Consider the following 51,445-nt stretch of genomic DNA (forward strand, 5'->3'; position numbering starts at 1 on the left):
GTGGAAACTGCCGGGATAATAGTCCAATGGAACGCTTCTTCCGGAGCTTAAAGAATGAATGGGTGCCGATGGTGGGTTACGTAAGCTTCAGCGACGCAGCACATGCAATAACGGACTATATCGTTGGATATTACAGTGCGCGCAGGCCGCACAAATATAACGGTGGGTTGCCACCAAACGAATCGGAAGATCGATACTGGAAAAACTCTAACTCGATGGCCAGTTTTAGTTGACCACTACATTCTGAAGGATGGATGCCATGTTACAGAACAACATAAAACAGCTTCGTACCCAGCTATCTATAACCCAGCGCGAGCTGGCGTTCATGGTCGGCACCAGCCAGCAACAAATTCAGCGTATCGAAACCGGGAAGGTTGCGGCAAAGCTGAGTCTCGCACAGGCAATATGCAATGCCCTGGATAAACCTCTAAACGTAGTGTTCCCGGAAAGCGATCGGTTGATAAACGACTTCCGCAAGAAGCGTCGTAAAACCGATGAAGATCTTGAGGCGATAGCCACAAGCGGCATTGAAATGGATAGCGGTCTCTGGACTGTAAAACTTTGGCTACAGGGGCAGCTGGACTATTTGTTGTTGCCCATTTCAGCAGCGGATAAGCGGAGGTTTTATTATTATTTTCAGGAAAAAAACACCCCAAATACAGAACGCTTCTTCGTTTTTGATTCTTCGGAGTATCGTTATGCGTTAAATATGCGCGAAGTGGTATTTCATCAGTTCCTGTCTGATGGCTTTGCTCTCATCATGAGCGAAGAAGAAGACGACTATGAAGACGATTATTTTAATGTCCATATTACTCTGGTGAACGGTGGACCAGTGATACCACTGAGTGTTGAGCCTGATGCGCCGCAAAACGAAGAGACGGATGATATCGGCCAGTTGAATGCGTTCTTTGACACGCTGGATTGCGAGCTTGAAACCACGGATCGTTTTATGATAACCGACGAAGATGGAGAAGATGCTTTCATCCGTATTGGTTCTATTGCGATGGTGCGAGTCGCGCTTGACGCGTTAGAACCTGTGGAAGATGATGAAGAGTAATTTTTTGAGTTAGCTAAGACTTCAGAGAATCGCGTTGAGTATACATGTGAGTATATATAGCGGTTATCTTATTTTTCAATTTTAATTATTTCAGCTGTTTACGTCGAGAATAGCGGTGCGGCCTTCGCACCAATACTCATCTAATTAGTTGTGTTTAAATAACTTTCCTCATATTTTTGCTTGTAAACACGTAGCCCTACTACAAAAGGCTATACGAGGCGATGTCTCAGCGATATAAACTCTATCGTCGAACCAGCGGCATTTATGTTGTCCGCATTAGCGTTCCCCAACGTTTTCGTCGATACGCAGGACAGTGTGAGATTCACACATCAACAAGCTCTAATATTCTCTAAGAAGCAAAGCTTAGAGCTGCAAAGCTACTGTCTGTCTGGCATCAGGTTCTAATCGAGTATGAACGATTGGACAATAGATCTCTCACTGAATGCGCGCCGCTTATGGCTGGTGCCGGAATGATCACTCTGGCTAGTTTCGCACAGGCAATTGAACTGTCAGTGAGCCAGCTGGTGCAATCAGCAGAGCGTCATTTACTGCCTGCTGTACAGCGTTACGGTCAAGGATTCGCGTTTCACGCGGCCTACCGCCTTTGGTGCCAAAAACAATGGTGAGAGTTGATTGATTACGTTCAAGCTGCTTTTTCCACGTATTCAGTGAACTGGTGCACTGCACAGTTTCCTGTGAGCGAAGCCCCAGCAATCGGGCAAGCTGAAGGGCACAGGCAAGTCCCTGGTCATGCTGCTGCGCGCTTTGCAATACTGCCTGAAATCGCTCATCCGGGATGGCAAATTTCGTGCCTGCACGACTTGCTCCGCTTAATCCCAACGCTTTATTCGTTAATCGTGTTGATGTAACGAGTTTTTCCCTGCCTGCCAGACGAAACACCTTGCGCAATGCTGACATGTCATTATGAAGCGTTCGAACAGCAATACCTGTTGCCTGGCGATCGGCAATGATGATATTGCCATCGTCGCAGGCAAAAGCTGTTGCTTTGCTGGCGGCAAATCATTCACTGAGGAGAAGACCGAATACAGCATTCTTTACGGAGAATACTGATCGGCGCGGAAACGCTCGTTATTAGCCGTCTCTTAAGTTTAAGGAATCTTCATCGTCACGTCCCAGGTGCGTTTTTGTTGACGATACCTGCTTTCAAAGGTGGGCAGGTTTACCGCTAATCCAGCGTTGTCTTTCAGGTTACGACAACTTTCTTTGTGGTCGCCCGAATGCGTCAGTCACAGACCACACTCCATTCCTTATGATTTTGGCTTGTGACCACCCGAAGGCGTTTCTCACAGGCCACTCGTATCATCCTGATACTGGAAACATTGGTGGCTGTCCGTTGACAGCAGATATACGTAGCTAAAAATACGCCAAAATTTTGTTGGCTTCATGCACTTTGCATCAGTGAGAAAAAGGAGTAGCCTAGCACCAGGTGCTATAGTTAAGGTAACAGGATGTCAGCCTGATGCGCGTATTCAAAACTAAATGGTTCAGCAAGGCGGCTAAATCTCACGCCATTAAAAATAGTGAGTTATGTCGGGCTATAGAGGCGGTGATGCAAGGGAAGGCTGACAATCTCGGTGGGGGAGTTTACAAGTAACGGCTGAACCAGAATCGCGATCGCGCCATTATCCTGGCGAAAGGTGGAGAGCACTGGTTTTACACGTTCCTGTATGCCAAGCAGGATATGGCAAACATCGATCAACGCGAACTGGCCGGATTCCGAGAGTTAGCAAAGCACTACGCTGCCCTTGTTGACGAAAAGATTACGGTACTGATTAAGAGTAAAGAACTGGTGGAGATTTGCCATGACTGCAAAAAGTAAATTTAAGAGTCCTGCATTTGAGGCCATCCACAGTGCGGCTGCTGGATTATTCAGCGTTGATGCTATCCCGCAGGAAACGATGCGCAACTTTGACAAAGCGTGCCTTAATAACGTGAATGAGCTTCAACCCGTTGAGATTAAGGCGTTGCGCGAGAAGCTGAACGTCAGCCAGCCAGTTTTTGCCAGCTACCTGAACACCAGTGTGTCAACGGTGCAGAAATGGGAAAGTGGCGTAAAACGTCCTGGTGGATTGGCGCTGAAATTGCTTACTGTAGTGCAGAAGCATGGGTTGAAGGTGTTGGTTTGATTTAGTTGTACTGGCTTATCTTCGGGCTAGTCATTATTGGGAAATAAGTTTCTGGTTAATTTTATTGACCGCTTAATGTCAAAATCGGAAGCTGCTATTGTAAAGAAAGGATTCATGCTTTAGATATATACGCTACAATTAAAATATTAGGTGACATCAGCAAAGGAGGCAAAAAATGTCCGATTTGCGGGCTTGGTACTTTTTGGTAAGCGCTACGATTTTAAAACACAAGGTGTCATAAGTGAGGGAAATTGAAGCTGAAGGGACGTTAAGTTCTATTACTAATTGTTTGAACGAAGTAGCAGCAGATTTTCAATCTACATGATTTCGTGGTCAGTCTATTTATGCGCATAAATTGCTCCCCGGCATTTTCAGGCAAGGTTCTTCGTTTGGCGTAGTATATCATGAACAAAAAATGTTTGAAGAATTCAAAAGACATTATCCAGAACAGTCTAATAATCATAAAAACACATATGAATGGGTCACGTTAATGCAACACTATGGGCTCCCTACACGTTTATTGGATTGGTCTGGTAATCTACTTGTTGGTCTGTATTTTTGTTGTATAAACGACTCAGATAAAGATGGTGTAATTTTTATTTTTGATCCAACTTACTTGGATGAAAATTATAAATTCAATGAGTTACTTGAGATGCAGGTGCAAGAGAAGTCACGAGATGACTTTTTTCATAGGATAATTTATCAGCTTGATGATGTCCTGGATGGAAGCTGTAAATTAAATGGTATATCTATCCAGGTCTTCGAAATGACTTGTTCAAGCGGTCATAATTTTGCGGTCTTTCAACCGGTAGTTCAGCATCTTTTGTTAGCTTACAGATTAAGGTAGAACTGCCAAATACCAAAGACGTTAACGGAAATGCTATTCCTTTCATTTTCTCTGATATTAAACGAGCCTTTTCCAATATTGTTCCATTTAAAGCCCCGCACCTTAACCCCAGAATCAGACAGCAACATGGACATTTCACATTTCATGGCGGAATGTTTATTGAGGATGATGAATTTATTCCTGTGGGAGAAATGGAACATGAAATGTACACAGGTAATTCGTTAATAAAACTTAAAGTTACAAACGGAAATAAGATTAAACTCCTGAAAGAACTGACTTATGCAGGTATAAAGGAGGCAACTCTTTTCCCTGAAATGGAGTATCAGGCACGAGAAATTAAAAAGTTATATTCCTTAATAGTGTGAAATGCCCGTCTCATTGGATAGTAAGAAATGTCAGTTTTCTATCAAGTACAAAAGCCACTGTAGATTGTTAAGGGCTTTGGTATGTTAGCTCATAATGGCGAGTAGTTCCCAGGCTCAACCTCGTACAGTATGCCCTTTGAAGCTGGAAGACGTGCCGCCGTCTCTAAACCTCATACCTCACCAGACTGATCACACGCATTTAAGCCCGATGTGCGGCCTTGTGGCTGCGTAAACAGGAGAATAGTGGTATCGCTGCGCTCAACTGACCTGCCCCACGATTAGCTACCACCGTCAGTTAATCATATCGGTTTGTTTCCTTCCGAATTCTGCGTTTGTCCCCTTACCACTAACGGGGCTTGATGCAGCACGCGTTTATTGGCGGCTTTTGCCTGATAAATGCCAAATCGCGTTAATTTGCTATCCATCACACTTATTCAAAAAAACGTAAAAACATAAATTCGCCGTTAATTTTTGCAATTGTTATTCCGCTTCCCTTTTACAACATTAACAGGCACCGAAGAATGTCGCTTTTCGTTAAATAAATACCTGCGGGTATAAGGGGAGCAATAATGACGACCTGTTCCGTGCTGGGTAAAAAAGAGAAAATTGGCTATGGGCTTGGCGATATGGCCAGTGCGCTGGTCTGGCAAACGGCAACGCTGTTTCTCGCCTGGTTCTATACCGATGTGTATGGCCTGCCTGCGGCAATTATGGGCACCATGTTTTTGCTGGTGCGAGCGCTGGATGCCTTTGTCGATCCGTGCATCGGCGCGCTGGTGGATCGCACCCGCACCCGCCACGGACGCTTTCGTCCCTGGCTGCTGTGGTTTGCGGTGCCGTTCGGCGTCTGCTGCCTGATCACTTTCTACGTGCCTGACGCCGGGCCGACGGCGAAAATTATCTATGCCTGCTTCACCTATACTTTGCTGAGCCTGGTTTATTCCGCGATTAACGTGCCTTACTGCGCAATGCCGGGCGCGCTGACGCTCGATCCGCGCGAGCGCCATTCTCTGCAGTCCTGGCGTTTTGGCCTCTCATTTATCGGCGGGCTAATCGTTACGGTGATCGCGCTGCCGCTGGTTAAACTGCTGGGCGATGGCAACGCGCAAAAAGGCTATTTTTATGCCATGAGCCTGATGGGATTACTGGGCGTCGTGCTGTTTCTCTGCTGTTTCGGCATGACCCGCGAGCGCTATTATTCCGCCGCCGAAAATAGCGGTTCAATGCTCAGCGATTTAAAAATCCTGGCGCGCAACAGCCAGTGGCGCATTATCTTCTTCTTCAATATTTTGCTGCTGACGGCGGTGGTAACGCGCGGCTCCGCCACGATGTACTACGTTAAATATCTGCTGTTACGCCCGGAGTTGGTGTTCGCCTTTATTGTTTCCGGCATGGTCGCCTCGCTGCTGGGCGCCATATTATCCGAGCGGCTGCTGGGTAAATTCGATCGGGTGCGCGCCTATCAGTGGACAATTATCAGCTTTGCTATTCTCGGATCGCTGGTTTTCTTTTTACCGCCAACCGCTATCTGGTGGATATTCGGCATTAATATCCTTTTCAGCTTTATACAGAACCTGACCACGCCGCTGCAGTGGACCATGTTTTCCGACGTGGTGGACTACGAAGAGCAGCGCAGCGGGCGACGGCTGGACGGGCTGGTATTTTCCACCGCGCTGTTTGCCATCAAATTTGGCCTGGCGCTGGGCGGGGCGCTGGTTGGCTGGATCCTCGCGCTGGTGGACTATCTGCCCAACCAGGCGCAGCAGTCAACGGGCGTGCTGACCACCATCAACGCGCTGTTCACCCTTATCCCTTCGGCGCTGTTCCTGGCGATGGCGCTGCTGCTGTGCCTCTACAAGCTTAACAGTCGCAAAGTGTCCGAGATCGCCAGCCAGCTGGCGCGCAAGCGTCAGCAGCGTGAAGAGCTTTCCCCTCTGGTTTCCGCAATTCAGGAGTAATTTATGACGGCTATTTATCAGGATCCACAGCGCCCCGTTGCCGAGCGCGTTGCCGACCTGCTGGCGCGCATGACGCCAGAAGAGAAATTTGCGCAGATGCACGCCTTCTGGCTGATCCTTTCGCCCGACGGCGCGCATCGTGAGCGCAGCGATCTTAGCGATAGCTTCTCCGGCGCGGGCCAGCAAACCGATCTTAATGCGCGACTGCAGCGCGGCATCGGCCAAATTACCCGACCGCTGGGTACGCATGTTGTTGAGGCGAAAGAGGGCGTCAGGGCGGCAAACCGTCTGCAAAAAACGCTGGTGGAAGAGACGCGGCTGGGCATTCCGGCGCTGTTCCATGAAGAATGTCTGGTTGGCCTGCTGTGCAAAGGGGCGACGCTGTTTCCTTCTCCGCTGAATTACGCCTCAGCCTGGGATCCGGCGCTGGTTGAGCAGGTTGCTGCGGCGATCGGCGAAGAGGCGCGATCCACCGGCTGCCGCCAGGGGCTGGCCCCGGTGCTGGATGTCTCGCGCGACGTGCGCTGGGGGCGCACCGAGGAAACCTTTGGCGAAGATCCGTGGCTGGTCGGCGTCATGGCTACCCATTTTGTTAAGGGGCTACAGGGGAAACGGCGCGATCTGCTGGCGACGCTCAAGCACTATGTCGGCCACTCCTTTAGCGAAGGCGGGCGTAATCATGCGCCGGTGCATCTGGGCTTTTGCGAGCTGAATGACACCTTTTTGCTGCCGTTTGAGATGGCGGTCAAGCTGGCTAACGCCGGTTCCGTGATGCCCGCTTACCATGACATTGATAATCAGCCTGCGCACAGCGATGCCTTTTTGCTGACGACGCTGCTGCGTGAACGCTGGGGCTTCGATGGCATTATCGTTGCCGATTACGGCGGCGTCAGCCTGCTGCATCAGCACCACGGCGTAACGCGGGATGCGGCAGAATCCGCCGCGCTGGCCTTCAATGCCGGGCTGGACATCGAACTGCCGAAGGATGACTGCGCGCAGCATCTGGCAACAGCCGTGGAGCGCGGCCTGATTACTATGGCGAAGGTGGATGAAATTGTCGGTCGTCTGCTGACCGAGAAGTTTCGTCTGGGGCTGTTTGAGCAACCCTATGTCGATGAAAGCCGCATCAACCTGCAAAGCGAAGAGGCGCGGCGGCTTGCCCGCGAAGTAGCGACGCGTTCGATTACCCTGCTGGAAAACAACGGCGTACTGCCGCTGAAGCCTGCGCAGCGCGTGGCGGTGATCGGGCCGACGGCGGACGATCCGCTGGCGCTGCTTAGCGGCTACAGTTTTCCGGTGCATCTGATTATCAGCGATATGCTCGATCAGGCGTCGCAGGTGGTTACGCCGCTGCAGGCGCTACGCGCTGCGCTGGGTGAAGAGCAGGTCAGCTATGCGCGCGGCTGCCATATTATTGAACAGCGCATGGCGGGCGCGCCGGTTTTCCCCGGCGACAGCGCCGGAAAACCGATGCAGCAGTCGCCGGTATCGCAGGATCGCTCGCTGATCCCACAGGCGGTGGCGGTTGCCGAACAGAGCGATGTGGTTATCGCCTGCGTGGGCGATCTGGCCGGATTATTCCAGAGCGGCACGGTAGGTGAAGGTTCGGATGCGGAAAGCCTCTCTCTGCCGGGCGTCCAGCAGCAGCTATTGGACGCGCTGGTCGCAACCGGTAAGCCGGTGGTGGTGGTGATTACCGGCGGCCGTCCTTACAACCTCGGCGGACTGGAAGATAAAGTCGCGGCGTTGCTGATGGCCTGGGCGCCGGGCCAGGAGGGCGGTCCGGCAGTGGCCGATGTGCTGACCGGGCACGCCGAGCCAGAAGGGCGGCTGGTGCTGTCGGTGCCGAAAAGCGCCGGGGCGATGCCCTATTACTACAACCACAAGCTGAAAAGCGGCGGCACGCCGTTCGCCTTCCACTTTGGCGCGCGCTATCCCTTTGGCTACGGTAAAAGCTGGACGGAATTTACCTACGGCCCGCTCAGCTTCAGGCACGACGAGGTGACAATCGACGGCGGTGAGATTGAGGTAGCGCTCGATATTACCAACAGCGGCCAGCAGGCGGGCAGCGAAGTGGTGCAGCTTTATGTACGGGATAAAATCGCCTCGATGGTCAGGCCGGTACAGGAGCTTAAAGCGTTTCAGCGCGTCAGGCTGGCGGCGGGCGAAACGGCGCGCCTGACCTTTTTCCTGCCGGTGGATATGCTCAACTTTACCAGCCGGGAAGGGCAGCGTGTGGTGGAGCCGGGCGAGTTCGAGATTCAGGTGGGCGCCTCCAGCGCGGATATTCGTCAGCGCGGCACGGTGAAGGTCACCGGCGCGCTGCGCGAGCTACCGTCGAACTGGCGAATGCTAAGCCACTGCGAAATCGGGCGCGGCCTGTAGCGCCGGATGCAGATGTGCTTTCGCTGCTGTTGCCCGCGAATTCAGGCCACCGGCTGTTGAATAACGATCGGGCCAACAGCGGCAGCACAGGCTTTAGCTGGAATTGACGCTGAAATGATAATGTTAACGAGGCCGCAATAGCGGCCTTTTTTATGGCCGATGGTGTGATAAGGCGGCGGGTAAATCCCTGTGCCATATAAATGCGTCCGACAATATCTGCGTAGCAACATGTTTTTAACTAACAGGCATAAATTCTGGACAATGTTTAAGTGGCCGATAATAATAGGCGCGCTTTAAAATCCATAAGGTTTTCTACAGTTAACCGGCTGAATGTACAGGATTGTTTTTAATAAATCCTTTTTTCATTTCGCCGAGTTTTCTGTTATGTAAGCCAGAAAATAATAATAAACCGCTAATAATTTGGCTTAATTTCGCTAATCGTAGCGTGAGCTGTTTTATTTAGCCGGTGGGTTAGGTTATAGCCCTGCGCAACCCTGCCTGGGGAATGAATCGATATTCACCAAAAAAATTATGCGTTATATAAAAACATTGGCACAGCTCTTAATTAAATAACAGGTTTATTTTTGGGCATGGACAAGGACTAAGGAGAGAACGTGAAACGCCGTCATCTCAGGAAAGTGGGGTCGCTGACTGCTGTCGTTATGCTGACTTCAAGCTGCGCCAGTCTGCATCAGGCTGGACAAAATTATGGCACGGCCATCGGCTGTATTGGCGGAGCGGCATTAGGCGGGGGGATAACTTATCTCGTCACGAAAGATGCCACCAAAGCCGTAGCCGGCGGACTGGTAGGTGGCCTTGCCGGTTGTATGGCTGGCAACGTCTGGCAAAATCGCGAGAAAGCGCTTGCTCAAATCGCGGCTGAGGAACATATCGCTATTACAAGCCAGCCGCTTCAGGCGCAGCAGAAAAGCGGTACAGAAACCGTTGGGCTGGTGGCCCAGGTTGAAGACAGCGGCATGTTTGATACTAACAGCGCCCAGCTTTCTGCCAGCGGGCTGCGTCAGGTCAGGAAGATCGCTGCCGTGATGAAAGAGGGCGACCAAAACGGTGTGGTGTTAATTGTCGGCCACACCGATGCTACGGGGAGCGCCAGCTGGAACCAAAAGCTGTCGGAACAGCGTGCGCAAAGCGTAGGTCGCGTTCTGCAGCTGGCTGGCCTCAATCCGCAGAAACTTTATTTCCAGGGCGCGGGTTCGTCTCGTCCGCTGGCGGATAACACGACGCCCGACGGACGGGCGGCGAACCGCAGGGTTGAGATCGTTGGCCTGGCAGATGAAGCGTTGCTCCGTCAGCGCGTAGAGCAGGAAGGCAATAACCTGGCCTATTTACGCTATGGCACCCAGCCCGCCACTGCGCAGCAGGCTAAAAGCGCGCCAGCGCCAGCCTCCGCAAAACGACGCCCTGTCGATTCCCGCAGCGCTAAAAAAGCGCCTTCAGTTCCGCCGACGGCGGAGACCAGACAGACCGCCGCTGCTTCAACCGGGACGGAAAATAACAAAAACTGGGTAAATTTCGGCGGCGAGGCGGTCAGCACTTCAACGCTTCCTTTGGCGGCGAATCTCAAGCCTCGCAGCAGCGGGTTTTCCTTAATTTCGCAGGCAAATGCCAGCGGCGTAACGGGAAGCTGCCTGACTGATAGCGCGCGCGTAGCGGGCGTGGCGAAGAATCTGGCCAGCGGAAAAGCGATTGAAGCCCATCAGACACGGGAATATTTCAACGGTATGAATGGCCGTGCATGGGCAGGCCTGGTCAATAACCATCTGGTCACGCTTTCGCCGGTAAAAGTGCTTAAAGAGAATGCCGCCGTGGTGGCCAACCCAAATGTTTATATTACCCGCAACTACCAAAACAGCGGTAACCGTAAGGCTGATGCGCCCATAAGCGCCGTCGCTAATGCCTGGGAAGGTGAAGACAGCATCCTTTATCGGGTTTATCTGCCGTCAGAGAAACAGCAGCCTCTCTCCTGTATCGATCTGCTGGTGCCTAAAAATGCCACTAAAGCGCAGCAGGGCCAGCTTTTTTATACCAGTCACAGCAATGCCTGGGTGGCGAATTACAGCCCGACCCGTAGCTAATTAAGGAAACAGAGAATGGAACTTTTCCAAAGCATCGCCGAGGCGATCTCCCTCTACCGTTATATTTTTTGGCCACTGCTGGCCCTGGCGATTTTAATTGTGGTTTTTATTCGCTGGTGGAATCAGGTCAGCTATTTCTTTGTTAATTTCTTCAGTAGTTTTCCCGTTATCGGTCTTATTGCCCGCCTTTCACGCAGCAATGAGCCTCGCCGCACGGAAGCGGACGGCAAGGCCTGGTATCCCGCCGAGAAAATGCTGTGCGCTAAGTACTGGCGCTATTATGAATCCTTTAATCACAGCGCTAATTTCTATCATCAATGCGTCAATTATCTGAACAAGGTGGATGAGCGGGGACGCAAGCCGACCGGACCGCTGCTGTGGTTCTGTAGTGTGGCGTTAGTCTTGCTTGAAGCTTTTATTTTTGCGCTGGTGCTTTCGCCCTTTATCGCGAATAACATCTCCGCTAATCAGGCTGAGTTTTCCGCCATTGTTATCTCTGTCTTAATCGGCGTGGTGCTGGTGCCGGCAACGCATTTAATGGGCGCGGAACTGCATAAAAATACGCTGCTCAAAAAGATCCGCTACTGGTATAACGATGCGCGTCATGATGGCAATGCTAAAGGGTTAGCCAAAGCGAACAATGTCTCGCTCGAAACCAGCGACGTTGATGACGATCAGCCTAATTACATCCAGATGCGCAACCGCGTTAACACTAACGTTGAGGCCAAACCGCAATACTGGGCGACGGCTATTGCGCTGGCTCTGATTATTTTCTTTGCGGTCGGCGCCTATTTTGTTCGCGCTGCCACCATTGATGCGATTGACACGCAGACGGTAAACGGCTCGCCCTTTAGCCAGATGAGCGATACGCAAAGTTCGCCGTTTGAGCTGCCTGATGAGGCCGTGGCGGATAATGCTAAAGCTGACAGCCAGGCAACAGAAGAGATCAACCATAACCGTGTGTTCGCCTCTAAGCTGACGTTTATCATCCTTTCTGTCATCTTCGTCGGCGTACAGTTGATCGGTATTCTTATCGGCATCTATCGCTCTTTTGCCGGTATTGAATCGAAAATGGCGGCGAAATATGTCGGTAACTTCAGCGGATCGGAAGAGTTTACCGCCTGGCACAGCGCGCGCCGCGAGCGTGTCGAGCGTGATGCTCAGGAGAAGCTGAGCGCATTACAAAACCGTATGCTGATGAAGCGCACAAGTAGCCAGAGCCAACAGCTTAACGAACTGCTGACGTTCGATGACTACGTCAGCGGGAAAATCCGCGGTAAGGCCCGCGCAGAGCGCGAGTTAAACGAAAACAGCAACCGGGATAGCTATCGGGCGCAGCCCAGCGCGGCCCCTGAGCCGGTTGTTCAGCAGGCGCCTGCCGCACCGGCGCAGGCTCCTGAGCCGTTGAGCAGGCACAGCGCACAGCCGCAGGCGCAGCAGAATGAAAAAGAGCGTCTTGATGCGCTGGGAGAGTTAACCGGGTTGGATGAAGAAGAGCTGGCGCTGATTGCCGAAGATCAGGGACTTACTCTGGAAGCGCTAATGAAACGCCAGCGCGTTCAACAGCTGCTTAACAAGGCAAGGACCAGGGGGGAGGCATGAGAGGATGGCTTGCGCTAATTTTGCTGGGTATGGCATGCGTAACGCAGGCGGCGGATCGTAATGATATTCCCAGCTGTTATCACTTCCTGAAGCAGGATGCCGTACGCCCGGATGACAGCGGGCGCGAGCTGGTTATTATCATTGATCAAACCGTTAAAGTACCTTTGTCCCTGAAAGAGTCGGTCTGGCAACACGTACTCCGCTACGTGCAGCCGGGCGATCGCGTCGTGCTGTATCAATTCTCTGCGTTGCTACAGGATAACTATCTGAAGCGGGTTTATGACGGCAAGCTGGAAGCGCTGTTTACCGATCGGAAGGCGCGTAACAATATGGGCATGGAGAGCCTGAAAAAACTGGATGCCTGTTTGCTTCAGCAGAAACAGTATTTCAGCCAGGGCATCGGTAAATTAATGGCCGCCAGTTTTGCCGCCGACAGCGATAGCGTGGCCAAAAGCGAAATCTTTGGCAGCCTGAAGCGGATTGCTGAAGATTTGAAAAGCGATCCGGCCAGAGAAAAATCTGTTTTGCTGGTATCGGATATGTTGGAGAACAGCGACTTCGTCAGTTTTTACCGTAATAACCGCATCCGCTCGATCGTTGCTGAAAAGGAGATGGCTAAAGTGACGGAACAAAACCTGATTGCCGATTTTAACGGGGCGAAAGTCTACGTGGCGGGCGCAGGGCTTATCGACACCGCAGCTAAAAATAATTACCGCTCCGGCAAAGTGATGCAGCAGCTTGAAACGTTCTGGCAGCGCTATTTCGAGGCGTCGCATGCGGAGCTGATTAGCTTCGGCGCGCCTGAATTAACGGTAGAGATAAAGTAACCGCTTCGCTTCATCCTTCTCTGTAACGCCTTCCGCTAAGGAAGGCGTTACAGACTCTCTTATTATTAAACCGATAATGCCTGCGCTTATTCGCTTAAGCTACGTCAGGAGAAAAATCGCGGCGAATACGTTCCTGTAAAGAGGTCAGTTGAATATGGATCTCATCTTTCAGCTCTCCGCTGTAAAGCAGCGACGTTTCAAAGTTTTTATACTCTCCCTGACGCTGTGCGCTAGCCCAGTTATAAGAGCCGATACAGATAAAATTATTATCAGCCATCAGCAGTTTACTGTGAACTTTGTTGACCACGCGCACGGCAATGCCATGCGCTGTTAGCTCCGTACAGCAAGCTTTAAACTGGGCATTCTTCTCTTCATCAAATCGATGGTTTGTAAAACTATTAAAACGATAGTCCGTATAGAGTTCGACGCTAATATCGCGCTCAACGGCCTGCTGCATGGTGCTCAGTATTCCGCTTTCCCTGAGCCTGAAAAGCGAGACCCAGGGTGAAACAATCACTACCCGTTGCTGCGCCAACTGCAGAATATCGGTCAGACAGGCATCATGCGCTTCCGCGTTATTAATAACCCGTGGCTCGCGGCAGCTCACCAGCAAATCAGGACGTGCGCCGACGGAAAAAATCAGTTCGCTGTCGGTGCGTCTGGCAAGATACTCACCAAGTAAATGCCGGGGCGTCCGCGCGGGGAGGCGTCAATGGCTTCCATATCGCCAAAAACAAGAAAGCTGTCTTTGGCGCGCGAAACGGCGACATTTAACATTGAACTGTCTTTATCGATAAATCTGCCGTTACTATGGCGCGAATAAACTGCCGAGAAAAGAACGATCTTGCGTTCAGCGCCCTGAAGCGCATGAACCGTTCCAACCGTCATTTTGCCTTCAGTGCGTCCGACATCAATGCCGCGGTTTTTACATGCTTCAGCGATGAGCCGCTCCTGCGCTTTGAATGGCGTGACGACTCCGACAATATCCTCCAGCTTAGCGTTGTAAAACGCTTCCAGCTCGGTGCGCTTGTCTGCCAGCCAGTCAGCAATGGTATTCGCCTCAAGTCGGTTAATGCGGCTGCCGGCGGGCGGAGACTCGGCCAGACCGTCTATATGCAGATAGCCTAACGCCGGAAGGGGCGGCTGCTTTTCTGCGGCGTCAACGCTTCCGCGTTTAGGCTCCAGCAATCCGTGATAGCACAGGTCGTTGCAGAAGGAGATGAGCTCGTCATAACAGCGTCTGTGTTCCCTAAGGAACATACCCGCTTCCGCTTCCGGCAGATAGTGATAACGGCTGGCCTGCTGGGCAATCCGCATTACTGAACCCTCAACAACGGAGCGTCCCTGTTGGCAAAGCTCATTGTAGCCAGCGGCGTTAGCTAACAGCTGATGCTGCATCAGATTGCCGATATCAATGACCGGCGACTGGTTGCTGACGGGCTGAATCTGATGCACATCGCCGATAATCAGCGCGCGCCTGGCCAGTGCAAAAGAAGCGGCGGCAACGTCCGGCGCTACCTGTCCCGCTTCATCAACGATCAACAGATCAATTTCATTGATCAGATATTCATTATTAAAAATGCCTTCGCTCTCAAAGACTTTATATGTCATATAGCCAGGCAGAGAATAGAGTGTCGAAACAATACAGGGCGTCAGGCACATACGACGCGCCCAGCGGGCACGTACCGCCTTCAGCCCTTGCGGATCGTTGCCGTTACGGTTTTTAATCAGCATATCGCGATCGTGCTCTTGATAGTCAAGGAGCCAGCGCGCTTCCCAGTAATGCACCGCCAGCTGAAACAGGCGAAAGCGTAAAGAGACATCCAGAGCACGGTCAGTTTCATCCAGAGAAGCGGTTACTGCTTCCTTACTGCTGAAAGGCGCGCTTAGCTGTAGCCACTCATCTTCCGCCAGCTGATACTGCTGCTGCAAAGTCGCTATCTGACCCAGCTGTTGCTCCAGAGGTTCGATACTCTTCCGCTGCTTTTTAAGCCACTCCTCCAGCATCGATTCAAGCCGTTCGGTGGAACAGCCTTCAGCCAGCGTACAGGCAAGAGGAGAGAATTTATCTTTAATAAATTGCTTACGCTTAGCCCTGCGTTTGTTAGCTACGGCAGGTACTACATCCAGTAAGCTCAGCAGCAGCGATTCATCTGCGCAGAATTTCAGCCAACCCTTGAGACTATCCTCAACCCCGGCAATATCTTGCTTAAGACGCCGCAGCTCAGCCTGCAAAGCGGCCCGCGTCTTTTCTGGCTCAATCTGCTGACGCTTAAGTCGCACCGCGTCAAAATTTTGCCAGCTCACTTCCAGCTCCGCTATCAACTGATAGCAGGCATTAATTTCTTTCCAGATCCGCTGTTTGACTTGCTTTACCGTCGCCAGGCTCGCGTCTTGCAATGCCGTTTGCGCACGGGTCAAAAAAGCGCTTGCCGCGCGGTCTGTGTAGTCTTCATTTTCCAGCAGTTTATAAAAGGAGGGGGTGTGATAATGCTTTGCTGCTTCGCCTTCCAGGCTGGGCGCCGGGAAATATCCGCCGTAGCTTTTCATCTCCGGCAGCCAGCGGCCGCTTAACGGATCATTATTCTCTTCGAAGTCTTTGCCAAAAGCCTCAATAATATTGGTCACGGCCTGATTATTGGTGGAGGCGGCGATGATCAACGGCGGCTGGGTTTCTTTCCAGGCGGCCTCCACCCAGAGTGAGGCAATAACGGAGAGCACAAAGGTCGTTTTACCTGTGCCGGGCGGGCCGTTAACGGCGAGGATCTCGCCGGGCTGCATGGCCATCACCTGTGCCAGCGCATCGCGCTGGGCGGCAGCGAGGGGAAAGCGCGAATTGGAATGGCCTGCACGGGCCACCAGCTGCGCCAGCGCATTGACGCAGGGGAGATGCTGCGTATTGTTTTCAAGCGCGTAACTTTCCGCCAGCGGTAACGATTCTTTGCACTCCGCCAGCCAGTCGTAAAGTTTTAAAATCTGGTAGCTTCCGCTAACGGCATCCTCAATCTTTTTGAGATAACCGCCGTTCTGGCTGGTGTAGCGCGCTTTAAGCAGCTCCCTGTCGCACAGTTTGAACAGCTCACGGGCTGAAGCAATATAAAGGCCCCAGGGGGAATGTTCTTCAGCAATGTCTGGCTGTTTGCTGAAGAGCGCGCTGGCTTCCTGCTCGCTATAAATCTGTATCGTTTGCTCATCCAGAAAACGGTCAAATTCCTGGACGGAGGCCAGGGTAAACTTATCGTCATACTGGGGAGAAAGCAGATCGCGCGGGATCTGCGGCTTGCCGGCAGGCAGAAAACTTCCCTCGCGGCTAAGCCAGACCGGGCAGATAACCGGCGTTATCGCCTCAGGAAAACCGGAATAACTACTTTTGCTGTGCTCATGTTCTTGTTTAACCAGATAGGCCGCAGGGCGCAAAGCGATCTTGATAAATTTTGTCTCATCAGGAGCATCTTTAAACAGCCCTTTCAGGGCGTCGCTTTCTTTGTCCAGACAACCTTGCCCAATTATTCCTGCCGGTACTTTTTGATATTCGCTCAGCGCCTTACGGGTCATTGCGCCACTGCCGCTTTCGGCATCCGCCAGTGAATTGCGCCAGTAGCGGAGCCATTGCCCGGCTTTTGCTGCACTCATGCTTTCATCCTTGCCTTATGCTTTTCTGACCCTGGCAGGTCTTTAATCAGTTTCGCTTATCATAACGCTAAAGTTTTAGCCCGTCGCTGACAAGGCGCTCTCTCACTGCAACGGGCGCAGCGCCGGATAACGGTAAAGCAGACGCTCAGCGCTCGCTGGGTTTGTAACGTTTTACCACTTCAATAAATCGATCCCGGATGGGATCTGCCCAGGCAGGGTTCCATACCAGCCCCACCTCCCATGATGCGTAAGGGCCTGACAGGGGAATAAACTCTATTCCACGCGGCGCAATATTGACGGCGCTTTCAGTTATCAGAGCAATGCCGATGCCAGTGGCGACCAAGGCCAGCAGCGTTTGTATATCGCGCGAGCGCTGGATAATATTGGCATCCACATGATTAAACGCCAGGAAGCGCGATATTTGCTGCTTAAGTCCGGGCCCGCGTTCTGGCGTCAGCTGGATCATCGGGAAATCGACCAGCAGGCGATAATCGCCCTCGTGGTGTAATTTACTGACTAAATCAGCCTTTTCTTTGGTTGCTACCGCAATCGCCAGCTTTTCCGTAATGAGCCTCAGGCTGGACAGCGGCGGCGCGACAGGCAGGCGCATAAAAGCCAGCTGTAAGCTGCCTGCGTACAGCCCATCGGCCTGCTGCGTCGAAGAAATATCCTCCAGACTGACATTAATCTGTGGATAGCGGCGGCGAAAATGCGCCACCAGCTCAGGCGCAATGCGAATGCTGGAGATGCCAAACCCGATCGCTAAGCTCCCCGCCTTGCCGCTGCTTACATTACGCGCGTGCTGACGAAGCTCTTCGACCTGTTTCATCACCGCCTGCGCGTGCGGCATCAGTTGCTTTCCCGCAGGTGTAAGCTGGCTGCCGTGACGGCCTCGCATAAAAAGGGGAAGATCCAGCTGATACTCCAGCGCCTGAATCTTTTTCGTCAGGGCGGGTTGGGTAATAAATAGTTTTTTCGCCGCTTCATGGTAATTACCGGTCTCAGCCAGAATTAAAAAAGCGCGTAATAGTTGCGTATCCATTCCAGTAAGTTATCACACGCAAAAAAAATATGATTATATTTTTTTCACTGTTTTGCCTTTAATAACGCATCGTCACTTTTCAATGACGGCAAGCAACCAGCAGAAACCACCTGGCCGGAGCCTGAACTCCTGGAGATCGTATGAATAAATTATTTATTTTCCTGATTAATCAAGATGTCGTGGTGCCACAATCGTTAGAAGAGTCAGACGCAGGTGAAATCATTCACCACCTTTTACAGCAGGAATTTTATATTCCACCCGTGCGCATCCGTGCAGCAGACAGTGGAAAAGCGTTCCGGCAGTTCCAGCAATTAGCAGAGCCAAAATGGCTAAACCAGAGCGTTATACAATATTGATTATAGCTATATAAAATAACGCTAATATTCCGTAATAAAAAATCATGTCTGAAAAAAGGAATTAAATAAACGCTGTTGGATTCGGACAGATATTTATTGCTGCTAACCAAATGATGATTAGTGCCGCAGGTGGCGGCCTGACGACAAGCAATCTGTGCGGCAGCCCACAAAATAACAATTCCCCGGTGCGGCTGCGGCTGCATCGGCTGAGTTCGCGGCATCATAGCCCTGAGTTGTAAACCAGGGAAACCGATGATGCGTAAAATAAATTACTGAACTTTCTGATTAATCAGACCGATTTTTTTGATCCGCAGCATGTCAGTGAAGTATTTACCGCCGCCTGGCTGGCGCAGCGTTTCGCTATGCAGCGCAATACCGCCAGCCACTATCTCAACCAGCTGGTGGCGCAGGGTGAGCTGATAAAAATCAACGGCCGCCCGGTCTGTTTCCTGCACAAGGCCAGCTTTGAGCAACAGTTCTTTCCGCTGACACGCAGCGAATACGCCAGCATCGCCGAGCTGCTGGCGGAAGAGGGAGATCCCGCGCCAGAGGCTGACCATTTCGCCTTGCTGATTGGCTATGACGGCAGCCTGAAGAAACCCATCGAACAGTTAAAAACCGCGCTGTTTTATCCCGACGGTGGGCTGCCGCTGCTGATCACCGGCGACAGCGGCACCGGCAAAAGCTATATGGCGCAGCTGCTGCATGAATATGCCATTGCCCAGCAGGTTATCGCGCCCGATGCGCCCTTTATCAACTTCAACTGTGCCCAGTACGCCAACAACCCGGAGCTACTGAGCGCCAACCTGTTCGGCTATGTAAAAGGCGCGTTTACCGGCGCGGTTAACGACAGGCCGGGCGCGTTTGAGGCGGCACACGGCGGCATTCTGTTTCTCGATGAGGTTCATCGCCTGCACCCGGAAGGGCAGGAAAAGCTGTTTACCTGGCTCGATCGCGGCGAAATTTACCGGCTGGGCGAAACCGCGCAGGGGCAACGGGTGCGGACGCGGCTGATCTTCGCCACCACCGAAGAGGTTCATAGCACTTTTCTGACCACCTTTATCCGGCGTATTCCTATTCAGATTACGCTGCCCGATCTGGCGAGCCGCAGCCCGCAGGAAAAACAGGCGCTGATGATGCAGTTTTTCTGGCGCGAGGCGCGGAAGGTTGGTGGACGTTTACGCCTTAGCCCACGGCTGATTAGCGCGCTGGGCGATCATATCTGGCGCGGCAACGTGGGGGAAATGAAAAACGCGGTGAAATACAGCGTCGCCTCCGCCTGGGCGCGGCAGATGAGCCAGCCGATGATTGACGTCACCCTGCACGATCTGCCGGAAACGGTAATGGCCCAGCTGCCGACCATTGACGATGCGCAGGCGGAGCCGCTGGTGATCGACCAGGCGGTTTCGCTGCCCTGGCTGCTGCGTCAGCAGGATAGCGCGCGGCTGTTGATTCAGGATGCGCAGCTCAGCGTGCTGTCGCTGTTTGAAAACTGGCGCAGCGGAGAGCTGGCGTGGGAAGAGATGGAAAGGTGCATGGGCAATGAAATTGAAAGCCTGTTTGATCGGCTTATTTTTACGCACCGCAACCAGCAGGAATCCTCGATGCTGCTGCTGACCAGCAGCCAGGTGCGTGAAGAATTTTATCGGCTGGAAAAGCGCTTCAGCCTGCAATTTAACGGCAACTGTATCTATGCCCTGAGCCACTATCTGCTGCATCGCGCCAGCGAAACGCCCGCGCGCCTTAACGCAGAATTGATCCGGCAGCTCTCCCACAGCCTGGAACAGCGCTATCCGCTGCTCTGTCGCTTTTGTCACGAGGTGCTGGCGGCGGTGACCCATAAGCTCGATCTGCATCCGCAGCGTATCGATGCGCTGCTGCTGATCCTCTGGCTACAGAAAACCGGCGTGCTGAGCCAGAAACAGATGACGCGGGCGGTGATTCTGGCGCACGGCTACGCCACCGCCAGCAGTATCGCTAACGTGGCGAACCGGCTGTTGAAAAGTAATCTGTTTGAATCTTTCGATATGCCGCTGGACGTCACGCCGGAAGCGATCGCCAGCGAGGTGATGCACTATATCGAGCGCAACGCGCTGGCTTCCGGGCTGGTGATTCTGGTGGATATGGGATCGCTGAACGCAATTTATCAACACTTTAACCGCCATATCACCACGCCGGTAGCGATTATCAATAACGTATCAACGCGCATGGCGCTGTACGTGGGCGAGCGCATCCTGCGTGGCGATCTGCCCGAAACGATTGTTAGCGAGGTGGCGGACGATCTGCCGGTTGAGCATCAGCTGATCTGGCCGGTACAGAATAAGCCGCGGGCGATTATCACCACCTGCGCGACCGGGCTGGGCGCGGCCAACAACCTGAGCGCGCTGCTGAAGGCCAGCATCCCGGAGGCGCTGGCGATAGAAATGGTGGCCTGCGATTACGACAGCCTGACCGATCGTGTGAAGCGTGAACCGCTGCTGGCGCGCTACGAGGTGCTGGCGGTGGTCGGCACTATCGATCCGCATCTGCCGGTGCCGTGGATTTCGCTGGAATCGCTAATTTCCGGCGCGGGCAGCGCCACGCTGAAGGCGTTGTTCGGGACGCTGACCAGCGCTGAACAGGTAGAAGAGATCAACAATCAGCTGGTGAAAAACTTCTCGCTGCGCCGGGTGATTGAGTCGGTGACCATTCTTGATACCGGCAAAGTGATCAACCAGGTCGAGCAGTTTTTACTGCACTATGAGCACCTTGCCGGGCTGGCGCTGACCAACGATCGCAAGGTGGCGCTCTATATTCATATCAGCTGTCTGATTGAGCGGCTGATCCGTCAGGCGGCGATTCAACGCTACAGCGGGCCGCAGCGTCCGTCCCGGCAGCTTAACGCGCTGCGCGAGGCGTTTAGTGTCATTGAGGCCAGCTATAGTGTCAAAATCCCCGACGCCGAGCTCTGTTACATCCACGATATTCTGCATCGCGAAACCGAATTTATCCCGGCAGATCAAGAGTTTTAGCCTTTCTTAACCGTTCTCCGTGCGGTGCGCCACTATTTCTGGCACGCCGCTTGCTCTTATTAACGCGTGGAACCGCTTGATGAGGTCAGGATGAAACGTCACTACATTTTTGCCAGCCACGGATCTTTTGCCGCCGGCATCCGTCAATCCGTTGAGTTAATTCTCGGAGAACAGCCGCATCTGCATGCGCTGTGCGCCTACATGGATGAAAACGACGATTTAACTCGCCAGGTCGATAGCCTGTTGGCCGCGTTTACGCCACAGGATGAGCTGATCGTCATCACCGATATTTTCGCCGGCAGCGTGAATAACGAATTTATTCGCTATCTGCATCGACCCAATTTTCATCTGCTGGCCGGATTAAACCTGCCGCTGGTGATTGAGATGCTGATCGCGCCGCCCGACGAGCCCGCGATACGGCTGATAAACGAGGCGCTGACCAACGCCCGCGAGGGAATACAGTACTGCAACCAGACCATCAGCAGCGCCAGCTGCGCGGACAAAGATTTCTGAGCGAGGAGGATAACAATGATAAAGCTCTTACGGGTCGATCATCGGCTGCTGCATGGCCAGGTCGCCTTTTCCTGGACCCAGTATATTGGCGCCGACTGCATTTTGATCGCCAATGACAACGTACCCAACGATGAGTTGCGCAAAACCACGATTAAGCTCGCGAAGCCGCCGGCGGTAAAGCTGGTGATCAAAAATATCGATGACGCCATTGAGGCGATCAAAAGCGGCGTCACCGACAAATACAAGCTGTTTATCGTGGTGGAGTCGGTCGCCGACGCCTGGCGGCTGGCAACGGCGGTGCCGGAAATCACCAGCATTAACCTCGGCGGCATTAAAGCCAAAGAGGGCAGCCGTAATATATCCAAAGCGATCAACGTGCTGCCGGATGAAATCTCGCTGTTGCAGTCGCTGGCTCAGGCTGGCAAAGAGATTGAGATCCGTCAGGTGCCGGGCGATCGCAAACAGCTGTTTAGCGAAGCGCTGTAGCGCGGGGAGTGATGATGACAGAAGCGTTATTGCTGGGGCTGGTGGCGTTTATCGCCCAGTCTGAATATGCCTTAGGCACCTCGCTGCTCTCCAGGCCGATCGTTACCGGCCTGCTGACCGGCCTGGTGCTGGGCGATGTACAAACCGGCGTGATTATGGGCGCGACGCTGGAGCTGGCGTTTATCGGCTCTTTCTCGGTTGGTGCCTCGATTCCGCCCGATGTGGTGACCGGCGGCATTCTCGGCGTCGCTTTCGCCATTACCTCCGGCGCGGGCACCGAAACGGCGCTATTGCTCGGCCTGCCCATCGCCACGCTGACGCTGGTGCTGAAAAATATCTACCTGGGGCTGTTTATTCCCACGCTCAGCCATAAGGCGGATGTGTATGCGGAGCAGGGCAACACCGGCGGCATCGAGCGTATGCACCTGCTGGCGGGCTTTGGCCTGTCGCTAATGCTGGCGACCATTGTTACCGTCTCCTTCCTGGTGGGCAGCGGCGCGGTAAAAAGCCTGCTCGACGCCATTCCTGAGTTTATTAAGCATGGACTGAGCGTGGCTACCGGCATCATTCCGGCGCTCGGCTTCGCCATGCTGGCGCGGCTGCTGATTAACAAAAAGGTCGCGCCTTACTTTTTCCTCGGCTTTGTGCTGATGGCCTATCTCAAGATCCCGGTGACCGGTATTGCCATCCTCGGCGCGATTGTCGCGGTGGTGATGGTCAATATGACGCAGCAGCCGGTCCAGCGCGCCTCAACGGCAGAAGGAGTGAACGATGACGAAGATGATTTCTGATAATGAGCAGCAGGCGGAGCCGCAGATTACGCCGCGCGATCTGCGCCGCGTCTTCTGGCGCTCTTTCCAGATGGAGTTCTCATGGAACTATGAGCGGCAGATGAACCTGGCCTTTGTCTACGCGATGATGCCGGTACTGAAAAAGCTCTACACGCGCCATGAGGATCTGGTGAGCGCGCTGAAACGCCATCTGGTTTTCTTTAACACCACGCCGCATATCGTCACGCTTATTCTCGGCATTACCGCCGCGATGGAAGAGAAAAACCGCAGCGGTGGCGGCATGGACAGCGCGTCGATCGATAACGTTAAGGCTTCGCTGATGGGGCCGCTGGCCGGGCTGGGCGACTCCTTTTTCTGGGGGACGCTGCGGCTGATCGCTACCGGCATCGGCACCAGCCTGGCGCTGAAGGGCAATATCCTTGGGCCGATTCTGTTTGTGCTGATTTTTAACGTTCCGCATATTCTGGTGCGCTGGCTGTTTACCCGCTGGGGCTATGTGCTGGGAACCGGCGTGCTTCAGCGCATCCAGAAAAGCGGCATGATGGAAAGCGTCACCTACGGCGCCTCGATTATCGGCCTGATGGTGGTGGGCGCGATGACCGCGTCAATGATTGATATTTCCACTCCCATCACGTTCGGCGCGGGCGAAGCGAAAACGCAGGTGCAGGGAATTATTAACGACATTATGCCCAGTCTGCTGCCGCTGTTGAGCTTCGGCATTGTTTACTGGCTGCTGGGTAAAAAGGTACAGCCGCTGATGATTATTGGCGGGATGGCGGTAGTCGGCATCCTGGGTTCATGGATTGGTCTGTTCTGAGGAGATAACGATGTCGGTCACGATGATGAACTGTATCGAACGCGAACCGGAGACGCTGACGCGCATCCTGGAGGAATATCCGCAGAAGCTGGCTCCGGTCTCGGCGTTGCTGGCGCAGGGAACGGTGCGACGTCTGCTGATTCTGGCGACCGGCTCGTCACTGAATGCCGCGCAGTGCGCCGCTTTCGCCTTCAGCCAGTGGGCGAATATTCAGGTCGAGATTAAAGAGCCGTACCCTTTTACCCACTACGAACGGTTTGATGAGGCTACCGACTGGGTAATCGCGCTTTCGCAGAGCGGCAAAAGCCATTCGACGTTAGCGGCGCAGCGCAAGGCGCAGGCGGCGGGCCGCAAAGTTTACTGCCTGACCTCTGACAGCAGCAGCCCGCTGGCGCGCGAGGCCGATGCGGTGCTGGATATTAACTGCGGCATCGAGCCGGTCGGTTTTGTCACCCTGGGCTTTAGCGCCACGGTGATGAATCTGCTGCTGATAGCCATGCTGGCGGGTGAAGCGCAGGGAATGCTTGATGCCGGCGCCCGCGATAAAACGCTGAGCGCGCTGCGCGACGTGGCGCTGCGGCTGCCGGAGGTGATGCGCCGCACCGATGATTTTATTACGCGCCATCAGGCGGTGCTGGCCGCCGCGCCGCGCTATGTCGCCATTGGCTACGGCGGGCTGGTGGGCGTGGCAAAAGAGTTTGAAACCAAGTTCACCGAGACGGTGCGCCGTCCGTCGAGCGGCTTTGAGCTGGAAGCCTATATGCACGGCCCTTATCTGGAGGCGAACAGTGAGCATCTGATGCTGTTTATTGAAGATGCGCCGCATCCGCGCCTCGCCGCCCTGCGCGACTATATGCGTCCGCACGTTAAAGCGGCCTTTACCCTCAGCGCGCAGGGTGAAAGCAGCGAAAACCAGCTGGGACTGAATTTCCCGCTCGATCCTTTACTGGCGCCGCTGTTATTAATCGTGCCGGTACAAATAATGGCTTATCGGGTTGCCACGCTAAAAGGCATTAATTTAAGCGTGCGGATATTTGACGATTTCGACAAAGTGCTGCAAAGCAAAATTTAATTCCTCAGGAGAAAAAATATGTTGGGTTTTAATCAGGACGAGTACCTGACCAGTGCTCGTGAGATCATCGCTGCGCGTAAAATCGCCGAACAGGTAGCGGAAAATATTCATCAGGATGGTTACAGCAATCTGTTTTTCGCCTCGGTAGGCGGTTCGCTGGCGCCGATGATGGCAATAAATGAATTCGCTAAAGAATGTACTGCGCTGCCGGTTTATACCGAGCAGGCGGCGGAATTAATTAATAAGGGCAATAAAAAATTAACTAAAGATTCGGTGGTGATTACGCTGTCTAAATCGGGTGATACCAAAGAGTCGGTGGCGATTGCCGAGTGGTGTAAAGCGCAGGGCATTCGCGTGGTGGCGATTACGAAAAATGAAGATTCGCCGCTGGCCAGCAACGCCAGCTGGCATATTCCGATGCGCCATAAAAACGGCGTGGAATATGAATATATGCTGCTTTACTGGCTGTTCTTCCGGCTGGTGGCGCTGAACGGCGAGTTTGCCGACTATGACCGCTTCGCCAGCCAGCTGGAGCTGCTGCCGGAGAACCTGCTGCAGGCCAAGCGGGATTTCGATCCGCGGGCCGATGAAATTGCCCGTCAGTATCACGCCAGCGATTATATGATGTGGATCGGCGGCGCGGAGATGTGGGGCGAGGTCTATCTTTTCTCGATGTGTATCCTCGAAGAGATGCAGTGGAAGCGCACCAAATCGGTGAGCTCGGCGGAGTTTTTCCACGGCACGCTGGAGCTGCTGGAAAAAGAGGTGCCGCTGTTCCTGGTGAAAGGAGAAGGCCAGTGCCGGAAGCTGGACGACAGGGTTGAAGCGTTTGCCCGTAAAATCAGCGATCGTGTGGTGGTGATCGATCCGCGTGATTACCACCTGAACGGTATTGATGATGCCTTCCGGTGGATTGTCGCGCCCTGCCTGGCCTCCACGCTGCTGGTGGATCGCCTGGCGGCGCACTTCGAAAAATATACCGGACACGATCTGAATATCCGCCGTTATTACCGCCAGTTTGATTATTAATGCCCGCTGCCCTTTCTGTCGCAGGAGAGGGCGGCTTCTGGCTTAACTTCGCCCGCTAAAAGATGCATAATATATGCATCTTTTTTATGGGCGGGGGTTACCATGTCTGACAGTAATAAAGCAGGGCATACTTTTCTGGCCAGCCTGGGGAAAACCCGGCTGCGTCCCGGCGGCGCTGAGGCTACCGAATGGCTGCTCGCCCAGGCCGGGCTGAATACACAGAGCCGGGTACTGGAAATCGCCTGCAATATGGGCACCACGGCTATCGAACTGGTCTCCCGCTTCGGCTGCCATGTTCACGCCGTTGATATGGATAAGCAGGCGCTGCGCAAGGCTGGTGAAAACGTCGCTGCCGCCGGGCTTGGCGATCGTATCCAGCTTAGCGAAGCCAATGCGCACCATCTTCCTTTCCCCGATAACAGCTTTGACGTGGTAATTAATGAAGCCATGCTCACCATGTATGCTGACAAGGCGAAACAGCGTCTGGTGCAGGAATATTATCGCGTATTAAAGCCCGGCGGCTGTTTGTTAACGCACGATATTATGTTAACCCGTGGTCAGCTGCCGGCCAGCGCGGATTCCCGACTACAGCAGGTAGTAAAGTCCAACGTTAGTCCAATGAGCAAAGAGAACTGGCAGCAGATGTTCTACCAGAGCGGTTTTAGCCAGGTACAAACCCATAACGGTAAAATGTCGTTGATGTCGCCACGCGGCATGATTAAAGATGAAGGCCTGCTAAGAACCGGGAAGATTATTTTTAACGGGCTGAAAACCCCTGAAAACCGCCAGCGCTTTCTCAGCATGTTCCGCTATTTCCATGCCCGGCGGCACGATATGAATTATATCGTCTGCTGTTCACGCAAGGCCTGAAACGCGGCGGGCGATGCGCTCGCCCGCGCCGCTGCCAGCATTCCATGCTTAAATTGTGATTATTGCGAACAGCCAGCAAAATTAATCACGGGACGAACAGAGAAATAGATACGACAGAAGAACTCAACGGAATGTACTTTTACAATGAATTGCCGAACCTGACTATCTCAGAATCACCTCATTATTCTTTCGCAAACATCTAAATTATAAATTCAAAAAGAATGTTTTGCCGTCTTTAACAAAGAAATCATTTACTATGCAAGGTTTAAAAATTAAATGGACCAATAATCTGGGCGCATTTGTTGGACGTTCTGTTCCTGTACTTGGTTGGGTAATTTTAGTCACTGATATTATAATGATCGCTCACAACACCATTCATCGTTACAGCCTGTTAGTAAGGCCAGAGGATAAAGTATGGTGAGCAGCGTTTTAGAAAATGACGTTCGACAATTTATTGAAAAAGAGCTGCCGGTGGTAACGACGTTCTTTTTGAAAAAGGTTGTAATTGGTGAGGATGAACCATTGCAGGAGCTGCATGAATGGGACGATGTTGGGGATATGGCAGAAGCTTATTTTCAATATTTTAATGTGAATGCTGATAAATTTTCACTGCGAAACTATTATCCCTGGGAAACCTCGTTTTTTAAGCGCGAAAATCAAAATCTGGGTAAATCAGTTCTCACTATACGTATGTTCATTGAATCAGCCAAAGCGGGCCGCTGGTTGTATGATTAGCGCCGTGCCAAAGCGCAGCCTGTGCATCACGCCTTTTTGATCTGATGCCCCGCTATAGCCTGCCCGTTCCAGTAGCTGAGCAAACAGCCGTTCAGAACCGGCGATATTCTCTGCCTGAAAATTCTGCTCCAGAAGTCGCTACGCAGCCCGCAGCCGGACCGCGGTCGCCCTTTGACAACAAAGTTCACAATAAAAGTTGTGCCTGCTGGCGTAACCAGGGTTAATTTGTTGTCACTAAAATAAGTGCCCGCAACAGCAGGGCAGGGTAATCAGGAGAAACTATGCGTAACACTACTAAAATTTTATTTTCGGGCGCATTGATCGGCGCGCTGGCATTCACTTCTGTTGCCCAGGCGGAAGGGGAGCAGCAGGCCGCTCCGGCTGAAACCGTGCCGCAACCGTCAGCTCAGCAGCCGAAAGAGCCGTACGAAGTTACCGAATTCTTTAGCGATGCGCAGCGTTATACTATTGGGTCTGCGGTGCCGGAAAAGTATCGGACAAAGACCTATGAAATTACCGAATGGCAAAAACGTCACCTGCCCGCGCCGGATGCCGACAGCCACTGGACCTATATGGGCGGCAACTATGTGTTGATTTCCAATGTGGACGGCAAAATTATTAAAGCCAAATCGGGCGATATTTTCTTCCATTAATTTATTGACGGCCAGCAACGTTGCGGGCCGTAGCCTGGCCCGGATTAAGGCTGAGCCGTTTTTTCCGCGCGTGAAGGGTCAACATACAGAAACAGCAGGGGCAAACGGCGCATAAGCGGTTTGCCCCTGTTATTACGTTAAGCGCTTCCCGGACGGGTAACCTCAGCCGTCGAACATTTACGCCTGGCTGAAGCGTTCGGCACGGAAAGTCGCGAACATCGGGTGCGGCTCGCCGCTAACGATCTCTTCCGCCAGCAGCTCACCGGCAATTAGCGCCAGCGTCGCGCCGGAATGGGTAAAGGCGACAAAGCAGCCCGGCACCTTTTGCAGCTCGCCAAAAACCGGGTTGCCATCGCCAGGGATCGGCTTCAGACCTATTTTCCAGCCGCTGGCCCGTAGCGCAGGCTGTCCGGCGATCAGTTTGCTGGCCTCATTCAGCAATTCCTGCACGACCGGCTCCGGGATACGGTACTCGCCGTCGCCAACGCTGGTAATATGCTCTTCATACCAGTCGTGATCGACCGCCAGCGTGTTGCCTGGGTTGGGGCGCACGGCGGCGCGCGGCGTGTTCATCACCACCTCAATCGGCGTATCAACAGGATCGGTGGTCACCAGCATTGAGACCGGCGAACCGTTAGGGATCGTGACGCCAAGCGGCGCAACCAGCTCCGGCGTTTGCGGCCCGCAGGCGACCAGCACCGTATCCGCCGCCAGCTCGCCAGCGCGCGCGGTGGTAACGCCGCAGGCGCGTCCGCTGGCATCGGTTTTCACCGTGGCTTTACCGGCATGCTCAATCAGTTGGCCGCCCAGCTGATGAAATTCCTCCATCAGCCAGCCGATCAGATGCGGCAGGCTAACCCAGCCTTCACCGGCGTTGTAAATCGCGCTGTTGGCCATCGCCTGCGGCGCAATGTTCTGGGTAAACGCCGCAATATTTTCCGGGCTGACCAGCGCAGAATCGTAGCCGTGCGCTTTTTCATAAGCGTGACGCGCCTGCGTGCCGCGATCGTCATCCGCCGCCCAGTAAAGGCCGCCGTCAAAGCGCAGCCAGGTCAGGTCGGGATGGCGGGCAAACAGCGTACGGTAGCGATCGATGCCCGTCATACGCAGCGCATGATATTCGCGTGCGCGTTCACCGGCGGAATTGAGCCAGGAAAGCGAGCGTCCCGATGCGCCAGACCCCAGCGCCGCTTCGGTAACCAGCGCCACCTGCGCGCCCTGACGCAGCAGATGCACCGCGCTGGAGACACCAATCGCACCGCCGCCGATCACCACAACACTTTTCTGGTTATTTTCCAGTGACATAGCTTTATTCCTTGTTCAGATAAGAAAACAGGCTGTCCGTCTCAGGCGCTGCGGACGGCGTAACGGGTATGTAAATCTTCAATCAGGCGCAGCGTCGCCAGCGAGTCGGCGGCCTCGACCGGCAGCGGAGTGCCTTCCAGCAACGCGTTCGCCAGCAGACGGTAGAAGGCGGGATAGTCGCCGCGCTCGGTCTCGATAATTTGGTCCTGGTTATTGCGGGTCAGCGTGCCCCAGCGGCTGGCCTCTTCTGCTCCCCAGCCCGCGTCAAGCGGCGTCATGCCAGCGGCCAGCGCCGGTTCCTGATTATCCAGCCCCCATTTGCTAAAGCCCGCCTGGCTGCCCAGCAGATGAAAACGCGGTCCCTGACGCGCCGCGAGTCCGTTCATCCACAGACGAGTGCGCACGCCGCTAACGTGCAGCAGCGAAACAAAACTGTCTTCGTCGGCATCGGAAAGCGCGGGCTGCGTATGGCGCGTCAGCTCGGCGTAGCCGTCGGCGACCGGGCCAAAAAGCTGCAGCGCCTGATCGATCAGATGGCTGCCCAGATCGAGCAGCAGGCCGCCGCCTTCAGCGATAGCCGCGCGGTCGCGCCAGTTGCCGAAGCCCTGCGGCCGCCACCATTCAAAACGCGATTCAAAGCTGCGAATATCGCCCAGCGCGTTCTGGCTCAGCAGTTTTTTAACCGTCAGAAAATCGCCGTCCCAGCGGCGGTTCTGAAACACCGTCAGCAGCGTACCGGCTGCCTGGGCGGCGGCGATCAGCGCTTCGCCGTCACGGCTGTGCGGGACAAAAGGCTTATCAATCACCAGATGCAGCCCGCGTGCGATGGCGGCCTCCGCCTGCGCGCGGTGTCCCTGCGGCGGCGTGCCCAGCACCACCAGATCCAGCTCAACGTCGCCAGCATCAATCAGCTGTAACAGCTGTTCCCAGCTCTCCACCAGCCGCGCCTGCGGATAGCGCTGCCGGGCCAGCGTCCGGCGTTCAGCGTCGCCGGTAACGATAACGCTCAGCGCAAAGTGTGCATCGGCGGCGATCAACGGCGCGTGAAAGACCTGGCCGGAAACCCCGAATCCCACCACCGCCGTGCGAATTTTTCCCTGTAGCAGCGTCATTACAATACCTCCGATAAAAAGCGGCGCAGGCGCGCCGACTGTGGATTTTCAAAGATCGCTTCCGGCGTACCGGTTTCCACGATTTCACCTTCATCCATAAACACCACCTGATCGGCGACTTTACGGGCGAAGCCCATTTCATGGGTGACCACGACCATGGTCATGCCGCGCTGGCACAGGTTCGCCATCAGATTGAGGACGCCCTTGACCAGTTCAGGATCGAGCGCCGAGGTCGCCTCGTCGAACAGCATCACTTCCGGGTCCATCGCCAGCGCGCGGGCAATGGCGACGCGCTGCTGCTGGCCGCCTGAAAGATCGCGCGGACGATGATCGGCGCGCTGCGTTAATCCCACCTCATCCAGCCGCAGGCGGGCGATCTCCATCGCCTGCTGTTTCGGCAGCCTTTTGATCTTCCACGGTGCCAGCGCCACGTTTTGCAGCGCGGTGTGATCGGGGAACAGGTTGAAATGCTGGAACACCATGCCGATGCGCAGGCGCAGCGCGTCCGGCTTATCCTTCAGCACCGAGCGGCCGGAGAGCAGCACATCGCCCGCTTTCGGCTCGTGCAGCCGGTTGATGCCGCGCAGCAGCGTTGATTTCCCGGAGCCGGACGGGCCGATAATGCAGGTAGTGGAGCCTGCCGGGATCTGTAGCGAGACGTTACGCAGCACTTCGATGTCGCCATAGGCCAGCGTCAGATCGCGCAGCTCAAGGCTGGCGCCATGAAACGCGGCTTCCTGGTGGAGGTCTGCGGCTAAGGCATTATTCAGCATACTGTTGCTCCCGATGGCTGGTGAGAGGGGCGGCCTGTTCAGTCGCCAGCGGCTTTCCGCTGCGCTGCTGCACTTCGTCAAGTTCCTTCAGGCCGCTTTGCGGGGCGCTGGCGCGGCGGCGGCCGTTGCGATAGCGCTCATCGATCACATTGACCAAATGCGTCATCGGCACGGTGATCACCAGATAGAACATGCCCGCCAGCATCAGCGGCGACAGGTTGCCGGTCAGTACGGCGGCATCCTGACCCACGCGGAACAGCTCGCGCTGGCCAACCATCAGGCCAAGCAGATAGACCAGCGATGAGTCTTTAATGATGGAGATAAACTGGTTCACCACCGCTGGCAGCACGCGGCGAATGCCCTGCGGAATAACGATCAGCGCCATCGCCCGTGCATAGCTCATGCCCAGGGCGCGGCACGCCTCCAGCTGGCCTTTTTCCACGCTCTGAATGCCGGAGCGGAAAATCTCACCCATATAGGCGCTGGCGATCAGGCTGAGGGCGAAAATACCGAGCGGATAAGGCGTCGGGCCAAACAGCTGATAGCTGAAGCGCGCCAGGCCCTGGCCGATCAGCAGAATGGTTAAAATCGACGGCAGACCGCGAAACAGATCGGTATAGATGCGCGACGGCAGGCGCAGCCAGCGCGAAGGAGAAATCGCCATCAGCGCCAGAATCAGACCAAAGGTGGTGCCCAGCACCGTGGCGGCGAGGGAAATAATCAACGTATTGATTAAGCCCGTTCCCAGCAGCTGGGGGAAAACGCTCAGCATCGACGGGAAATCGAAGAAGGTACGCGACAGAATCTCGAACAGGTCCATAGTAAGCACTCGCTTTTTTCAGGGGGCGGGACGCAAAAGTCCCGCCCGGTGGATCGGGCTATTCTCTGAGCAGGCGGTATTACTGCGCGGCAGGCAGGTATTGTTTCGGCATCGGCGAACCTGGGAACCATTTCTCATAGAGGCGTTTCCAGGTGCCGTCCTGCATGGCGTCTTTGATGGCTTTATTCAGCGCGGCTTTTAGCTGCGGTTTCTGTTTAGCAATCGCCACGCCAGCAGGTGCATCGAAGGAGGGAATATCTGCCGCATGAACCAGTTTAAAGCGGTCGGCATAGCTTTTGGCCGCCTCATAATCGAGGAAGACCGCATCCAGCGTGCCGTTATTAAGCGAGGAGATGGCGGCATTGTTATCAGGGAAGCGCACCAGATCGGTCTGCGGGAAATTCTTAACCGCATAGCTTTCCTGCAGCGTGCCCTGGACCACGCCCAACCGCCGTTTTGCCAGCGTATCGACATTTTTTATCCCGGTATCGCTGCGGGTCAGCACCGACAGATAGCCGGCAAGGTAGCCATCGGTGAAATCCACGGTTTTGGCACGTTCCGGGGTAATGCCGATCGCCGCCACGCCCGCGTCATACTGACCGTTAGCCACCGCCGGCAGAATGCCGGAGAAATCCTGACCGATAAAATCGACCTGTTTCACGCCCAGTCGATGGGCGACATTGGTAAAAAACTCAATATCAAAGCCGGTAAAATTGCCTGTGGCGTCGGTAAAGGTATAGGGTTTGGCATCGCCCAGGCTGGCAACGCGCATATGACCCGGTTCGATCAGGCCATACGGATTGTTGTCCGCCGCGCTGGCCGGGATGGAGAGGGTGACGATTGAAGCCGAGGCGATGAGCGCAACGGCCGTTCTGAACAGGATGTTGTGCGATTTCATAAGTAGTCCGTTTTTGTTGTCTAAACATCAACGACTATTGAAACCGGGGACGTTTAATTAGTATGAGTCCGGTCTCAATGCAGGTGCTGATTAGGGATAAGTCACGCTTGTGAGACCGGTCTCAAATCAGTTACAGTGATATTAAGCACAGCATTTCAACGTCGTCAATGATCGAACCTTTAACCTGTGATTCGAATTAATTATGACAAGCACAAATATGCGAATGAAAGCGCCTACCGCTGCTGACGTAGCGCGTGAGGCAAAGGTATCAAAAGCGCAGGCGGCCAGGGCGCTGGGCGGTTACGGCTCCGTCAGCGACGAGGTGATGACGCGGGTGTTGACGGCGGCGGAGCGGCTGGGCTATCGCCCGAATGAGCTGGCGCGCAGCATGAATACCGGGCGTTCTAATACGCTGGGCGTGATCGTGGGCGATATTGAGAACCCGCATTTCGGGCTGGCGCTGCGCGGGATCTCGGATGTAGCGCGTCAGGCGGGCTATCACGTTATTCTCAGCAACAGCGATGAGCAGCTAAGCATTGAGCAGGAGGCGGTGCGCGTGATGCTGGAAAAGCGGGTGGATGGGATTATCGTCGCGCCCAGCAGCTCTGCCGCCAGCAATAACGCGCATTTAACCCAGGTGCTGACGGAAGGGCGGGCGCTCACGCTGTTCGATCGCGCGGTTTATCACCTGGACGTCGAGGTCATCGGCGTCGATTTTACCCGCTCGGCGCAGCAGGCGACGCAGCTGCTGCTGGCGGCCGGGCATCGGCGCATCGCCTACGTAACCAGCATGAATGCCAGCGAACCTTATCGCCGCACGGATGATATGGGCCTGACCCCGGTTGCCCAGCGTATCGCCGGGATGGAACGCGCCTTCAGCGTGGCGGGCGTGCCTTTTGTACCGGCGCTGATTAAGCCCAATGCGCTGGATGATGCGGCGGTAGCGCGTATCGTTGGCGAGCTTTTTGATGACGCTGCGCCGCCGACGGCGGTCATCGCCTCCGATAGCCTGATTGCGCAGGCGCTGCTGCGTGAGTTTCATCTGCGCGGCCTGCACATTCCGCAGGATCTTTCGTTTGTGATGTACGATAACTTCCCGTGGACGGAGATCGTTTCGCCACCGCTGTCGGTGATCGCACAGCCCGTTTATGAGATGGGCTGCGAGGCGGCTCGCCGCATTATCGCCCAGATCCGTGGTGAAGATCCCGGCCCGATGCCGGTGTTTGAAACGCGCTATATTCGTCGGGAATCGACCGGGCCGGCCCCGCTGAAGGTGACAGGTTAACTGACGCCTGCCGAACGGCGCAGGCTAATATCGTGAGCGATAATATTAATTTTCGATACGATGCGGAAGGCAACTGTTGAGCTGAACGGGAACGAGGTAATCTGGTCTTTCGCTACCATATGAGGGAACTCAGCATGTCATCATCTGTTAATCAGTATCAACAGCCGATTGGTTTTCCGCTGCCGGAATGGACGCCGCGATTATATCCTCCCCAACAGCCTCTGGAAGGGCGTACCTGTCGGCTGGAGCCGCTTAGCGCTCAGCAGCACGCTGAAGGTCTATGGGCCGCCTGGTCGCAGGCTGCGGACGAGCGCGACTGGACATGGATGTTTTCCGGCCCGTTTCCCAACTATCCCGCTTTCTGTACCCATATTTCCGCGCAGAGCGCCAGCCAGGATGCGCTGCATTTTGCCGTTATCGATCGTCAAAGCCTACAGCCGGTGGGGACGCTGGCGTTAATGCGTATCGATCCGCAGCACGGATCGATGGAAGTGGGACATGTGGCTTTTTCGCCACGGCTGAAACGGACGACGATGGCGACGGAAGCGCACTTTTTACTGATGGCGCTGGCCTTCGATGAACTGGGCTATCGCCGCTATGAGTGGAAGTGCGACAGCCTGAACGCGGCGTCGCGCCAGGCGGCGCTGCGGCTGGGCTTTCAGTATGAAGGCCTGTTTCGGCAGGCGGCGGTATACAAAGGCCGCAATCGCGATACCGCCTGGTTTTCCATTATCGACGGCGAATGGCCGACGGTCAGCGCCGCGCTGCGTCAGTGGCTGGCCGCAGAAAATTTCGATGTGCAGGGGCAGCAGCGGCGGTCGTTGCAGGCGTTTCGCGCCCAGGCTCTCCACTCCTGCCCGCGCCAGATTTTGTAATGTCTAATGTCAAATTATCGGGAGTCCGTATGAACCTAACCTAAGCTGACATTAGATGAGGTTAAATGCAGTGACTAGTCTTCTTAAGAATTGTCTAACGCTTAGTCTGCGCTATCCTTTGGCCAGCTTAACCAATGGAGCATGAGGTAAGCGGGATTTTTTTATCATTAGCGGATTTACAGAAGTTGTCGGCAGTTGCGCGTAGCGAAGTGCTGAGCCTGATAACAGACGGTTTAGAAGATGATATTTTTGGCGAAAATGGCGAAGGGCCGACCGATCTTTCTTCACTGCAGGCGGAAAAGCTGGTACGTGGCTTAAGCGGAAAATCCCGTTCTGTACTGAAAGCCATTCTTGAAAACAGCGATAGTTCAAACGGCTTCTGGTGTGAAGAGCTAGCCTCTGAACTGGGAATCGAAGTAACCGATCTGACAGGAGTCTGGTCCGGGCTGACCAGGCGTATCCGCACCGTTACCGGTTCCTCTGATGCCTACCTGATTTCCTGGGCCTGGGATGATGAGCGGCAGGATTACTACGGCAGAATGCATCAAACAACCTTTAAAAATTGTAAAAAAGCCCGCTTCGAGCGGGCTTTTCATCATTATCTGCCGTTAATTCTCTACCGGCACTATTTTTATCTCGACTAAACCGATCCCCAGTTTGCGCGGATCCTGGCCGATAATATTCCCTTCGTTGGAGAGCTGCGGCTCCGGCGGCGTAATTACCAGCCGGTGGCTGCCTTCAGGGTTGGTGAAGCGCAGCGTCACCGTGCTGACTTCGTGGCTCAGGGTTAGCATCTGCTGTTGTCCGCCCACGCGTACCGGGATCGGACGTTGAGCATTCGGGCCAAACGCTTTCGCCCGGATAATTAATTCAAAGCGCGGCGGCAGCGGCTGGGCATAATCAATCGTCACTTCCGGCGCGAGATTAGCGTTAGACCAGCGGCCCCATCCTTCAGGACGGGAGATACCGCTAAACTCTTTCACCGCCAGCGGTGCGCCCGGCACGTCAAACTTAAAGCTGTCGGCCCGATAGCGCAGATCATGATCGGCGATTTTCAGCGCGGCGACGTTTTGCTGCCAGCGCTGCTGATCCAGCGGCTGCTGCGGGATCGTGACCGCGATTTCCTGACTCGCCTTATCGATATGCTGAACCTGCGGCTGCGCGCCCAGCTGCCCCTGCGCCACGCAGAGATCGGCAGAGATCGCCAGCGCGGGCTGCCACAGGCGCGCCATCTTAAAGCAGCGATCCACCCAGACAAATTTATCCCCGGCGGCGAAGTCGGCCAGCTGATAGCGCAGCGGCGCGGCATATTCGCCTTCCGGCAGCGGTTCGACTTTATCCTTGCCGATTTTTAGCAGCAGCGGCAGGCTAAAATGCGCGCCGGAAAAGCTGATGCTGTTTTTCTGTTGGTCTACGCTAAAGCGATCGATATGCTTTGGAAAACCCCACAGCTGGATGACGTCCGGCTTCCATTCCAGCACCTTTTTCTTCATCTCGAACTGCTCCGACAGCGAGCGATCCGACAGCGAACTGCGGCCCAGGCCAATGGCTTTATCGCCGCCCAGCAGATCCAGCACCGTTGCGCCGTTATCCAGCGAGCTGCGCTTCATGGTCAGCAGCTGCGGCTGTGCGCGGTCGCCGCGAATAATCATAAACAGATTATCGCGCTGATGAGCGTTAAGATATTCCCATGCGGTGTTGTTCATCGCCAGATGATCGGACGAGACCACAATCAGGGTATTTTTCGCCCAGGGCGAAGCCAGAATGCGTTCAATCAGCCGGGCGACATGCTCCTGACTACAGGCGACGGCGCTAAGCGACTGGTTCGGTTTACCTTCATAGCTGTAGCTTTTATGCTGGCAGCTGCGCGAGATAAAACCGTCAGGATGATGGGTATCCACCGTCAGGGTAAACAGCGCAAACGGCTGCTTCTGCTGCGACAGCTGTTCAAACTTTTGCCATACCTCATCCATCACCGTATCGTCATAAAAGCCCCAGTTATTGCGATAAGAGGGGTCCGCCACCCGATCTTTTAGCTCCTGCAGGCCGTACAGATGATCGATGCCGTGCGATTTCAGGAACGTATCTTTCCCGGCAAAGCGCAGATCCGCGCCCTGCATAAACCAGGTTTGATAGCCGGAATTTTTCAGAATATCGCCGAGACAGACATTCTGCGGAAAAAAGCTGGAAAGCGCGGCCGACGCGTTGCCTTCAAAGGGCGCGAACAGGGGAATGCCGCACTGCGAGGCGACCATGCCGGCAATGGTATATTCGGTGCCGGGCAGCTGCTCGGTTTGCGTAAAATCGAGCGCCTGCTGCCGCTTAAGGCGGCTTAGCTCCGGCGCCAGATGAGGAAACGCCTGCTCGTCAAAATAAGTACGCTCCAGACTTTCGCCGTAGATATAAACCAGGTTAAGCGTGGGTTTGGCGATCCGCTTTTGCGGTTCGTGATACCAGCGCGCAAAGTCGGCGCTGCCGCTGCCCGTCTGGGAGACAATTAAATCAGTAACCTGCTGAAACGCCGGGGTGGTTTTAATCGAGGCGAGCGCCAGCAGCAACGCCAGCAGGCTGTAGCCGAAGTGGTGCGGACGATCGCCGCGCCGCCGCAGTAGCCAGGAGAGCAGGCAGAATACCAGAAACAGCGCCAGCACCAGCCCGATGCCGGGCAGCACATATTTACTGACGCCCGCGCCGGTCAGGCTGTTGGTCAACGTATAGATCACCGCATCGTTAATCCCTTCGCCGGTAAAATAGTTACTGGCGTAAAGCGTCGCGTTGAGGATGATAAACAGACCAAGGATCAGCAGCAGAGAAAGATACCAAAAGGTGTTTCGCCCGGCTTTGTAAGCATAAATGGCAATCGATGCCATAAATAAAATGACTGAAGAGAGTTCAGACAACGGGATTTCCTCATGCGGAAACGGGCGTCATTGATGGCGCCAGACTCACGTTAATTTAACAGGGATGCAGCAGAATTTTTTCAATCTATCCTGACTGTCATATCCCTGCAATACACGAAGTCACAACTGTGGAGCGCAGCGCGCAAATTCAGACATCGGGCGCAACCTCATGCCAGAGATCGTCCATGGCTAACTCCAGCTTTTTAAACATTTGATAGCGCTTTGAGTGGAAGGCGTGACGCGCCTCATCCGGCAGCAGAACGCCGGGATTAAGCTGCACCGCCTGGCTCACGCCTGCGGCCAGGCCTGGCCATAGCCCGACGCCGACGCCCGCGCAAATGGCCGCGCCCAGCGCGCCGGTTTCCATACAGGTCGCTACGCGAATGGGAATGCCCAGCACGTCGGCAAACATCTGCGGCCAGACGGCGCTGCGCGCTGCGCCGCCGGAAAGGGTGGCCTGGCTGAACGGGATACCGGCGGCGTGCAGGCGATCGATATGGGCGCGATGCGCAAAGGTGACGCCTTCAAACAGCGCAAACAGCATATCGGCGCGGGTATGCCAGCCGCCGAGCCCATAAAAGCCCGCTCTGGCCGGGCCCGCTTTGCGGCCGGAATAGAGGTAAGGATGATAAAGCGGCAACTGCATATCCGGCTTCACCTGCGCCACCAGATCGCTGCTGCGCACCGCGCCCTGGCCGCCGCGCCCGTCATCAAACTCGCGTACAAACCAGTCGAGATTGGCGGCGGAGGTGGCGCTGGCTTCAATCGCCATAAAGCGATCGCGCTCAATAATCGAATTCATAAATACCGGGCGCGGATATTCCGGCTTATCGACCACCACCTGATTAATGCTCCAGGTGCCGGCGACAATCGAGGCCTCGCCGCAGCTGACCACGCCTGAACCTACCGCGCTCGCCACCACGTCAAAAATGCCCGCCACCACCGGAATGCCGACCGGCAGCCCGGTTAAGCTGGCGGCCTGCGGCGTCACCCGGCCGGTTACCGCACAGGATTCGTGCAGCGGCGGCAACAGCGGCAGCGCCTCTTCCAGGCCATACAGCGCCATCAGCGACGCGCTGTAGCCGCGCTGCGCGTAGTCGATCAGCCCGGCGCCGGCGGCATCCGAATAGTCGGCGCTAAGCGATCCGCACAGAAAATAATTAATCACATCTTTGGCGCACAGAACGTGGCCGATGCGGGCGTAACGCGCTGCGTCGTGCTGTTTCAGCCAGCGCAGCAGCACCGGCGTGGCCGCAGGCCAGGGCTTTTGCAAGGTGCGCTGCCAGATAAGCGCGGCGTTGCCCTGCTGCTCCAGTTCGCTGACCAGACCCGCGGCGCGCATATCGATCGATTGAATGCCCAGCAGCGGCTGCTGATGTTTATCCAGCGCGTACAGGCCGTTGCCGTGTCCGGCCGCGCCAACGGCAATGACCCGCCGGGCCGCATCGCCCGCCTGCGCCAGGCAATCGCGTACCGCCTGCTGCACGCCGTGCCAGACATCGGTGATCGGACGTTCCGCATAGCCGGGCTGCGGCTGGTGGGTTTCTCCGGCGCAGCCCGCTACCGCCAGCACCTGACCGCTGCTGTCAAACAGCACGGCTTTGATCATGGTATTGCCGGCATCAATGCCGAGTAAGCAATGGCTCATCAAAATACCTCGCGTTTACCGGCGGCAGGCAATCCGTTTCACTGTCGTCTGGCGATGCGATGGCGCACGGCTTAAGCGCCGGAGAAATATCAGGCCTGGCGGTAGATTTCCAGTGCTTCCGCGCCGCTGACGCCCTGATGGATAATTGCCATCAGCGCCTTAACCACGCGCGTCGGGTTATCGTGCTGATAAACGTTGCGGCCATAAACCATGCCGGCGGCACCCTGGGCCATCAGCGCCGCGCTTTTTTCCAGCACTGCGCCCAGCTCGCCTTTGCCGCCGCCGCGTACCAGCGTTGGGCAGCGCGCGGCCTCCACCACGCGGTGAAACTCCTCAACGTTATCGCTGGGATCGGCCTTGATAATATCGGCGCCCAGCTCACGCGCCAGGCGCACCAGCGGTACGATCTGCCGTACGTCGCCCAGCGAGCCGTAGGCGGGCCCCTGGCCCTGCGGTGCCATCACCAGCGGTTCAATCATGAGCGGCATGGCGTATTTATCGCAGGCGTGACGCAGGCGACCGATATTTTCCACGCACTGCCGAAAAATGCCCGGCTCATCCGGGATTTGATACAGGTTAACCACTACCGCCGCCGCATCCATCTGCAGCGCCGCCAGAATCGGCTCTTCCGGATTGTGCAAGACCGCCCACATCTCCCGATGGCGCGCGGCGTTGTAGGCGTTGCCGACGTCGGTACGCAGCACCAGCGCCGGTTTTGGCGCGGCAGCCTGCTGGAGCAGATCGGCCTGGCCGTAGTTAACCTGAATGGCGTCCGGCTGCGCGGCAATGAGGCTGCGCATCACGCCGGAAATATCCTCCAGCCCGACAAGGAAATCGGGCTCGTTGGCGATGCCGTGATCGATAGCGACATCCAGACATTTTCCCTGTTTAAACAGGCGTTTCAGCCGTACTTTATCGCTGACCGACATGCAGTTCTCCTGCGGGTTGGGATTGAGAGGCTAAACGTAGCCCGGAGACGCCGTGCAGGCGCGCCAGACGGGAGAGCGTCAGCTCCAGCTGCTGCTGGCGATGGGCGTCGCTCCACTGCATTTCCTGCGCCATCAGATGGGCGATTTCCGCCATCAGCGGCGGCGTCAGCTGACCGGAAATCCCCAGCGCGGTACGGCGCAGCAGCAGATCTTCCAGCATTACCACCTGTTCTTCAGCGATCAGCCAGCATAGCTCGGTATCGCTGTAGTCGGCATGATGCTGCAACGGCTGTTCGTCCCCGGCGGCAATCAGGCGCAGCAGCAGCTCGGCACGCGTGCCGTAGCGATCCACCAGCTGAGCCACGCGCGCTTCCGCCAGCTGATATTTAGCGCTAAGCTCGCGGATCCAAACCGGAAGGCGCTCGCGGCCGGGGAAATTACGGCCGCCGCCGATCGCCATATCGACGGTGCTGCGTCGGCGCTTTTCGCCCAGCAGCTTCAATACTCTGTCCGCCGCCTGTTCCCCGAAGCGGCGGAAGGTGGTCCATTTGCCGCCGACCAGGTTCAGGACGGAAAAATCACGGCTGGCATCCGGCGGCAAGTAGATCAGCGAGTGGTTGCGGGTTATGCGGCCGTTGACTTCCGTATCGCTGGCGGGCAGCGGGCGCACGCCAGCAAAGGTATACAGCACATCCTCAGCGCACACGTTGATATGCGGAAAAATGAAGTGCAGCGACTCCAGGATATAGCGCTGTTCTTCCGGCGTGCAGGCGATATTCTCCGGATCGTCAACGCGAATATCGGTGGATCCCACCAGCACTTTGCCGTACCAGGGAAACATAATGCAGACGCGCCCGTCCTGATTTTCGTAATAGACCATTTCATCACGCAGCTCGGCCAGCAGCGCCGGACTGTCAACGATCAGGTGCGATCCTTTGGTGCCGCCGATCAGCCTGCGCGGATCGGCAGGCGACAGCTGCTGGTTAAGACGATCGATCCAGGCTCCGCTGGCGTTGACGATGACATGCGGTTCAAGGGTAAAAAGCGTGTTGGTCAGGTTATCGCGCAGCGTTACCCGCTCGCCGTCGCTTGCCACCAGGCTGACATAGTTAAGCGCCAGCGCCTCGGCGTTGCTCTGTTCCGTATCCAATACCAGCTCGACGCCCAGCCGCTCCGGCGCTTTAATCCACGCGTCATAGTAAGTGGCGCTGTATTTAACCCAGACGGCAAAGCCGGGCCAGCGGGCGCGGGTTTCGGCCGTGTTATTCAGGCGATGGCGCGGCATGTCGCCCTGCTGGCGCGTATAGAGATCGTAAAGCGCGAGGCCGGTTTTTATCAGCAGCGCGCCGCGTCGGGTGGGCTTTTCGCCAAGGCGCAGAAAGCGCTTGCTGGCGTTAATCAGGCCGCCGCCCCAGCTATCGATCGGCACCGTAGTGCGCAGCGGGGAGACGTAGTGCGGGGCGTTTTTCAGCAGCCGGTCGCGCTCCTGTACCGACTCTTTCACCAGATCAAATTCGCCGGTTTCCAGATAGCGCAGGCCGCCGTGGATCATGCGTGACAGCGCGCCGCTGGCCGCCTGGCACCAGTCATCTTTTTCAATCAGCACCACCGGAACGCCCTGCAGCGCCAGCTCACGAAAAGTACTGATACCGTTAATGCCGCCGCCGACAATCAGCACCGGCGCGCGATTGCGCTGGCGCAGCGCCGCGAGCTTTTCCTGTCGGTTGCGCTTCGCCACCACTTCCTGTTTCCGCATTCTTTTCTCCTCTGCCCGCCACGATTTGAACAGGCTCAGCGTTAACTGCTTGCTCCTGCAATTATTTTCGCGGCGGAGGAAGAGGGCAAAAAAACGGCGGCTTAAAATGCGTAACTGTGAACCGGATCGAGAATATGCTGTAAAAGCGCGCTGCCGTTACAGTTCGCCGGTCAGATACTGCGCTACGCCGTTAGCAAAGCTCCAGTCGCCTTTGTCATTGGTAATAAAGCTGATCATCAGATCGCTGCCGCGCACGCCGCTGCTGCTCTCCAGCTCGCGCGCCAGCTCGGCCATAAATTCCTGTTTTTGTTCGCTGCTGCGCGGACTGGTATAAACACGCACCATGACCAGATTGTCGCTGCGCGTCAGGCCCAGGCCGGTATCTTCAAACACCATCTGGTATCTTTTGTTTTCGTGAACAATCTGATAGCGGTCGCGCTGCGGTACGCCAAAGGCGGTCAATACCGCCCGATGCGCCGCATCCAGCAACGTTTTCAGTTCACGCTCAGAGCGTCCTTCAATCAGATCGAATTGCAGTAGTGGCATGGTTTGCTCCGTTAAATCGTGGGCTGATCTCTATCCTGCACTCCCTTTCCCTAATGAAAAAGCGCTATAGTTGAACGCATTGTTTACTATTTTGAACAATCCTGATGAATATAAAAACGGATGCGCTCTGGCTACATTTGCACTGGCTGACGGTGCTGGCGGAGCAGGGCAGTTTTACGCGCGCGGCGGAGCGGCTTGAAGTGAGCAAAGCGGCGATGAGTCAGAAAATTAAACAGCTGGAGCTGCTGGCGGGCGTTCCGCTGGTACAGCGCACCACGCGCAGCGTGCGGCTGACCGAGGCTGGCGAAAAGCTGGTGCAGGAGCTGCGTGCGCCCTTTGCTGAAATCGAGCAGAGCTTTTATGCCGTGCGCGACAGCAGCGGGCCGCTGCGCGGGCTGGTGCGGATCACCGCGCCGGTGGCCTTCGCCCGTCAGCAGCTTCAGCCGCCTGTTCGTGATTTCTTGCGCCTGCATCCGCAGCTGCGCATCCAGCTTGAGGTGACCGACCGGCTGGTGTCGCTGGCCAGCGAAGGGTTCGATCTGGCGATCCGCCACAGCAACGCATTGCCGGAAACCCATGTCGCCCAGCTGTTATGTGAAACGCAAACGCTGCTGGTGGCCTCTCCCGCCTGGCTGGCGGCGCACGGCGAGCCGCAGCATCCGCAGGAACTTAGTCGGTACGACTGCCTTTACTATCCGCGCGGTACCGAACTGCCGCGCTGGCGCTTTAGCGATCCGGCGCAGCCGCAGCAGGAAACGGTAGTGAACGTCAGCGGCCCGTTTGCTACTAATAACAGCGAATCGATCCGTGATGCGGCGCTTGATGGCCTGGGAATAGCGATGCTGCCGGACTTCAGCGCGCGTCAGGCGCTGGGGGAAGGTCGCCTGCGTCAGATATTGCCGCAGTGGCGCATCCAGGGCGCGTTTGCCCGCCACGTCTGGATTGTGCGTCCGTGGGCGGCGCGAGTACCGCGGGCGGTCACCGAACTGAGCCAGTGGCTGCGTCAGTATTTTCAAACGGGAACGGCGAGGTAAAACCCGCGCTGACCGGCGCTGAATGTGGATTAATTCTAAAGTTTTTGCCGGGCTTTGCCGATGAAGGCAGGTGATTTCCCTGCGAAAAATTATTAGACCTTCAACATTCAGGTAAAGGCTTGGCATATGACTACCCAACCCCACGTTACGCAACAGGCCTGTCAGCTTGACGACGACACCACGCTGATGACCACCACCGATGCGCAAAGTTATATTACCTATGCTAATCAGGAATTTGTCGACGTCAGCGGCTATGAACGCGATGAAATTCACGGGCAGCCGCATAATCTGGTACGTCATCCCGATATGCCGAAGGCTGCCTTCGCTGATATGTGGGCGACGCTGAAACAGGGGCTGCCCTGGACCGGAATGGTGAAAAACCGCCGTAAAAATGGCGACCATTACTGGGTGCGGGCGAATGTGGTGCCGGTGATCCGTAACGGTAATATTACCGGGCATATGTCAGTCCGTATCAAGCCGAGCGAGCAGGAAGTCGCGGCGGCAGAAAAACTTTATCAGCAGATGCGCGCCGGTAAACTGCGCGGCTGGCGGCTGCGCCAGGGACTGCTGGTGCGTAGCGGAGTATTAAGCCCGCTCTCATGGCTGAAAACGCTGCCGCTGCGCTGGCGTATTCGCAGCGGCGTACTGTTTTGCTGGCTGAGCACGGCGCTTAGCGTGATGGCCGTAGGGCTGCAGGGCGGCGCGCTGGCCGCCTTTGGCGGGCTTTCGCTGCTGATGGCTTTGATCACCTGCGGCTGGCTGGAATGGCAGATCGCAAGGCCGCTGGAGAAAGTATGCCGACAGGCGCTGGACGTGGCGACGGGCGCATCTCAGCAGGTTGATCATCTCGATCGAATTGATGAAGTCGGCATGACGTTGCGGGCGATAGGGCAGCTTGGCCTGATGTTCCGCTGGCTGGTCAAAGATGTGCGCGATCAGGTAATGAGCGTGCATCAGGCCAGCGATGAACTGGCGCAGGGCAATGAAAAAATCGCCAGCCATACCGAACAGACGGCGGCCAGCGTGCAGCAGACTGCCGCTACCATGAATCAGATGGCCACCACGGTTAACAGCAATGCGGAAAGTACCGGCCAGGCGAATAATCATTCGATGACCGCCAGTAAAGCAGCGGTACAGGGCGGAGAAGTGATGAAGCAGGTAGTCGGCACGATGGATGAAATTGCCCAAAGTTCGCAGCAGATCGCCTCTATTACCGGCCTGATTGACAGCATTGCTTTTCAGACCAATATTCTGGCGCTGAACGCGGCGGTTGAGGCGGCGCGTGCCGGGGAGCAGGGCAAAGGCTTTGCGGTGGTGGCCGGAGAAGTGCGCAATCTGGCCAAGCGTAGCGCCAGCGCCGCCAGCGAGATCCGTCATTTAATTGCCGCCAGCGCGCTAAAAGTACAGTCCGGCACCGGTCAGGTACATCAGGCGGGCCAGACCATTGCCGATATTGTGGAAAAGGTGCAGAACGTGACGGAGCTGCTGCAGCAAATTAGCACCGCCACGCGTGAACAGGGCACCGGCCTGAGCGAAGTCGGCAAGGCGGTAGAGGAGCTGGACCGTATTACCCATCATAACGCTTCGCTGGTAGAAGAGGGCGCGCAGGCCTCAGCGCGCATGAAAAATCAGGCGCATCGGCTGGTGGAAGCGGTTGATGTGTTTCGCTAAGCGGCGGCTGGCGCGCTTTTTCGTCAGTCAGCCCTGACGATATAGCTCGCGGACAATCAGCTTATTTATCCCGTGCCCGGCCAGCAGCACGGCGCCCTGTTTGCTCAGGCGTGGCGGGTAAAACAGGCTGGCCGGGCGCCAGCCTGTAACGGCGTTACGCCCGCTGCGCCCGATACCAGCGCCAGGCGTCCAGCAATAAAAACAGCACCAGGCTGATGCCCATCACCGGCAGGCTAAAGGCCAGCGCTATCAGCACCACCGACAGCAAAAAGCGTAGGCTGAGGCTCATGCGCTGCCATGCCTGAATCAGCGTCTCCGCCGGAGAGTGACGCGGCTGAGCGGGACGACGCTGCCACCACAGACGATAGCCCAGCACAATCAGCACGCACAGCGCCAGGCCAAACAGCGCCAGCACCAGCTGATTCGCGACGCCGAACAGAATGCCCATATGCGCATCCACTCCCCAGCGCGTCAGCTTCGCCAGCAGGCCGAAATTAGCGAATTCAACTTTGTCCGTAACGCGCCAGGTATGAGGGTTCACCGCCACGCTATCCACCTGCGTTGGCCAGCGGCGATCGATTTCACCGACGATCCACGCCCTGTTCGCCTGATAAGAGGGACGGATTTCCAGCTTTGCCGCGTCAATACCGCTGGCGCGTGCGGCGGCCAGCACGCCATCAAACTGTGCGGCGCTTAACGGCGTATCCGGCGCGTGACGCATCATATGAGCATGATGCTCAGCGTGTTCATCCAGCATCATCGGCGGCATGCCGTTATCAAGCTGTGTATTCACCGCCGGAGTCAGCCAGCCGTAATGGGCGCGCAGCGCATTGATATTATCGCCAGCCCAGCGCGACCAGGTCAGGCCGGTGGCGGAGAGAAACAGCAGCCCGATCAGCAGCGCAACGCCCAGTAAGCTATGCCAGCTACGCAGCCGCAGTATGCGCTGCGTACGCGAGGCGCTTGCTGCTTTAGCGCGACGCGGCGTACGCTGCACCGCCCACAGCAGCACGCCGCCAAGCGCGGCAACCCACAGCCAGCTGGCGGCCAGCTCGCTGTAGTTACGCCCAATATCGCCCAGCAGCAGGCTGCGGTGGAGATAGTCCAGGGTGGTGCGCAGCGGCAAAATCCCGCTGGTGCCGTAGACGGTCAGATCGCCTCGTACCGCCAGCGTTTTCGGATCGATAAATAGGGCACGCGTTTCCGATGGCGCGCTGTCAGCGAAGCGGAACATCACGCGCGTGGTCTCCGTATCGCCCGGCGCCGGCGCACGGCGGCGATTTTCGCGTTACTGCCCGCGTAGCGCAGCGCCGCCTCGACCTGCTTTGACAGCGGCTGTGCGGGGCCGGGCGCATCGGTAGTCAGCTGTTGCGCATACAGGTAATTTTCAAGCTGCGGCGTTAACACATAGAGCGTGCCGGTGAGCGCAGCGACAAAAATAAACGGGCCGATAAACAGACCGATCGTGAAGTGTAAACGACGCATAAGCTGCAGAAACGCCTGCGCATTTTGCGTTTTTTCAATCTGTGCCGAGGCCGTCGGCACAATTTTTTCCGACATAAGGGTTCCTTTGCCCGTTTGCGGGCGGTAGAGAAAGCGTTGAGTTAAACGAGTGAAAACCCGTTAACCGGCGGCCCGCGCGGTCGGAACCAAATGGGGATCCAGCTGGCGACAAAAGGCTGTAGCTGGAGGGGAACGGCTGGAATGGCCGCCTGTAGCAGCGTCCAGAGTTGCGGAAGGCGAACGGAGTCCAGCGGCAGATGGATTAGCAGTACGCAGTAACCACAGGCGCTGTCATCCATCATCGATACAGGATGATGCCGTTCTGCCTTCGCAGGCTGAGCCATCGTCATCGCTGACATATGTGCCGTCATCAGCGGCGAGGCATGGCCGTGCTGAGCCATCAGCGATTTAGAAATCACCGGGGCAATAAACAGCAGCAGCATAGCCAGCAGCGCCAGCCATGCCGGAAAGCGGCTGCGGGCGATGGCAAAATAGATCAGCGACACAGAAAATCCTGAAAAAAATAACGGCGTAATTGTACGCGAACCGCCAGCGCAGGATGACGATTTTATGTTAAAGCAGGGAGGCTCTGACACACATCGACCCATTCGGCATCGGTAAGCTCCGCCATTCTTTCCGGCGAGATACGCACTGCGCTATGGATCGCCCCTGCCGCCGGCAGCACTTCGGCAAAGCGCCGGAGAGAAATATCACAGTAGACCGGCAGCGGTTGTTCAAGGCCAAAAGGGCAAACGCCGCCGGGCGGATGGCCGGTCCAGGTCAACACCTCATCGGTGGTCAACATGCGCGCTTTGGCGCCCAGGGTTTCTTTTAGCTTCCGGTTATCCAGGCGAAGATCGCCGCCGGTCACGATCAGGATCACCCGATCCTTCACCTTTAACGACAGGGTTTTGGCTATCTGCCCAGGCGCGACGCCGTGCGCTTTAGCTGCGAGAGCCACGGTTGCCGTACTCTGATTTAATTCAATGATGGAGATTTCAGGGGCACGCTCGGCAAAATACTGCCGTACAGACTCCAGGCTCATGTTGCTTTGCTCTTCACAATAAAACGGGGTGATAAAGCTGCCATAACCGAGGGGATCTGTAAACGTTATGCGGCGCTAAAGCGCCGCCGTAAAAGAAAAGAGTCATCCCAGGCGCCGCCTGGAAAGGAGGTCAGACTGATTTCAGCGTACAGTCGCCGCAGCGTTCAACCGCTGGCAGACGGTAGCGTTGACAGCAGCTGCGACGCTGCATCGCGCCGTCACGTGGAATAACGGTGCGGTAAAGCGGATTATCGCTGCCGTCCAGCAAATGACGCGAGAAAAACAGCGCATGTTCCAGCGTCAGCAGCGTGGCTTCATCAACCCAGCTTTTCATCTCGCCTAAAAACCAGTGCATCAGATAGCCGGTATTATTCCAGATAAGCCTGGCGTTAATATCGCCATGCTGTTCAATGCCCTGTACCGCAGGGATTAAATGCGTCTGGATAAGACGATCGATACGCTGATGTGCGTTCAGGTAGCGCGCGTCTTCATCTTCATGTACATCGATCCAGAATTTAGCCGGGCGGCCGCTTTCATGGAACTGCAGATGAAAATGCTGCAGCGAGCAGTCGAGCGCGCGCTCCTCCATCACCAGCGCCAGCATCATCGGCGGCACGATAAGGCCAAAATACCACTGCGCCCACAAAGATTGCAGCGGCTTTGCCTCGCGCGGCATAGCGGTATGCTCGCGATAGATCTCATCGCTATAGCGCGCCAGCAGTCGATTAAAATGCGCGCTCTGTGACCATTCAGGCTGGATAAGCGTGTCATCAGGGGCGGCGTCGCCAAGCGTGATAAATTCAAGAAACCAGGAGCGGTGTTCGCGAAACAGGCTATGCAGCGCAGTGCTAAGCGAACTATCGTTCTGCATAAAGATGACTGGAGACGAACCGTACTCATAAGCCTGACGCGTAACAATAGCCATAGGGCTTCCTGTGTAATCGACGACCGAAATAGAGATAAGAAAACAAATGATAATCGTTCTTGATTGTATCCAGGAAGGAATAAGGTAGCAAGAGGGGGCGAAGAGGTTAGGGTGTGGCGGCACGTAAAAGCAAATAACCAGATAAAGCATCAGGTTTCTGTTAAAGACAGAAAATAATCCTGCCCACCAGGCAACCGGCGAGCAAAAATGCCAACGTTAAAATAAACGTAGCCATTCTCGCCGGTTACTTATTAATTTTTTATTTAAGCCTCTTCAGCAAAAGAGAAAGCAGTTGAATTAATTTAATTTGTATTAAGTTAAACAATTTATCAATACTGCATAATCCGCTTAAATAAATGATGACGCTATCATTAAATTATATCCGTCAGGGCTGAGCGCAGATTTGTTTCGCAAAGCTCTTCCCAGGAAAGAATGGTATTCCTTCCGCGGTTCTTTGCCACATATAAAGCCCGATCGGCATTTGCCATCGCCTGTTCAAAATCTTCTTCAATTATCGGTGCAATACCGGCGCTAATGGTGACATGCGTTGATACACGATGGTTAAAACGATGGGGGATTTCCAGGTCCAGCACATATTGACGAATACGCTCAGCCAGCTTCATGGCAATAGAGGCATTTACGTTCGTCATCAGCACCAGAAACTCTTCGCCGCCGTAGCGGGTCACCACATCCCGTGAGCGCACCGCATCACGAATCGCCGCCGATACGCGCGTCAGCGCCTGATCGCCCATCGCGTGACCGTAGTTATCGTTGTAGGATTTAAAATTATCAATATCGAGCAGCATAACAAAATGGCTGCCGGCATGGTTCTCCAGAAGGTTCTCCAGCCGGTTCTTCAGGCCGCGCCGGTTATAGAGCCCGGTAAGCGGATCAAGCATGCTCAGGTCGCTCCAGGTCTGCTTCTCTTCATATAGCTGAAACAGTAAGCGCCGCGTAAAATGATCGCTGCGGTGCTGCATCAGGCTCTGAAAAGTAAAGCCAAGCAGCGGCAGCGCGATGGTAAACAGCAGCGTCAGCGGATGCTGGCCGCGATCGAGCAACAGGACGGTCAGCGAGGGCGGCGCGATATGCAGGCAAAACGCCAGCAGATGTTCATGCAGGGAGATGGTGCTGATAAAGAAAACCGCCATCAGGCTGATCAACAGGTAACTGCCGTCAAAATAAAAAACCAGCTCGCTTTTATGCACAATCAGCCATGACCACAGAGCACCCATAATAAAAGCTGTAAAAGATAATACCGGCCATTTTGTTTTGGGCTTCAGGATCCAGAAGACTAACTGCAATAAACTTATAATTACGATCAGCGTCGCCGGTAAGGAAAATGTAAGATTTTCACCTTTATTTACCGGTAACATAGAAAAAAGCGATGTTGCCATGTTTAAAAAAAGAAAAAGCATCAACGACAGGCGATATTTGCTGTGTAGCAATTCTTCATAAGTTTGTAATTTCATTTTTATACACTCGGGACGGCCCTGAAATATCAAAGCGCTATTGCCATAGGAAAATGATTTACTATGGAAATGGTGTTGAGCAGTTATTATTGGTTTCTGATATTAGATTAATCCTGGCAATCTAGCACTTTCTAACTGGTCTGTCATCTTCGTGTATAAAGTTTCTACACAGGAAACGTATCAAATGATAAAAATTACCATATGTTACTGAGAATTATTATCATTTCATGGCGGCGGATATGCTGATGGCGATCTGCGGATTATGGAGCGTGAGCTGGATAATGGGGAAACGAACGGCAGGCTTTCAGATGATGAATAGGGAACGCGCCAGACGGCGATGGAATAAAACTTAGGGAAATCAAGAAGATATAACAGAAGAGTGACAATATTGGTGCGAAGAGAGGGACTTGAACCCTCACGTCCGTTAAGACACTAACACCTGAAGCTAGCGCGTCTACCAATTCCGCCACCTTCGCATAACATTGTCTTCATATCACCGCATTTGGTGCGAAGAGAGGGACTTGAACCCTCACGTCCGTTAAGACACTAACACCTGAAGCTAGCGCGTCTACCAATTCCGCCACCTTCGCTCCGTATCACTGACTGCCATAGAAGTTAGCTGGATGATTGCTGACCGAAGGCACGACATGGGGAAC

Annotated in this window: 44 protein-coding genes, 2 tRNA genes and 6 pseudogenes; 30 read left to right on the forward strand and 22 right to left on the reverse strand. The window is 55.1% G+C overall.

Annotation, left to right across the window (positions count from 1 at the left end; all coding sequences use genetic code 11):
• From COO59_RS18655 to COO59_RS21355, 3 genes and pseudogenes are all read left to right on the forward strand, one after another.
• The coding region (locus COO59_RS18655) for an integrase core domain-containing protein (protein ID WP_165786542.1) at window positions 1-233 on the forward strand (233 nt) is incomplete at its 5' end.
• A 26-nt stretch (window positions 234-259) separates the two neighbouring features.
• Window positions 260-1,057, forward strand: a complete 798-nt coding sequence (locus COO59_RS18660) for a helix-turn-helix transcriptional regulator (RefSeq protein WP_103061223.1) — start codon at window positions 260-262, stop codon at window positions 1,055-1,057.
• 221 nt (window positions 1,058-1,278) lie between these two features.
• A pseudogene (locus COO59_RS21355) lies at window positions 1,279-1,611 on the forward strand (site-specific integrase); the annotation flags it as partial.
• Here COO59_RS21355 and COO59_RS18670 read toward each other — a convergent pair.
• A pseudogene (locus COO59_RS18670) lies at window positions 1,583-2,026 on the reverse strand (integrase domain-containing protein); the annotation flags it as partial. The pseudogenes COO59_RS21355 and COO59_RS18670 sit on opposite strands and share 29 nt — an antisense overlap.
• Here COO59_RS18670 and COO59_RS20985 point away from each other — a divergent pair.
• From COO59_RS20985 to COO59_RS18715, 10 genes and pseudogenes are all read left to right on the forward strand, one after another.
• Window positions 1,982-2,128: a hypothetical protein gene (locus tag COO59_RS20985; RefSeq protein WP_165786543.1), complete on the forward strand. Its 147-nt coding sequence runs from the start codon at window positions 1,982-1,984 to the stop codon at window positions 2,126-2,128. The pseudogene COO59_RS18670 and the gene COO59_RS20985 overlap by 45 nt on opposite strands.
• A gap of 409 nt (window positions 2,129-2,537) precedes the next feature.
• Window positions 2,538-2,897, forward strand: a pseudogene (locus tag COO59_RS18675) (type II toxin-antitoxin system RelE/ParE family toxin).
• The gene (locus COO59_RS18680; protein ID WP_103061224.1) at window positions 2,881-3,204 is read left to right on the forward strand and encodes a helix-turn-helix domain-containing protein; all 324 of its coding nucleotides are present in this window, start codon (window positions 2,881-2,883) and stop codon (window positions 3,202-3,204) included. Before COO59_RS18675 ends, COO59_RS18680 begins: the two are co-directional and overlap by 17 nt.
• A gap of 337 nt (window positions 3,205-3,541) precedes the next feature.
• A pseudogene (locus tag COO59_RS18685) lies at window positions 3,542-4,051 on the forward strand (FRG domain-containing protein); the annotation flags it as partial.
• 152 nt (window positions 4,052-4,203) lie between these two features.
• Window positions 4,204-4,416 (forward strand): hypothetical protein, encoded by a 213-nt coding sequence (locus COO59_RS18690; protein ID WP_103061226.1) that lies wholly within the window; start codon window positions 4,204-4,206, stop codon window positions 4,414-4,416.
• Between the two features lie 569 nt (window positions 4,417-4,985).
• Entirely contained in the window at window positions 4,986-6,374 is a 1,389-nt protein-coding gene (locus COO59_RS18695) for an MFS transporter (protein WP_103061227.1), read from the forward strand.
• A 3-nt stretch (window positions 6,375-6,377) separates the two neighbouring features.
• Window positions 6,378-8,759 (forward strand): glycoside hydrolase family 3 N-terminal domain-containing protein, encoded by a 2,382-nt coding sequence (locus tag COO59_RS18700; RefSeq protein WP_103061228.1) that lies wholly within the window; start codon window positions 6,378-6,380, stop codon window positions 8,757-8,759.
• 662 nt (window positions 8,760-9,421) lie between these two features.
• Window positions 9,422-10,855, forward strand: coding sequence for an OmpA family protein (locus COO59_RS18705; RefSeq protein WP_409371609.1), 1,434 nt, complete (start codon window positions 9,422-9,424; stop codon window positions 10,853-10,855).
• Window positions 10,856-10,870: 15 nt separating this feature from the next.
• Window positions 10,871-12,457: a hypothetical protein gene (locus COO59_RS18710; RefSeq protein ID WP_103061230.1), complete on the forward strand. Its 1,587-nt coding sequence runs from the start codon at window positions 10,871-10,873 to the stop codon at window positions 12,455-12,457.
• The gene (locus COO59_RS18715) at window positions 12,454-13,284 is read left to right on the forward strand and encodes a hypothetical protein (protein ID WP_103061231.1); all 831 of its coding nucleotides are present in this window, start codon (window positions 12,454-12,456) and stop codon (window positions 13,282-13,284) included. Before COO59_RS18710 ends, COO59_RS18715 begins: the two co-directional genes overlap by 4 nt.
• 94 nt (window positions 13,285-13,378) lie before the next feature.
• On the opposite strand, the gene COO59_RS18720 is transcribed toward COO59_RS18715, so the two are convergent.
• The 3 genes from COO59_RS18720 to COO59_RS18730 form a co-directional block, all read right to left on the reverse strand.
• Window positions 13,379-13,891, reverse strand: coding sequence for a phospholipase D-like domain-containing protein (locus tag COO59_RS18720; protein WP_165786545.1), 513 nt, complete (start codon window positions 13,889-13,891; stop codon window positions 13,379-13,381).
• A 32-nt stretch (window positions 13,892-13,923) separates the two neighbouring features.
• Complete coding sequence (locus COO59_RS18725; RefSeq protein ID WP_103061233.1) at window positions 13,924-16,917, reverse strand: DEAD/DEAH box helicase; 2,994 nt, start codon at window positions 16,915-16,917, stop codon at window positions 13,924-13,926.
• A 145-nt stretch (window positions 16,918-17,062) separates the two neighbouring features.
• Window positions 17,063-17,959, reverse strand: coding sequence for a LysR family transcriptional regulator (locus COO59_RS18730; RefSeq protein ID WP_103061234.1), 897 nt, complete (start codon window positions 17,957-17,959; stop codon window positions 17,063-17,065).
• 140 nt (window positions 17,960-18,099) lie between these two features.
• On the opposite strand from COO59_RS18730, the gene COO59_RS18735 reads away from it, so the two are divergent.
• From COO59_RS18735 to COO59_RS18790, 12 genes and pseudogenes are all read left to right on the forward strand, one after another.
• On the forward strand, window positions 18,100-18,315 hold the full coding sequence (locus COO59_RS18735) for a hypothetical protein (protein WP_103061235.1): 216 nt from the start codon (window positions 18,100-18,102) through the stop codon (window positions 18,313-18,315).
• 272 nt (window positions 18,316-18,587) lie between these two features.
• Window positions 18,588-21,326 carry a sigma-54-dependent transcriptional regulator gene (locus COO59_RS18740; RefSeq protein WP_103061236.1) on the forward strand — a complete coding sequence of 913 codons (2,739 nt, stop codon included), beginning with the start codon at window positions 18,588-18,590 and terminating at the stop codon, window positions 21,324-21,326.
• 90 nt (window positions 21,327-21,416) lie between these two features.
• Complete coding sequence (locus COO59_RS18745) at window positions 21,417-21,839, forward strand: PTS sugar transporter subunit IIA (RefSeq protein ID WP_103061237.1); 423 nt, start codon at window positions 21,417-21,419, stop codon at window positions 21,837-21,839.
• 15 nt (window positions 21,840-21,854) lie between these two features.
• Entirely contained in the window at window positions 21,855-22,325 is a 471-nt protein-coding gene (locus COO59_RS18750; RefSeq protein WP_103061238.1) for a PTS sugar transporter subunit IIB, read from the forward strand.
• Between the two features lie 14 nt (window positions 22,326-22,339).
• Window positions 22,340-23,116 (forward strand): PTS mannose/fructose/sorbose/N-acetylgalactosamine transporter subunit IIC, encoded by a 777-nt coding sequence (locus tag COO59_RS18755; protein ID WP_103061239.1) that lies wholly within the window; start codon window positions 22,340-22,342, stop codon window positions 23,114-23,116.
• Window positions 23,106-23,933: a PTS system mannose/fructose/sorbose family transporter subunit IID gene (locus COO59_RS18760; RefSeq protein ID WP_103061264.1), complete on the forward strand. Its 828-nt coding sequence runs from the start codon at window positions 23,106-23,108 to the stop codon at window positions 23,931-23,933. The genes COO59_RS18755 and COO59_RS18760 overlap by 11 nt, the downstream gene beginning before the upstream one ends.
• A 10-nt stretch (window positions 23,934-23,943) precedes the next feature.
• Entirely contained in the window at window positions 23,944-25,005 is a 1,062-nt protein-coding gene (locus COO59_RS18765; RefSeq protein WP_103061240.1) for an SIS domain-containing protein, read from the forward strand.
• 18 nt (window positions 25,006-25,023) lie between these two features.
• Window positions 25,024-26,034: an SIS domain-containing protein gene (locus COO59_RS18770; protein ID WP_103061241.1), complete on the forward strand. Its 1,011-nt coding sequence runs from the start codon at window positions 25,024-25,026 to the stop codon at window positions 26,032-26,034.
• A 102-nt stretch (window positions 26,035-26,136) separates the two neighbouring features.
• Window positions 26,137-26,904: a class I SAM-dependent methyltransferase gene (locus tag COO59_RS18775; RefSeq protein WP_103061242.1), complete on the forward strand. Its 768-nt coding sequence runs from the start codon at window positions 26,137-26,139 to the stop codon at window positions 26,902-26,904.
• 178 nt (window positions 26,905-27,082) lie between these two features.
• Window positions 27,083-27,325: pseudogene (locus COO59_RS21700) on the forward strand (STM2901 family protein); the annotation flags it as partial.
• Complete coding sequence (locus COO59_RS18785) at window positions 27,319-27,639, forward strand: DUF1493 family protein (RefSeq protein ID WP_103061243.1); 321 nt, start codon at window positions 27,319-27,321, stop codon at window positions 27,637-27,639. The pseudogene COO59_RS21700 and the gene COO59_RS18785, both read left to right, overlap by 7 nt.
• A gap of 281 nt (window positions 27,640-27,920) precedes the next feature.
• Window positions 27,921-28,292, forward strand: coding sequence for an RcnB family protein (locus COO59_RS18790; protein WP_103061244.1), 372 nt, complete (start codon window positions 27,921-27,923; stop codon window positions 28,290-28,292).
• Window positions 28,293-28,469: 177 nt separating this feature from the next.
• Here COO59_RS18790 and COO59_RS18795 read toward each other — a convergent pair whose 3' ends face one another.
• The 5 genes from COO59_RS18795 to COO59_RS18815 all read right to left on the reverse strand — a co-directional run bounded on the left by COO59_RS18795 (window position 28,470) and on the right by COO59_RS18815 (window position 33,200).
• Window positions 28,470-29,597: an NAD(P)/FAD-dependent oxidoreductase gene (locus COO59_RS18795; RefSeq protein WP_103061245.1), complete on the reverse strand. Its 1,128-nt coding sequence runs from the start codon at window positions 29,595-29,597 to the stop codon at window positions 28,470-28,472.
• Window positions 29,598-29,638: 41 nt separating this feature from the next.
• Window positions 29,639-30,709, reverse strand: a complete 1,071-nt coding sequence (locus COO59_RS18800) for a Gfo/Idh/MocA family protein (RefSeq protein WP_103061246.1) — start codon at window positions 30,707-30,709, stop codon at window positions 29,639-29,641.
• Window positions 30,709-31,482: an amino acid ABC transporter ATP-binding protein gene (locus COO59_RS18805; protein WP_103061247.1), complete on the reverse strand. Its 774-nt coding sequence runs from the start codon at window positions 31,480-31,482 to the stop codon at window positions 30,709-30,711. Before COO59_RS18805 ends, COO59_RS18800 begins: the two co-directional genes overlap by 1 nt.
• Window positions 31,472-32,302 (reverse strand): amino acid ABC transporter permease, encoded by an 831-nt coding sequence (locus COO59_RS18810; RefSeq protein WP_103061248.1) that lies wholly within the window; start codon window positions 32,300-32,302, stop codon window positions 31,472-31,474. Before COO59_RS18810 ends, COO59_RS18805 begins: the two co-directional genes overlap by 11 nt.
• A gap of 79 nt (window positions 32,303-32,381) precedes the next feature.
• On the reverse strand, window positions 32,382-33,200 hold the full coding sequence (locus tag COO59_RS18815; RefSeq protein ID WP_103061249.1) for an ABC transporter substrate-binding protein: 819 nt from the start codon (window positions 33,198-33,200) through the stop codon (window positions 32,382-32,384).
• Between the two features lie 202 nt (window positions 33,201-33,402).
• Here COO59_RS18815 and COO59_RS18820 point away from each other — a divergent pair, with 202 nt between their 5' ends.
• A complete protein-coding gene (locus COO59_RS18820; RefSeq protein ID WP_103061250.1) occupies window positions 33,403-34,485 on the forward strand; it encodes a LacI family DNA-binding transcriptional regulator in 1,083 nt (360 codons plus the stop codon).
• On the opposite strand, the gene COO59_RS21525 is transcribed toward COO59_RS18820, so the two are convergent.
• Window positions 34,482-34,604 (reverse strand): hypothetical protein, encoded by a 123-nt coding sequence (locus COO59_RS21525; protein ID WP_276308281.1) that lies wholly within the window; start codon window positions 34,602-34,604, stop codon window positions 34,482-34,484. The genes COO59_RS18820 and COO59_RS21525 overlap by 4 nt on opposite strands.
• Before the next feature lie 15 nt (window positions 34,605-34,619).
• Here COO59_RS21525 and COO59_RS18825 point away from each other — a divergent pair, with 15 nt between their 5' ends.
• Both COO59_RS18825 and COO59_RS18830 read left to right on the forward strand, forming a co-directional pair.
• Entirely contained in the window at window positions 34,620-35,360 is a 741-nt protein-coding gene (locus tag COO59_RS18825) for a GNAT family N-acetyltransferase (RefSeq protein WP_103061251.1), read from the forward strand.
• Between the two features lie 185 nt (window positions 35,361-35,545).
• Window positions 35,546-36,004 (forward strand): hypothetical protein, encoded by a 459-nt coding sequence (locus tag COO59_RS18830; RefSeq protein WP_133158623.1) that lies wholly within the window; start codon window positions 35,546-35,548, stop codon window positions 36,002-36,004.
• Here COO59_RS18830 and opgB read toward each other — a convergent pair.
• The 5 genes from opgB to COO59_RS18855 all read right to left on the reverse strand — a co-directional run bounded on the left by opgB (window position 35,969) and on the right by COO59_RS18855 (window position 43,139).
• Window positions 35,969-38,260, reverse strand: a complete 2,292-nt coding sequence (gene opgB, locus COO59_RS18835) for a phosphatidylglycerol--membrane-oligosaccharide glycerophosphotransferase (protein ID WP_103061253.1) — start codon at window positions 38,258-38,260, stop codon at window positions 35,969-35,971. The two genes, COO59_RS18830 and opgB, sit on opposite strands and share 36 nt — an antisense overlap.
• A 148-nt stretch (window positions 38,261-38,408) precedes the next feature.
• Window positions 38,409-39,908 carry an FGGY-family carbohydrate kinase gene (locus COO59_RS18840; protein WP_103061254.1) on the reverse strand — a complete coding sequence of 500 codons (1,500 nt, stop codon included), beginning with the start codon at window positions 39,906-39,908 and terminating at the stop codon, window positions 38,409-38,411.
• Between the two features lie 89 nt (window positions 39,909-39,997).
• Complete coding sequence (locus tag COO59_RS18845) at window positions 39,998-40,837, reverse strand: class I fructose-bisphosphate aldolase (protein ID WP_103061255.1); 840 nt, start codon at window positions 40,835-40,837, stop codon at window positions 39,998-40,000.
• A complete protein-coding gene (locus COO59_RS18850; RefSeq protein WP_103061256.1) occupies window positions 40,821-42,593 on the reverse strand; it encodes a glycerol-3-phosphate dehydrogenase/oxidase in 1,773 nt (590 codons plus the stop codon). The genes COO59_RS18845 and COO59_RS18850 overlap by 17 nt, the downstream gene beginning before the upstream one ends.
• Before the next feature lie 156 nt (window positions 42,594-42,749).
• Window positions 42,750-43,139: a tautomerase family protein gene (locus COO59_RS18855; RefSeq protein WP_103061257.1), complete on the reverse strand. Its 390-nt coding sequence runs from the start codon at window positions 43,137-43,139 to the stop codon at window positions 42,750-42,752.
• Window positions 43,140-43,240: 101 nt separating this feature from the next.
• On the opposite strand from COO59_RS18855, the gene COO59_RS18860 reads away from it, so the two are divergent.
• The gene (locus COO59_RS18860) at window positions 43,241-44,173 is read left to right on the forward strand and encodes a LysR family transcriptional regulator (protein ID WP_103061258.1); all 933 of its coding nucleotides are present in this window, start codon (window positions 43,241-43,243) and stop codon (window positions 44,171-44,173) included.
• 126 nt (window positions 44,174-44,299) lie between these two features.
• Window positions 44,300-45,844: a methyl-accepting chemotaxis protein gene (locus tag COO59_RS18865; protein WP_103061259.1), complete on the forward strand. Its 1,545-nt coding sequence runs from the start codon at window positions 44,300-44,302 to the stop codon at window positions 45,842-45,844.
• Window positions 45,845-45,998: 154 nt separating this feature from the next.
• On the opposite strand, the pseudogene COO59_RS18870 reads toward COO59_RS18865, so the two are convergent.
• The 7 genes and pseudogenes from COO59_RS18870 to COO59_RS18900 form a co-directional block, all read right to left on the reverse strand.
• Window positions 45,999-47,404: pseudogene (locus COO59_RS18870) on the reverse strand (PepSY-associated TM helix domain-containing protein).
• 44 nt (window positions 47,405-47,448) lie between these two features.
• Window positions 47,449-47,853, reverse strand: a complete 405-nt coding sequence (locus COO59_RS18875) for a DUF2946 domain-containing protein (RefSeq protein WP_240614165.1) — start codon at window positions 47,851-47,853, stop codon at window positions 47,449-47,451.
• Window positions 47,854-47,915: 62 nt separating this feature from the next.
• Entirely contained in the window at window positions 47,916-48,392 is a 477-nt protein-coding gene (locus COO59_RS18880; protein ID WP_103061261.1) for a YbaK/EbsC family protein, read from the reverse strand.
• Window positions 48,393-48,522: 130 nt separating this feature from the next.
• Window positions 48,523-49,317 carry a siderophore-iron reductase FhuF gene (gene fhuF, locus COO59_RS18885; RefSeq protein ID WP_103061262.1) on the reverse strand — a complete coding sequence of 265 codons (795 nt, stop codon included), beginning with the start codon at window positions 49,315-49,317 and terminating at the stop codon, window positions 48,523-48,525.
• A 371-nt stretch (window positions 49,318-49,688) separates the two neighbouring features.
• Window positions 49,689-50,789 carry a diguanylate cyclase gene (locus COO59_RS18890; protein WP_103061263.1) on the reverse strand — a complete coding sequence of 367 codons (1,101 nt, stop codon included), beginning with the start codon at window positions 50,787-50,789 and terminating at the stop codon, window positions 49,689-49,691.
• Window positions 50,790-51,178: 389 nt separating this feature from the next.
• Window positions 51,179-51,265 (reverse strand) — tRNA-Leu (locus COO59_RS18895).
• 27 nt (window positions 51,266-51,292) lie between these two features.
• Window positions 51,293-51,379: transfer RNA gene (locus tag COO59_RS18900), tRNA-Leu, on the reverse strand.
• Window positions 51,380-51,445 lie beyond the last annotated feature (66 nt).

The organism is Mixta theicola (genome assembly GCF_002895925.1).
GTDB lineage: Bacteria > Pseudomonadota > Gammaproteobacteria > Enterobacterales > Enterobacteriaceae > Mixta > Mixta theicola.

What these genes read in the sequence shown, in the direction of transcription:
- COO59_RS18690 (WP_103061226.1), top strand. Translation starts at nt 4,204, where the DNA reads ATGTTTATTGAGGATGATGAATTTATTCCTGTGGGAGAAATGGAACAT.
- COO59_RS18755 (WP_103061239.1), top strand. Translation starts at nt 22,340, where the DNA reads ATGACAGAAGCGTTATTGCTGGGGCTGGTGGCGTTTATCGCCCAGTCT.
- COO59_RS18750 (WP_103061238.1), top strand. Translation starts at nt 21,855, where the DNA reads ATGATAAAGCTCTTACGGGTCGATCATCGGCTGCTGCATGGCCAGGTC.
- COO59_RS18810 (WP_103061248.1), bottom strand. Translation starts at nt 32,302, where the DNA reads ATGGACCTGTTCGAGATTCTGTCGCGTACCTTCTTCGATTTCCCGTCG.
- COO59_RS18775 (WP_103061242.1), top strand. Translation starts at nt 26,137, where the DNA reads ATGTCTGACAGTAATAAAGCAGGGCATACTTTTCTGGCCAGCCTGGGG.
- COO59_RS18820 (WP_103061250.1), top strand. Translation starts at nt 33,403, where the DNA reads ATGACAAGCACAAATATGCGAATGAAAGCGCCTACCGCTGCTGACGTA.
- COO59_RS18730 (WP_103061234.1), bottom strand. Translation starts at nt 17,959, where the DNA reads ATGGATACGCAACTATTACGCGCTTTTTTAATTCTGGCTGAGACCGGT.
- COO59_RS18790 (WP_103061244.1), top strand. Translation starts at nt 27,921, where the DNA reads ATGCGTAACACTACTAAAATTTTATTTTCGGGCGCATTGATCGGCGCG.
- COO59_RS18855 (WP_103061257.1), bottom strand. Translation starts at nt 43,139, where the DNA reads ATGCCACTACTGCAATTCGATCTGATTGAAGGACGCTCTGAGCGTGAA.
- COO59_RS18735 (WP_103061235.1), top strand. Translation starts at nt 18,100, where the DNA reads ATGAATAAATTATTTATTTTCCTGATTAATCAAGATGTCGTGGTGCCA.
- COO59_RS18805 (WP_103061247.1), bottom strand. Translation starts at nt 31,482, where the DNA reads ATGCTGAATAATGCCTTAGCCGCAGACCTCCACCAGGAAGCCGCGTTT.
- COO59_RS18815 (WP_103061249.1), bottom strand. Translation starts at nt 33,200, where the DNA reads ATGAAATCGCACAACATCCTGTTCAGAACGGCCGTTGCGCTCATCGCC.
- COO59_RS18745 (WP_103061237.1), top strand. Translation starts at nt 21,417, where the DNA reads ATGAAACGTCACTACATTTTTGCCAGCCACGGATCTTTTGCCGCCGGC.
- COO59_RS18795 (WP_103061245.1), bottom strand. Translation starts at nt 29,597, where the DNA reads ATGTCACTGGAAAATAACCAGAAAAGTGTTGTGGTGATCGGCGGCGGT.
- COO59_RS18850 (WP_103061256.1), bottom strand. Translation starts at nt 42,593, where the DNA reads ATGCGGAAACAGGAAGTGGTGGCGAAGCGCAACCGACAGGAAAAGCTC.
- COO59_RS18700 (WP_103061228.1), top strand. Translation starts at nt 6,378, where the DNA reads ATGACGGCTATTTATCAGGATCCACAGCGCCCCGTTGCCGAGCGCGTT.
- COO59_RS18880 (WP_103061261.1), bottom strand. Translation starts at nt 48,392, where the DNA reads ATGAGCCTGGAGTCTGTACGGCAGTATTTTGCCGAGCGTGCCCCTGAA.
- COO59_RS18770 (WP_103061241.1), top strand. Translation starts at nt 25,024, where the DNA reads ATGTTGGGTTTTAATCAGGACGAGTACCTGACCAGTGCTCGTGAGATC.
- COO59_RS18725 (WP_103061233.1), bottom strand. Translation starts at nt 16,917, where the DNA reads ATGAGTGCAGCAAAAGCCGGGCAATGGCTCCGCTACTGGCGCAATTCA.
- COO59_RS18845 (WP_103061255.1), bottom strand. Translation starts at nt 40,837, where the DNA reads ATGTCGGTCAGCGATAAAGTACGGCTGAAACGCCTGTTTAAACAGGGA.
- COO59_RS18710 (WP_103061230.1), top strand. Translation starts at nt 10,871, where the DNA reads ATGGAACTTTTCCAAAGCATCGCCGAGGCGATCTCCCTCTACCGTTAT.
- COO59_RS18825 (WP_103061251.1), top strand. Translation starts at nt 34,620, where the DNA reads ATGTCATCATCTGTTAATCAGTATCAACAGCCGATTGGTTTTCCGCTG.
- COO59_RS18680 (WP_103061224.1), top strand. Translation starts at nt 2,881, where the DNA reads ATGACTGCAAAAAGTAAATTTAAGAGTCCTGCATTTGAGGCCATCCAC.
- fhuF (WP_103061262.1), bottom strand. Translation starts at nt 49,317, where the DNA reads ATGGCTATTGTTACGCGTCAGGCTTATGAGTACGGTTCGTCTCCAGTC.
- COO59_RS18660 (WP_103061223.1), top strand. Translation starts at nt 260, where the DNA reads ATGTTACAGAACAACATAAAACAGCTTCGTACCCAGCTATCTATAACC.
- COO59_RS18890 (WP_103061263.1), bottom strand. Translation starts at nt 50,789, where the DNA reads ATGAAATTACAAACTTATGAAGAATTGCTACACAGCAAATATCGCCTG.
- COO59_RS20985 (WP_165786543.1), top strand. Translation starts at nt 1,982, where the DNA reads ATGAAGCGTTCGAACAGCAATACCTGTTGCCTGGCGATCGGCAATGAT.
- COO59_RS18695 (WP_103061227.1), top strand. Translation starts at nt 4,986, where the DNA reads ATGACGACCTGTTCCGTGCTGGGTAAAAAAGAGAAAATTGGCTATGGG.
- COO59_RS18760 (WP_103061264.1), top strand. Translation starts at nt 23,106, where the DNA reads ATGATTTCTGATAATGAGCAGCAGGCGGAGCCGCAGATTACGCCGCGC.
- COO59_RS18785 (WP_103061243.1), top strand. Translation starts at nt 27,319, where the DNA reads ATGGTGAGCAGCGTTTTAGAAAATGACGTTCGACAATTTATTGAAAAA.
- COO59_RS18715 (WP_103061231.1), top strand. Translation starts at nt 12,454, where the DNA reads ATGAGAGGATGGCTTGCGCTAATTTTGCTGGGTATGGCATGCGTAACG.
- COO59_RS18840 (WP_103061254.1), bottom strand. Translation starts at nt 39,908, where the DNA reads ATGAGCCATTGCTTACTCGGCATTGATGCCGGCAATACCATGATCAAA.
- COO59_RS18800 (WP_103061246.1), bottom strand. Translation starts at nt 30,709, where the DNA reads ATGACGCTGCTACAGGGAAAAATTCGCACGGCGGTGGTGGGATTCGGG.
- COO59_RS21525 (WP_276308281.1), bottom strand. Translation starts at nt 34,604, where the DNA reads ATGGTAGCGAAAGACCAGATTACCTCGTTCCCGTTCAGCTCAACAGTT.
- COO59_RS18765 (WP_103061240.1), top strand. Translation starts at nt 23,944, where the DNA reads ATGTCGGTCACGATGATGAACTGTATCGAACGCGAACCGGAGACGCTG.
- COO59_RS18705 (WP_409371609.1), top strand. Translation starts at nt 9,422, where the DNA reads ATGCTGACTTCAAGCTGCGCCAGTCTGCATCAGGCTGGACAAAATTAT.
- COO59_RS18865 (WP_103061259.1), top strand. Translation starts at nt 44,300, where the DNA reads ATGACTACCCAACCCCACGTTACGCAACAGGCCTGTCAGCTTGACGAC.